The 45,976-nt window shown below is 45.4% G+C and carries 38 protein-coding genes, 2 tRNA genes and 1 pseudogene; 35 read left to right on the top strand and 6 right to left on the bottom strand.

Going from position 1 to position 45,976, the window contains the following annotated elements; all coding sequences use genetic code 11:
• The 6 genes from ACQY6Q_RS07760 to ACQY6Q_RS07735 all read left to right on the top strand — a co-directional run.
• Positions 1-999 (top strand): alpha-1,6-glucosidase domain-containing protein (locus ACQY6Q_RS07760; protein WP_427979837.1); only part of this gene is annotated, 999 nt, incomplete at its 5' end.
• Between the two features lie 320 nt (positions 1,000-1,319).
• On the top strand, positions 1,320-2,462 hold the full coding sequence (gene carA, locus ACQY6Q_RS07755; protein ID WP_427979835.1) for a glutamine-hydrolyzing carbamoyl-phosphate synthase small subunit: 1,143 nt from the start codon (positions 1,320-1,322) through the stop codon (positions 2,460-2,462).
• Between the two features lie 19 nt (positions 2,463-2,481).
• On the top strand, positions 2,482-5,700 hold the full coding sequence (gene carB, locus ACQY6Q_RS07750; protein ID WP_427979833.1) for a carbamoyl-phosphate synthase large subunit: 3,219 nt from the start codon (positions 2,482-2,484) through the stop codon (positions 5,698-5,700).
• A gap of 145 nt (positions 5,701-5,845) precedes the next feature.
• Positions 5,846-6,322 carry a transcription elongation factor GreA gene (greA, locus tag ACQY6Q_RS07745; RefSeq protein WP_427979830.1) on the top strand — a complete coding sequence of 159 codons (477 nt, stop codon included), beginning with the start codon at positions 5,846-5,848 and terminating at the stop codon, positions 6,320-6,322.
• Positions 6,323-6,387: 65 nt separating this feature from the next.
• The gene (locus tag ACQY6Q_RS07740; protein WP_427979844.1) at positions 6,388-6,984 is read left to right on the top strand and encodes an HAD family hydrolase; all 597 of its coding nucleotides are present in this window, start codon (positions 6,388-6,390) and stop codon (positions 6,982-6,984) included.
• A gap of 142 nt (positions 6,985-7,126) precedes the next feature.
• Entirely contained in the window at positions 7,127-7,612 is a 486-nt protein-coding gene (locus tag ACQY6Q_RS07735; protein ID WP_427979827.1) for a hypothetical protein, read from the top strand.
• A gap of 30 nt (positions 7,613-7,642) precedes the next feature.
• Here ACQY6Q_RS07735 and yhbY read toward each other — a convergent pair whose 3' ends face one another.
• The gene (gene yhbY / locus ACQY6Q_RS07730; RefSeq protein WP_427979825.1) at positions 7,643-7,939 is read right to left on the bottom strand and encodes a ribosome assembly RNA-binding protein YhbY; all 297 of its coding nucleotides are present in this window, start codon (positions 7,937-7,939) and stop codon (positions 7,643-7,645) included.
• A 114-nt stretch (positions 7,940-8,053) separates the two neighbouring features.
• Here yhbY and rlmE point away from each other — a divergent pair, with 114 nt between their 5' ends.
• From rlmE to tadA, 15 genes are all read left to right on the top strand, one after another.
• Positions 8,054-8,683, top strand: coding sequence for a 23S rRNA (uridine(2552)-2'-O)-methyltransferase RlmE (gene rlmE, locus ACQY6Q_RS07725; RefSeq protein ID WP_427979823.1), 630 nt, complete (start codon positions 8,054-8,056; stop codon positions 8,681-8,683).
• Between the two features lie 49 nt (positions 8,684-8,732).
• On the top strand, positions 8,733-10,661 hold the full coding sequence (gene ftsH / locus ACQY6Q_RS07720; protein ID WP_427979820.1) for an ATP-dependent zinc metalloprotease FtsH: 1,929 nt from the start codon (positions 8,733-8,735) through the stop codon (positions 10,659-10,661).
• Positions 10,662-10,723: 62 nt separating this feature from the next.
• Positions 10,724-11,554, top strand: a complete 831-nt coding sequence (gene folP, locus ACQY6Q_RS07715) for a dihydropteroate synthase (protein WP_427979818.1) — start codon at positions 10,724-10,726, stop codon at positions 11,552-11,554.
• On the top strand, positions 11,554-12,891 hold the full coding sequence (gene glmM / locus ACQY6Q_RS07710; RefSeq protein ID WP_427979815.1) for a phosphoglucosamine mutase: 1,338 nt from the start codon (positions 11,554-11,556) through the stop codon (positions 12,889-12,891). The genes folP and glmM overlap by 1 nt, the downstream gene beginning before the upstream one ends.
• Before the next feature lie 159 nt (positions 12,892-13,050).
• Positions 13,051-13,389, top strand: coding sequence for a preprotein translocase subunit SecG (gene secG / locus ACQY6Q_RS07705; protein ID WP_427979813.1), 339 nt, complete (start codon positions 13,051-13,053; stop codon positions 13,387-13,389).
• 17 nt (positions 13,390-13,406) lie between these two features.
• Positions 13,407-13,492 (top strand) — tRNA-Leu (locus ACQY6Q_RS07700).
• 1,013 nt (positions 13,493-14,505) lie between these two features.
• Positions 14,506-14,582 (top strand) — tRNA-Met (locus tag ACQY6Q_RS07695).
• A gap of 181 nt (positions 14,583-14,763) precedes the next feature.
• The gene (gene rimP, locus ACQY6Q_RS07690) at positions 14,764-15,192 is read left to right on the top strand and encodes a ribosome maturation factor RimP (RefSeq protein ID WP_427979842.1); all 429 of its coding nucleotides are present in this window, start codon (positions 14,764-14,766) and stop codon (positions 15,190-15,192) included.
• A 12-nt stretch (positions 15,193-15,204) separates the two neighbouring features.
• Entirely contained in the window at positions 15,205-16,701 is a 1,497-nt protein-coding gene (gene nusA, locus ACQY6Q_RS07685) for a transcription termination factor NusA (protein ID WP_427979810.1), read from the top strand.
• A gap of 22 nt (positions 16,702-16,723) precedes the next feature.
• Positions 16,724-19,390 (top strand): translation initiation factor IF-2, encoded by a 2,667-nt coding sequence (gene infB / locus ACQY6Q_RS07680; protein ID WP_427979808.1) that lies wholly within the window; start codon positions 16,724-16,726, stop codon positions 19,388-19,390.
• A gap of 89 nt (positions 19,391-19,479) precedes the next feature.
• On the top strand, positions 19,480-19,893 hold the full coding sequence (gene rbfA, locus ACQY6Q_RS07675; RefSeq protein WP_427979805.1) for a 30S ribosome-binding factor RbfA: 414 nt from the start codon (positions 19,480-19,482) through the stop codon (positions 19,891-19,893).
• Positions 19,893-20,840: a tRNA pseudouridine(55) synthase TruB gene (gene truB, locus ACQY6Q_RS07670; RefSeq protein WP_427979803.1), complete on the top strand. Its 948-nt coding sequence runs from the start codon at positions 19,893-19,895 to the stop codon at positions 20,838-20,840. The genes rbfA and truB overlap by 1 nt, the downstream gene beginning before the upstream one ends.
• 102 nt (positions 20,841-20,942) lie before the next feature.
• A complete protein-coding gene (rpsO, locus tag ACQY6Q_RS07665; protein WP_427979801.1) occupies positions 20,943-21,212 on the top strand; it encodes a 30S ribosomal protein S15 in 270 nt (89 codons plus the stop codon).
• Positions 21,213-21,397: 185 nt separating this feature from the next.
• Entirely contained in the window at positions 21,398-23,512 is a 2,115-nt protein-coding gene (gene pnp, locus ACQY6Q_RS07660) for a polyribonucleotide nucleotidyltransferase (RefSeq protein WP_427979798.1), read from the top strand.
• A gap of 142 nt (positions 23,513-23,654) precedes the next feature.
• Positions 23,655-24,164 carry a tRNA adenosine(34) deaminase TadA gene (tadA, locus tag ACQY6Q_RS07655; RefSeq protein ID WP_427979796.1) on the top strand — a complete coding sequence of 170 codons (510 nt, stop codon included), beginning with the start codon at positions 23,655-23,657 and terminating at the stop codon, positions 24,162-24,164.
• Here tadA and ACQY6Q_RS07650 read toward each other — a convergent pair.
• On the bottom strand, positions 24,144-24,275 hold the full coding sequence (locus ACQY6Q_RS07650) for a hypothetical protein (protein WP_257720936.1): 132 nt from the start codon (positions 24,273-24,275) through the stop codon (positions 24,144-24,146). The two genes, tadA and ACQY6Q_RS07650, sit on opposite strands and share 21 nt — an antisense overlap.
• Before the next feature lie 106 nt (positions 24,276-24,381).
• Complete coding sequence (mltF, locus tag ACQY6Q_RS07645) at positions 24,382-25,851, bottom strand: membrane-bound lytic murein transglycosylase MltF (protein WP_427979793.1); 1,470 nt, start codon at positions 25,849-25,851, stop codon at positions 24,382-24,384.
• Positions 25,852-26,031: 180 nt separating this feature from the next.
• On the opposite strand from mltF, the gene purL reads away from it, so the two are divergent.
• Positions 26,032-29,925 carry a phosphoribosylformylglycinamidine synthase gene (gene purL, locus ACQY6Q_RS07640; protein WP_427979790.1) on the top strand — a complete coding sequence of 1,298 codons (3,894 nt, stop codon included), beginning with the start codon at positions 26,032-26,034 and terminating at the stop codon, positions 29,923-29,925.
• A gap of 160 nt (positions 29,926-30,085) precedes the next feature.
• Here purL and ettA read toward each other — a convergent pair whose 3' ends face one another.
• Positions 30,086-31,750, bottom strand: coding sequence for an energy-dependent translational throttle protein EttA (gene ettA, locus ACQY6Q_RS07635; protein WP_427979787.1), 1,665 nt, complete (start codon positions 31,748-31,750; stop codon positions 30,086-30,088).
• Positions 31,751-32,020: 270 nt separating this feature from the next.
• Here ettA and ACQY6Q_RS07630 point away from each other — a divergent pair, with 270 nt between their 5' ends.
• Positions 32,021-32,932 carry a L,D-transpeptidase family protein gene (locus tag ACQY6Q_RS07630; protein ID WP_427979785.1) on the top strand — a complete coding sequence of 304 codons (912 nt, stop codon included), beginning with the start codon at positions 32,021-32,023 and terminating at the stop codon, positions 32,930-32,932.
• A gap of 44 nt (positions 32,933-32,976) precedes the next feature.
• On the opposite strand, the gene ACQY6Q_RS07625 is transcribed toward ACQY6Q_RS07630, so the two are convergent.
• Together ACQY6Q_RS07625 and ACQY6Q_RS07620 are read right to left on the bottom strand one after the other, a co-directional pair.
• Positions 32,977-33,240 (bottom strand): Lpp/OprI family alanine-zipper lipoprotein, encoded by a 264-nt coding sequence (locus tag ACQY6Q_RS07625; RefSeq protein WP_427979782.1) that lies wholly within the window; start codon positions 33,238-33,240, stop codon positions 32,977-32,979.
• Between the two features lie 251 nt (positions 33,241-33,491).
• Complete coding sequence (locus tag ACQY6Q_RS07620) at positions 33,492-34,466, bottom strand: ChaN family lipoprotein (RefSeq protein WP_427979780.1); 975 nt, start codon at positions 34,464-34,466, stop codon at positions 33,492-33,494.
• A 295-nt stretch (positions 34,467-34,761) separates the two neighbouring features.
• Between ACQY6Q_RS07620 and glyA the strand changes: the two genes are divergently transcribed.
• The 12 genes and pseudogenes from glyA to ACQY6Q_RS07560 all read left to right on the top strand — a co-directional run.
• The gene (gene glyA, locus ACQY6Q_RS07615; RefSeq protein ID WP_427979778.1) at positions 34,762-36,015 is read left to right on the top strand and encodes a serine hydroxymethyltransferase; all 1,254 of its coding nucleotides are present in this window, start codon (positions 34,762-34,764) and stop codon (positions 36,013-36,015) included.
• Positions 36,016-36,816: 801 nt separating this feature from the next.
• Positions 36,817-37,269 (top strand): transcriptional regulator NrdR, encoded by a 453-nt coding sequence (gene nrdR, locus ACQY6Q_RS07610; protein ID WP_427979776.1) that lies wholly within the window; start codon positions 36,817-36,819, stop codon positions 37,267-37,269.
• Positions 37,266-38,384 carry a bifunctional diaminohydroxyphosphoribosylaminopyrimidine deaminase/5-amino-6-(5-phosphoribosylamino)uracil reductase RibD gene (ribD, locus tag ACQY6Q_RS07605; protein ID WP_427979774.1) on the top strand — a complete coding sequence of 373 codons (1,119 nt, stop codon included), beginning with the start codon at positions 37,266-37,268 and terminating at the stop codon, positions 38,382-38,384. The genes nrdR and ribD overlap by 4 nt, the downstream gene beginning before the upstream one ends.
• A 14-nt stretch (positions 38,385-38,398) precedes the next feature.
• Complete coding sequence (locus ACQY6Q_RS07600) at positions 38,399-39,052, top strand: riboflavin synthase (RefSeq protein WP_427979772.1); 654 nt, start codon at positions 38,399-38,401, stop codon at positions 39,050-39,052.
• Between the two features lie 56 nt (positions 39,053-39,108).
• Entirely contained in the window at positions 39,109-40,221 is a 1,113-nt protein-coding gene (ribBA, locus tag ACQY6Q_RS07595) for a bifunctional 3,4-dihydroxy-2-butanone-4-phosphate synthase/GTP cyclohydrolase II (RefSeq protein ID WP_427979839.1), read from the top strand.
• Between the two features lie 98 nt (positions 40,222-40,319).
• Positions 40,320-40,790 carry a 6,7-dimethyl-8-ribityllumazine synthase gene (ribH, locus tag ACQY6Q_RS07590; RefSeq protein WP_427979769.1) on the top strand — a complete coding sequence of 157 codons (471 nt, stop codon included), beginning with the start codon at positions 40,320-40,322 and terminating at the stop codon, positions 40,788-40,790.
• 15 nt (positions 40,791-40,805) lie between these two features.
• Positions 40,806-41,222 (top strand): transcription antitermination factor NusB, encoded by a 417-nt coding sequence (gene nusB, locus ACQY6Q_RS07585; protein ID WP_427979767.1) that lies wholly within the window; start codon positions 40,806-40,808, stop codon positions 41,220-41,222.
• Between the two features lie 3 nt (positions 41,223-41,225).
• A complete protein-coding gene (gene thiL, locus ACQY6Q_RS07580) occupies positions 41,226-42,203 on the top strand; it encodes a thiamine-phosphate kinase (protein WP_427979765.1) in 978 nt (325 codons plus the stop codon).
• Positions 42,204-42,224: 21 nt separating this feature from the next.
• Positions 42,225-42,704, top strand: coding sequence for a phosphatidylglycerophosphatase A (locus ACQY6Q_RS07575; RefSeq protein ID WP_427979762.1), 480 nt, complete (start codon positions 42,225-42,227; stop codon positions 42,702-42,704).
• Positions 42,705-43,093: 389 nt separating this feature from the next.
• On the top strand, positions 43,094-44,683 hold the full coding sequence (locus tag ACQY6Q_RS07570) for an ABC transporter substrate-binding protein (protein ID WP_427979760.1): 1,590 nt from the start codon (positions 43,094-43,096) through the stop codon (positions 44,681-44,683).
• A 57-nt stretch (positions 44,684-44,740) separates the two neighbouring features.
• The gene (locus ACQY6Q_RS07565) at positions 44,741-45,751 is read left to right on the top strand and encodes an ABC transporter permease subunit (RefSeq protein WP_427979758.1); all 1,011 of its coding nucleotides are present in this window, start codon (positions 44,741-44,743) and stop codon (positions 45,749-45,751) included.
• A gap of 11 nt (positions 45,752-45,762) precedes the next feature.
• Positions 45,763-45,976, top strand: a pseudogene (locus ACQY6Q_RS07560) (dipeptide ABC transporter permease DppC); the annotation flags it as partial.

Genomic DNA, 45,976 nt, shown 5'->3' with positions numbered 1-45,976 from the left:
TTAGACGAAAATAACGACGCCATTGTTGTGGTACTTAATGCGACCAGTGAAGAGCAAACCTTTCCAATTGAAGGTGCCACAGGCTTTGAACTACATGAAGTTCAACTAACCTCAGTTGACGGTGTAGTTCAAGGCGCTAGCTTTGCAGATGGGAAATTCACCGTACCTGCACGCACTACTGCGGTATTTGTTCAAGCTCAAGGTGATGCTCAAGGTGCAGGTCTTCCAGTTGATTCTTCAAACAAAGACTTAAGTGCTATCCCTCCTCTAGGTGATACGCCAGTTTATGTTCGTGGAACAATGAATAATTGGGAAACTACAAATGAAGTCGAGTTTGCGGGCAACGGCAAATACTCAGTGAACATGACTCTTGATGCAGGGTTGCATAAGTTTAAAGTTTTCGATAGCTACAGTGGAGATCGTTGGTACGGAGCCGCAGAACCTTTAGTTACCTTAGGTGAAGCAAAAGAATTAGCTGATGGTTCTGATTTGGAACTAACCTTAGATGCTAAGTCAGTTGTAAGTATTGTAGTGGATTATTCAAATGTGAATGTTCCTATCCTAACAGTTACGGCTTCAGAAGTGGCTGGTTGTGAGTTACTGGAAGATAGCGCAGAAACAGGTCCATTAACGAGTCAACTGGCTGTTCGTGGTAGCCATTCTGGCTGGGGATGGTCTTCAGACTATGCGCTAACGTATAAAGGTAATAATACTTATCAAGTTGCACTTGGTGCTGGTGACTATGAGTTCAAACTCGCTGCGGATACCGATAACTGGGATCCACAAATGATTGCTTATAGTGGCGATGCGCGCGTTGAAAATTTGGTACTGAACGTTGATTATCAAGCTTGGGCTCGGGTAGGAAACAGTGCCATCAACGATCCAGGTAATAACAAAATCACTTTAGCGGGTGATAGCGTTCTTACACTTAATGTTGATGCCGACTTAGTGGATAACTCTGATAACGGTACAATATCATTGTGTGAGTTAGAACAATAATCACTTAATTTAAGTCTGACCATAAAAGCCAAGGCATGTTGCCTTGGCTTTTTTATTTAGTGTTATATTAAAAATGAAAGTATCTTGTTGTGCAGAAACTGCTAAGCGCAGCCTTTTTCACAAAACATTCTATTTTGAGCCTTTATCCCTATAAAAACACCATAAACCCTATTTTTATAAGTTTGTATAAAAATTGATAGACCTTCATTCATATCTCCTCTATAATCCGCGGAATTTGCCAAATTTTTATCGTATTGGGCTAAAGTTTAAGCTTTTAGTTCAATTTTGTCGTGTCGACAGTTCTTTGTTAGGAGGTTGCCTTGAGCAAATCAGCACTGCTGGTATTAGAAGACGGTACCGTGTTCCGTGGAACCGCAATCGGAGCCAATGGATCCGCCGTTGGAGAAGTGGTTTTCAATACTTCGATGACTGGATACCAAGAAATTTTAACTGACCCCTCATACGCTCGCCAAATTGTCACCCTCACTTACCCCCATATTGGAAATTACGGAACTACCCCAGAAGATGAAGAATCGAATGCTATCCACGCTTGTGGTTTGGTAATTCGTGATTTGCCTTTGATCGCCAGTAACTTCCGTAGTCAGCAAAGTTTAAGTGAATACTTAGAAGCGCGTAATGTTATCGGCATTGCCGACATTGATACACGTAAGTTGACTCGTATTCTTCGAGAAAAAGGGGCTCAAGCTGGCTGTATTGTGGCTGGTGATAACTTGGACGAAGCCCAAGCACTGGCTGATGCTAAAGCGTTTCCTGGTCTAAAAGGAATGGATTTAGCTAAAGAAGTGACTACCGCTGAGGTTTACCCTTGGGCGCAAGGGGCTTGGGATTTACAACAAGGTCTTCCTAGCGATAGCGAAGACAGCAAGTTCCATGTAGTGGCTTACGATTTTGGTGTTAAACGTAATATTTTACGTATGTTAGTGGACCGAGGCTGTCGCTTAACGGTGGTACCGGCGCAAACTTCTGCCGAGGATGTATTGGCACTTAATCCCGATGGTATTTTCTTGTCTAACGGACCGGGTGACCCAGAGCCTTGTGATTACGCTATTGCTGCAGTTAAGACCTTCCTCGATACTGATATTCCAGTGTTTGGTATTTGCTTAGGTCACCAAATTTTGGCTCTAGCAAGCGGCGCTAAAACCATCAAAATGAAGTTTGGCCACCACGGCGGTAACCACCCGGTGAAAGATATCAAGAACAACCGAGTGATGATCACCGCGCAAAACCATGGTTTTGCGGTTGATGAAAAAACCTTACCCGAAAATTTAACAATGACTCATTTCTCATTGTTTGATCAAAGCTTGCAAGGGATACATCGCACCGATAAACCCGCGTTCAGTTTCCAAGGTCATCCAGAGGCAAGTCCTGGTCCGCATGATGCGGCACCATTGTTTGACCACTTCATCGAATTAATTGAGCAGCGCCTTAACGGCCAAGCGTAGGTAGAGAGCAGCAGAACTTATGCCAAAACGTACTGATATAAAAAGCATTCTAATACTGGGCGCAGGCCCAATTGTCATTGGTCAAGCTTGTGAGTTTGACTACTCGGGTGCTCAGGCTTGTAAGGCCTTGCGAGAAGAAGGTTACCGAGTGATCTTGGTAAACTCTAACCCCGCCACCATTATGACCGACCCGGAAATGGCCGATGCCACCTACATCGAACCTATTCATTGGGAAGTGGTAGAACGCATCATTGAGAAAGAGCGCCCTGATGCGGTACTACCTACCATGGGTGGGCAAACAGCATTGAACTGTGCTTTGGAACTTGAAAGCAAAGGTATTCTTGAAAAGTACAATGTAGAGATGATTGGTGCGACAGCTGATGCCATTGATAAGGCAGAAGACCGTAATCGTTTTGACCAAGCCATGAAAAGCATTGGCCTGGCTTGTCCTGAGGCGGGTATTGCTCACTCTATGGATGAAGCCTATCAAGTACTAGATAAAGTTGGTTTCCCTTGTATTATTCGCCCTTCCTTTACAATGGGGGGAACAGGCGGTGGTATTGCTTATAACAAACAAGAGTTTGACGAGATCTGTGCCCGCGGTTTAGATCTTTCTCCTACCAGTGAGTTGCTAATTGATGAAAGCTTAATTGGTTGGAAAGAGTATGAAATGGAAGTGGTTCGCGATAAGAACGATAACTGTATTATCGTCTGTGCCATTGAAAACTTCGATCCAATGGGCGTTCATACCGGCGACTCTATTACCGTTGCTCCAGCGCAAACTTTGTCTGATAAAGAATATCAGATAATGCGAAACGCCTCTTTAGCGGTATTGCGTGAGATTGGTGTTGAAACCGGCGGTTCTAACGTTCAGTTTGGTATTTGTCCTAAAACTGGCCGCATGGTTATTATTGAAATGAACCCTCGGGTATCGCGTTCTTCGGCTTTAGCTTCAAAAGCGACGGGCTTCCCGATTGCTAAAATTGCGGCTAAATTGGCGGTTGGCTTTACTCTAGACGAGCTACAAAATGACATTACCGGTGGACAAACGCCCGCCTCTTTTGAGCCCTCTATCGACTATGTCGTTACTAAAATTCCACGTTTTAACTTCGAAAAATTTGCTGGTGCTAACGATCGCTTAACCACCCAGATGAAATCTGTAGGTGAGGTGATGGCAATTGGTCGTAACCAGCAAGAGTCTTTGCAAAAAGCACTGCGTGGCCTAGAAGTAGGTGTTGATGGTTTTGACCCTATTGTGGATCTAAACGCACCCGATGCAATGGAGATTATTCGCCACGAATTACAAAACGTAGGTTCTGAGCGAATTTGGTATATTGCCGATGCTTTCCGAGCCGGTTTGAGTGTTGATGATGTGTTTACTCTTACCAACATCGATCGTTGGTTCTTAGTGCAAATCGAAGACATTGTGCAGTGGGAACAGAAAGTTGCTAAAGATGGCGTGGGCAGCTTAGACGAAGTCACATTACGTAAATTGAAACGCAAAGGTTTCTCCGACGCTCGTTTGGCCAAGTTAACCGGCGTTTCAGAAAAAGAACTACGTAAACTGCGTCATCGCTTAGAGGTATTGCCGGTATACAAAAGGGTTGATACTTGTGCTGCTGAGTTTGCCACCGATACCGCCTACATGTACTCGACTTATGATGAAGAGTGTGAAGCTCAGCCTTCAGATAAGAAGAAAATCATGGTGTTAGGTGGTGGGCCAAACCGTATTGGACAGGGTATTGAGTTCGATTACTGTTGTGTTCATGCGGCCTTGGCCATGCGTGAAGACGGTTACGAAACCATTATGGTGAACTGTAACCCAGAAACCGTATCTACCGACTACGATACTTCAGACCGCTTATACTTTGAGCCAGTGACCCTAGAAGACGTATTAGAAATTGTACGCGTGGAGCAACCTACCGGGGTAATCGTTCAATACGGTGGTCAAACACCATTGAAATTGGCGCGTGAGTTAGAAGCGGCCGGCGTTCCTATTATTGGAACTTCGCCAGATGCGATTGACCGCGCTGAAGACCGCGAACGCTTCCAACTAGCGGTAGAGCGTTTGAAGTTAAAACAGCCCGAAAATGACACCGTGACCACCACTGAAGACGCGGTAATTGCAGCCGAGCGTATTGGTTACCCATTGGTGGTTCGTCCTTCCTATGTGCTGGGTGGGCGTGCCATGGAAATTGTGTATGACGAGCAAGATTTGCGTCGTTACTTTAATGAAGCCGTGAGCGTGTCTAATGACTCTCCGGTGTTATTAGATAGCTTCCTAAACGATGCTGTTGAAATTGACATCGATGCCATTTGTGATGGTAAGGATGTAGTGATTGGCGGCATTATGGAGCACATTGAACAAGCGGGTGTGCACTCTGGTGATTCAGCCTGTTCGTTACCTGCTTATACACTTAGCCCACAAGTTCAAGACAGAATGCGTGAGCAAGTTAAAGCCCTAGCGCTAGAGCTAGGTGTTGTGGGCCTAATGAATACTCAGTTTGCAGTGAAAGACGACGAGATTTACTTAATTGAAGTGAACCCTCGTGCAGCTCGTACCGTTCCGTTTGTATCTAAAGCTACCGGTGTACCCATTGCTAAGGTTGCTGCTCGGGTTATGGCTGGTATTTCATTAGCCGAACAGGGTATTACTAAAGAAGTCATCCCTCCTTTCTATTCAGTTAAGGAAGTGGTTCTGCCGTTCAATAAGTTCCACGGTGTAGACCCTATATTAGGCCCAGAAATGCGCTCTACCGGTGAGGTTATGGGGGTAGGGGATAGTTTTGCTGAAGCCTACGCTAAAGCTGAATTGGGCATTGGTAACGATGGTCCTAAGAGCGGTCGAGTACTCTTGTCGGTTCGTAATTCAGACAAGAAACGGGTGGCAGAGCTGGCGGCTAAGTTGCTTGAGCTAGGTTACCAGTTGGATGCCACTCATGGTACAGCCGTAGCCTTGGGCGAAGCGGGTATTAACCCTCGCCTAGTGAACAAGGTGCATGAAGGTCGTCCACATATTCTTGACCGTTTAAAAAATGGCGAATACAGCTATGTGATTAACACTACCGAAGGGCGTCAATCAATTGAAGATTCTCGTCAACTACGTCGTGAAGCACTAGTGCAAAAGGTAAATTATACTACTACCTTGAATGGCGCTTTTGCTACGTGTCAGGCACACAATGCCGATGACCGTGGTACTGTGACTTCGGTTCAAGAACTACATAAACGTATTGTTTAGTCGTTCTATATTGGAAGTGGCAATGTGGTGAAGATCTTCACCACAGCTTAAAATAGCGGTACACTGCAACTATTAGTACCAGTAAATTTGGCTGTCTTAGACAGCCAAATTTTTTTCTATTTGTTAATTTGTTGAGTTAAAAACTATGAAACCAGTTCCTATGACGGTGCGTGGCGAAACCCAATTGCGTAAAGAATTAGATCATTTAAAAAATGTTCGGCGACCTAAGATTATCGAGGATATCGCAGTTGCTCGTGAGCACGGAGACCTGAAAGAAAATGCTGAATATCATGCTGCCCGCGAGCAACAAGCTTTTTGTGAAGGCCGGATCCAGGATATCGAGTCTAAACTGAGCAATGTTCAGGTGATTGATGTGACAAAGATGGCTAACAATGGCAAAGTTATTTTTGGTTCTACGGTGACCTTATTGAATCTAGTTACCGATAAAGAAGTGACTTATTGTATTGTTGGGGATGATGAAGCTGACATTAAGCAAAACCGCATTTCAGTTAATTCTCCTATCGCCAGAGGCTTAATCGGCAAACAAGTTGAAGATGAAGTTATGGTGGTCACCCCTGGTGGTGAAGTTGAATACGAAATCATTAATGTTGAATATATCTAAGCAAAAATTATAAAAAAACGCAGCCTAGGCTGCGTTTTTTTATTTGGAGGTGGCTGTTGTTAGCTGTGGATTTCTCAAAATATGACGCGTTAATTTTTGATATGGACGGAACCTTAGTGGATTCTATGCCTGCTCATTTGGCTGCTTGGGAGCAGGCTTTAGCTAATCAACAATTGCCGGTACATATTGACTTTGTGGCGCAACGCGGGGGAATGCCAACCCTGAAAATCGCTGAACAATATCAGCAGTATTATAAGGTAAACATCGACAAGGCACTTTTACTCAAAGATAAGCGGGCGGGGTTTGATGCGTTGTGGCATAAGGTTGAACGAATTCCTGCCAGTTGCCAGCTTCTACAAGAGTTTGCTAATAGTAAAAAGTTGGGTTTAGGTACCGGGGCCGAGCGAGTTAATATGCAACGGATTACCGAAAATTTGGATTTAGTGAGTCCCTTTCAAGCGATGGTTTGTGCCGATGATGTGGCTGCGCATAAACCGGAACCAGATACTTTTTTAGAGGTGGCTAAACGCTTAGCGGTTGAGCCGCAACGTTGTTTGGTTTTTGAAGATACACCTTTTGGTATTCAGGCGGGTCATAATGCCGGAATGGATTGTGTGCTGGTTAAGGATTTCCAATTGGCTGAGTTTCTACCTTTGCCCTAGCAGCTTCTATAACTGGTTTAAGCTTGAAGGAGCAGTTGTTACTTAGGCTAAATGATTGTTTGCCTAAGCGTGATTTGTTATAGTACACAAATTCGCCAGGGAGCGGTTGTTGTTTAACTGTTTTTAAGGTGAATCTAGGTCCATGCAAATCACGTCTAGCTCCAATTCTACTTATCAAACGTCAAGTTTTTCCAAGGTGGTTACTGAGTCAATCTCTAAGCCGAGTCTTGGTGATGTTGTCGATAAAATAAAAGAAGAATATCAGCAGCTTACGCCTGAGCAGCAACGTAATGCCCAACTCTATCTCAATGCAGAAGTAAGTCACTACCAACAAAAGCAACAGGCCGAAACCAGCGCAAAACGTAATCTAGTATTAGGCGTATCCGCGACTCATCATCAGCAGAAATTATTGGATGCTTATTATACTGGGCTTAGCGGCAAACAAGATAATAGGCAAAAAAATAGCCAAGCGCTTAGCTACAACACCTTGGAAGGGATTAACGATAATTTACAGCAACAAAAGCGGGTTGATCAAAAACTTGCTTTAGCTCAGTTGTACCTTAAGTATGGGGAGTCAACAGCAGATTCTAAGCCAGAGCCTCATCAAGGCATTAACCTTGAAGCATAGCGTCAAAAAAAGCGGCCAAGGCCGCTCATTTTATTTTCGAGGTAACTCGATTTTTTGCTCTTCACTGGGACGGTAGATGACCAAAATATGGCCAATTACCTGAACTTTTACCGCATTCACTTTACTGACGATGGTGTCGGCAATCAGTTGCTTCATTTCTCTATCATCAGTAGCTATTTTTACTTTAATTAACTCGTGATGGGCTAAGGCTAGTTCAATTTCTGCCAAGATCCCTTCGGTCAGCCCATTAGAGCCAAGCATTACCACTGGCTTTAGATTATGAGCCAAGGATTTCAGGTGCTGTTTTTGTTTGTTGGTCAGTTGCATGAAACTTTCTGCTTACTCGGGGTTGAAAAAGCCATATTCTAGCGCCATCTAAAGACTAATACTATTTTATAATCATTATACCGTGTGGTTTTGTAACTGTAGTGGATCCTATTTGTGACTAATAAAAAACATACTGCTAGCTCTAAACGCTGGTTAACCGAACATTTTGACGACCACTATGTACAGAAAGCGCAGAAGTTGGGTTTACGTTCGCGAGCGGTGTTTAAAATCGAAGAAATTCAGAATAAAGATAAATTGCTTAAACCCGGTATGACGGTGGTTGATTTGGGAGCCGCTCCCGGTGGTTGGTCCCAATATTGTGTTGAGCAAGTGGGTTTAGATGGGCATGTGATTGCTTGTGATATTTTACCCATGGACCCCATCGCAGGCGTTGATTTTTTATGTGGTGACTTTCGTGAAGAGGCGGTGCTTAATGCCTTGCTAGAGCGGGTTGGCGAGAGCAAGGTGGATGTGGTGTTGTCAGACATGGCGCCTAACATGAGCGGTAACAATAATGTGGATCAGTCACGCGCCATGTATCTAGTTGAACTAGCCTTAGATATGTGTAGAGAAGTATTAGCCCCTAAAGGTAGCTTCGTGGTTAAGGTTTTCCAAGGCGAGGGCTTTGATCAATATCTGCAGCAAGTACGTTCTATGTTTACGATTGTAAAAACTCGTAAGCCTGATTCCTCTCGTGCGCGATCGAGAGAAGTCTATATAGTAGCTAGCGGCTTTAAACTATAGTACGCTAGCATGTAATTTTTATTAAAAAGTAACCGGTGAGGTTTTCGTCTTGAGTGACATGGCAAAAAATCTAATTCTGTGGCTGGTCATAGCTGTAGTGTTAATGTCTGTATTTCAGAGCTTTAATACTGATACTACCAGTGGGCGGCAAATGGATTACTCTTCCTTTGTTAAGGAAGTTAATCAAGAGCAGATTCGAGAAGTGGTCATTAGTGGCCAAGAAATTAATGGTATTAAACGCACTGGTGAAAAATTTAGTACAACCATTCCGTTGCATGATAGAGATCTGATGAATGATCTGCTTAACCACAACGTTAAAGTATTGGGTAAAAAACCAGAAGAACAAGGTTTATTAACTTCTATTTTCATCTCTTGGTTCCCAATGTTATTGCTGATCGGCGTATGGATTTTCTTTATGCGTCAGATGCAAGGCGGTGGCGGTAAAGGTGCCATGTCGTTTGGTAAGAGCAAAGCTCGCTTAATGAGCGAAGACCAGATTAAAACGACGTTTGCTGACGTTGCTGGTTGTGATGAAGCAAAAGAAGAAGTGGCTGAGTTAGTGGATTATTTACGAGATCCCACTAAGTTCCAAAAACTGGGTGGTAAAATCCCTACTGGCGTATTAATGGTAGGCCCTCCTGGTACGGGTAAAACTTTGTTAGCTAAGGCGATTGCTGGTGAAGCAAAAGTGCCGTTTTTCACTATTTCAGGTTCTGACTTTGTGGAAATGTTCGTGGGTGTTGGTGCTTCACGGGTTCGTGACATGTTTGAGCAGGCGAAAAAGTCAGCTCCATGTATCATCTTCATCGATGAGATTGATGCGGTAGGCCGCCAGCGTGGCGCAGGTCTTGGCGGTGGGCACGATGAACGTGAGCAAACCTTGAACCAAATGTTGGTTGAAATGGATGGTTTCGAAGGTAATGAAGGCATTATTGTTATTGCTGCGACTAACCGACCAGACGTATTAGACCCTGCTTTATTGCGTCCAGGCCGTTTCGATCGTCAAGTCACTGTTGGCTTACCGGATATTCGTGGTCGTGAGCAAATTCTAAAGGTTCACATGCGTAAGGTACCTTTAGGAGACGATGTTAACCCAGCTGTGATTGCTCGTGGTACACCGGGCTTCTCTGGCGCTGATTTGGCTAACTTGGTTAACGAGGCGGCTTTATTTGCTGCGCGCGGAAGCAAGCGCACTGTGTCTATGGATGAGTTCGAAAAAGCCAAAGACAAAATCATGATGGGCGCCGAGCGCAAGTCCATGGTGATGACCGAAAGTGAGAAGGAAATGACTGCTTATCACGAAGCGGGACATGCGATTGTTGGCCGCCTGGTACCTGAACACGATCCGGTTTATAAGGTGAGTATTATTCCTCGTGGACGTGCGCTTGGGGTAACCATGTATTTACCTGAGCAAGATCGGGTTAGTCACAGCAAACAACATTTAGAAAGTATGATTTCCAGCCTTTATGGTGGGCGCTTAGCTGAAGCAATTATTTATGGCGATGAGAAGGTCTCAACCGGTGCGAGCAATGATATTGAGCGTGCTACTGAAATTGCCCGTAAAATGGTAACTCAGTGGGGTCTATCTGAATCTATGGGGCCACTACTGTATGCTGACGAAGAAGGCGAAGTTTTCTTAGGCCGAACTGCCGCGAAAACTAAGCATATGTCAGACGATACGGCTAAAGCTATTGATGTTGAAATTCGTTCTGTGATTGACCGTAACTATCAGCGTGCTGAAAGATTGCTTAAAGAAAACATCGATATTCTTCACTCGATGAAAGACGCGTTAATGAAGTACGAGACCATTGATGCTAAGCAAATTGATGATTTAATGGAGCGAAAAACTCCTCGTCCGCCTGCTGATTGGGATGACTCTAACTCAACTCCTCCAGTTGATTCAGGAAAAAAACTTGAAGAAGATAGTGAGCCTACAGCGAGTCAACCTAAGAACATGGGTGAAGACCCAGCACAGTAACCCACAGTAATGATTGAGCCCTGTAAGTCACTTGCAGGGCTTTTTTTTTATAAGTAATAGATATGACTATTTCATTTAATATTGGTAGCCAGCACTTCCAGCGCCCTGTGATTATGGGCATTTTAAACTTAACTCCTGATTCATTTTCCGATGGGGGAAGTTATCTGACGCCACAACAAGCTTTGCTTCGCGTCGAGCAAATGCTCGAGCAGGGAGCCGATATTATTGATGTGGGCGGTGAGTCTACTCGCCCCGGGGCGGCCGATGTTTCAGTTGAAGAAGAATTGGCTCGTACTGTGGATGTTGTGGCTGAAATCAAAAAACGTTTTTCTTGCTTAGTCTCGATAGATACTAGTAAGCCCGAGGTGATGAAACAGACGGTTGCTGCTGGGGCTGACATTATTAATGATGTTTGCGCATTAGAGCGACCGGGCGCGCTGCAAGTTGCGGCTGAGTGTCAGGTGCCCGTTTGCATTATGCATATGCAGGGCAAACCTCGCAGTATGCAAGTAAATCCTCACTATGAGGATGTGCTTGCCGAGGTGATGGCTTATCTAAAACAACGAGTTGAGAGCTGTGTAGCAGCAGGAATTAAACGGGACAATATAATAGTTGACCCTGGTTTTGGTTTTGGTAAAACTTTGGACCACAATTTTCAGTTGTTGGCCCACTTAAGTGAGTTTCATCAGCTGGGTTTGCCTATTCTTGCTGGGATGTCTCGTAAAAGTATGTTCGGCAAATTGTTAGATAAAAAACCAGCAGAGTTAATGGCGGCGAGCATCGCCGGGGCGTTGATTGCTGCGCAGCAAGGAGCACATGTCTTTCGTGTGCATGACGTAGCAGCCACCGCCGATGCTTTACGGATCCATTCAAAAGTACAGATGAGTAAATAATGACAAGACGATATTTTGGCACCGATGGTGTGCGTGGAAGGGTGGGTGAGTACCCTATTACTCCTGAGTTTGCATTAAAGCTAGGATGGGCAGCAGGCAAAGTCTTGTCGAGCAGCGGTACCCGTAAGGTGTTAATTGGTAAAGATACGCGGATCTCTGGTTATATGCTGGAATCTGCTCTAGAAGCGGGGCTGTCAGCTGCAGGGGTTCAGGCCAGTTTTGTGGGGCCAATGCCAACGCCTGCCGTGGCATATTTAACCCGAACTTTTCGCGCCGAAGCCGGAATTGTGATTAGCGCTTCGCATAATCCTTATTACGATAATGGCATTAAGTTTTTCTCGGCTTTTGGTACCAAGTTACCCGATGAGCTGGAATTAGCCATCGAAGCTCAACTTGACCAAGCAATGACTTGTGTAGAGTCGGCTGCATTAGGTAAGGCTCGTCGAATTGAAGATGCTGCTGGGCGTTATATTGAGTTCTGTAAAAGCACTTTCCCTAACAAGTTTAGTTTAGCGGGACTGAAAATTGTGGTGGATTGTGCGCATGGTGCCACTTACCACATCGCCCCCAAAGTGTTTGCTGAACTAGGTGCTGAAGTGATTGCTATTGGTAATCAGCCAGATGGTTTAAATATCAACGCAAAATGTGGTGCCACCGATACCGCCTTACTTGCTGAGACGGTGTTAGAACATCAAGCCGACCTTGGTATTGCCCTCGATGGTGATGGTGATCGCGTGATGATGATCGATCAACATGGTGTTCAAGTTGACGGTGATGAAATCCTGTATATTTTGGCCAAGGATGCTAAACGCAATAATCACCTTAGCGGAGGGGTTGTCGGCACCTTAATGAGTAATCTCGCTCTGGAACAGGCTTTTGCCGCGATGGATATTCCATTTGTTCGTGCTAAGGTAGGAGACCGCTACGTAATGGAGCAGTTGGTTGAAAACGCTTGGACTTACGGCGGCGAAAACTCTGGCCATATTATCTGTTTAGGACATACCACCACGGGTGACGGCATTGTGGCCGCACTGCAGGTATTAGCTGCCATGCTGGCCCAAAAACAAAGCCTACGAGGTTTATTGAAAGATTTAACCTTGTATCCTCAACTATTAGTTAATGTTCGGTTTAAAGGCGATTCCGACCCTTTAAATAGCGAATTGGTCAAGCAAGCACAAGCCAAAGCTGAGAGTAAACTGGGGGATTCAGGGCGAGTTCTGCTAAGAAAATCTGGAACTGAACCTTTATTACGGGTCATGGTAGAGGGCGCAGATTCAGCCTTGGTTGAGCAGTGTGCTAACGATATCGCAGAGGCAGTTCGGGCTGCTTGTGATTAAAGCGAACAATAATTAAACGGTTGAACACTAGACAAAAGATTTTTTAAGCTGGTGCTTGTATTAGAGGCAGAGGTTCGTTAATATTCGCCCGCTTTGGTGACTAGTGCTTCACTAATTGACGGTCGGAAATAAGACCGACCCACACTTAGGTGAAAAAGAATGTACGAAATTTTATTAGTAGTTTATTTAATAGTAGCGTTGGCTTTAATTGGATTAGTTTTAATTCAACAAGGCAAGGGCGCTGATATGGGCGCTTCATTCGGTTCTGGCGCATCAAACACGGTATTTGGTTCTTCAGGATCAGGCAACTTCCTGACTCGTTCAACCGCTATCTGCGCAACTTTGTTTATTGTTATCAGCTTGATTTTGGGTAACCTTTCAACCCAACAACATCAGCAAGTTGATGAGTGGAGTGATTTGTCACAGCCCGTAGTTGAGCAAACTCTGGGTGATGTACCAGCATCTCCTGCTAGCTCAGCTAGCGACGTACCAAACTAGTTAACTGACTAGAATTAGCCGAGGTGGTGGAATTGGTAGACACGCTATCTTGAGGGGGTAGTGTCCTATGGACGTGCGGGTTCAAGTCCCGCTCTCGGCACCAACTAAATCCAGTGAAATCTGGTAGCATTTAAGAGCTCGCACCGTTCTAGGTTAGCGGGCTTTTTTGTATTTTAGTTCGCTCAAGCCCTCCTATCATTACTTAATATTACTAGTGCCGCCCTAAGTCTCATTAAAAAATCAGCTTCAGAATGAATTAGTTTGCTTGGGAATCAAGCTTGTTACTTGTTAGGGCGTTTGTTGGTCGAATTAGGCTTCTACAGGTCATCGGCAGTCAAGTTTAAGGTGATGCCTCTATTGTTTAATTAATAGGGCTTGTTTGATTGACTCGTGCAACTTGGTTTCGTTCAAGGTATTTTTGTAGATCTTCCCGTCTTCATGATGAGCTTAACTTTGTTTACTGGTGCGGCAATTCGATTGATATTTGCTAATGTATTGTGACTCACAAACTGAATGCTTGCTCTTTTTTTGCACAAATGCCATTGGGTTGAAAGTAGGGAGGCAGTGAGCCGCTTGGTGCTCTAGCGCTAAGGGGAATTAAATATCAGTGCGAAATAACCGGTTTAGTGGCGTCGCTTACTTTATTTTTTGGTCATTTACTTGAATGATGCGCGGTCTTTAAGGGCTTAATTTATCGTTGGATGAAGGCTGGTCATGTTTCGATATTATTCTTGCTCTAGTGATTGATTGAATGGGTGAATCGGTTCTCTATTTTCCAGCTAACGCTGAGTAGCTGTGTTTTGTATAGACCTAATTCTTCAGAATTCCTGAAAACAAACTTGCTTGAGCACAAATCAATAGTCATTTTATCCAGATTTAACTTTAAATGCTGGCTAGTATTTTCAAGTTGCAACAGGTAGAATACCGCGCAGTAATTGGGATGTATAAATTGCTGTGATATTGAATTATTGCTGGGAAGGTGATGTAATTTACCTCGATGGCATTGATTTTTTATCAATAAAAACAGTTTAACTTAGCCATAATTCAAGTCGCATTCTTACCCATAGTTATTTTTGCATCCTGTCAGAGTGATTGTTATAATCCTCGGCATTCGGACGCGGGATGGAGCAGTCTGGTAGCTCGTCGGGCTCATAACCCGAAGGTCGTCGGTTCAAATCCGGCTCCCGCAACCAACTATCAAATACTTAATGAGTATTCGATAGTGTTAAAGGCTCAGAAATTTTAAAGCCCCGCTTCACCGGGGCTTTTTGTTATTTTCGCGCCGCACCACCTTAGGTGCTAGAACTGGGCTTTACGCCCTTTTTTTGTTTCTGGAGGGGAACCTTGGCAACTGTAGAACAACGATTAACTGAAATGCTGACACCTGCCGTAGAAGCGTTGGGTTTCGAGTTATTAGGAATCGAATATGTGAGTGCTGGTAAGCACTCCGTGGTGCGTCTTTATATCGATCATGAAGACGGCATCAATGTAGATAACTGTGCAGACGTTAGTCGGCAAGCCAGTGCTATTTTGGATGTTGAAGATCCAATCAGTACTGAATATAACCTCGAGGTTTCTTCTCCGGGTTTAGAACGCCCTCTTTTTAAAGCGGAACATTATCAGCGTTTTATTGGTGAGATAGCCTTTGTACAGGTGCGTATGCCAGTGAATAATCGCCGTAAATGGCAGGGTGAAATTATAGCTGTTGAAGACGACACACTCGTTTTAGCAGTAGATCAAGAACAATATAGGATCGCGCTGGGTAACGTTCAGAAAGCGCATCTAGTTCCCCAGTTTGACTAAAGAGGGTCAGGAATGAACAAAGAAGTCTTGTTGGTTGTTGATGCGGTATCAAATGAAAAAGCATTGCCGCGTGAAAAAATCTTTGAAGCAATGGAAATTGCTTTAGCAACTGCGACTAAGAAAAAATACGAAGGCGATATTGAAGTACGTGTCGATATCGATCGTAAAGACGGTAGTTTTGAAACGTTTCGCCGCTGGAAAGTGGTAGAAAACCAAGAAGCTATCGAAAACCCTTACCGCGAAATCACTTTAGAAGCCGCTCAGTTTGAAGAGCCAAACATTGAGCTTGGTGACTATGTAGAAGAGCAAATTGAGTCGGTGATTTTTGACCGAATTACCACTCAAACCGCTAAGCAAGTGATCGTGCAAAAGGTAAGAGAAGCTGAGCGGGCTCAAGTTGTTGAGCAATACCTTGACCAAGTAAACGAATTGGTTACCGGTGTTGTTAAGAAAGTGAGCCGTGAAAATATCATCGTTGATTTAGGTAATAACGCTGAAGCGGTTATTCACCGTGAAGAGTCACTTCCACGTGAAGCTTTCCGTCCTGGCGACCGAGTTCGTGGCCTATTGTACGAAGTTAAACCTGAAGCGCGCGGCGCTCAATTGTTTATGAGCCGTACACGTCCAGAAATGCTGATTGAACTATTCCGCATTGAAGTGCCAGAAATTGCCGAAGAGATGATCGACCTTAAGGCCGCCGCTCGTGATCCTGGCTCTCGCGCTAAAATTGCCGTGAAGAGTAACGACCGCCGAATTGACCCAGTGGGTGCTTGTGTAGGCATGCGTGGCGCACGGGTTCAAGCTGTATCTGGTGAGTTAGATAACGAGCGTGTTGATATTGTATTATGGGACGATAACCCAGCTCAGTTTGCAATTAACGCTATGGCGCCAGCCGAAGTGGCATCGATTGTAGTGGATGAAGATAGCCACTCCATGGATATCGCCGTTGAAGCAGATAATTTGGCGCAGGCTATTGGCCGTAATGGTCAGAACGTACGCTTAGCTTCACAACTTACCGGTTGGGAGCTAAATGTGATGACGGTTGAGGATGCCAATAAGAAGCATCAGGCTGAAGCACAGAAAGCTATCGATACCTTTGTTCAATATCTTGATATTGATGAAGAGTTTTCGACGGTATTGGCAGAAGAAGGTTTCACAACGCTTGAAGAAATCGCCTACGTTCCAGTTAACGAGTTACTAAGTATTGAAGGCTTAGACGAAGACATCGTTAATGAATTACGTGAGCGTGCTAAGGCCGCCTTGGTGACAGAAGCACTCGCTAAAGAAGAATCTTTAGACAATGCCGAGCCAAGCGAAGAGCTACTTGCTCTGGAAGGCATGGAGCGTCATTTGGCCTTTGTATTAGCCAGTAAAGGAATTGTTACCTTAGAAGACCTTGCGGAACAAGGTATAGATGATTTAGAAGAGATCGAAGAATTGTCGGATGAAAAAGCCGGCGAATTGATTATGGCCGCCAGACAGATTTGCTGGTTCGGCGACGAAGAATAAGGTCGACGGAGGATATTAGCCGATGACAGAAGTTTCAATACAACAACTCGCGACCGACGTGGGAACCAGCGAAGACAAACTGATCCAACAGTTTGCCGATGCTGGGATTAATAAAACACTAACCGATAAAGTGAACGAAGAAGAGAAAGCCAAGCTTCTTGAGCACTTGAAGTCACAGCATGGCGAACAAGCTTCGCCGAGCCGTATGACCTTAAAACGCACCACCAAAAGCACCTTAAGTGTTTCTGGTAGCGGCGGTAAGTCTCGCGCAGTTCAAGTGGAAGTTCGCAAGAAGCGTACTTACGTAAAACGTAGCGCAGTTGAAGAACAAGCTAAACAAGAAGCGGAAGAAAAAGCGCGTCTTGAAGCGGAAGAAAAAGCGCGCCTTGAGGCTGAAGCAGCTAAACAAGCGGCTGAAGAAAAGGCAAAACGTGAAGCCGAAGAAAAAGCTAAACGTGAAGCTGAAGAAAAAGCCAAGCGTGAGCAAAAAGCGGCAGCAGCGAAAGTGAAAGAAACCGCTCAACCAGCAGAAGATAAAACTCCGGCGCAGCTAGAGGCTGAAAGAGAAGCAGCCGAAATCTTACGTAAGAAAGAAGAAGCTGCGATTGCCAAAGCCGAAGCCGAAGCCGAGCGTAAAGCCGAAGAAGCGAAAAAACTGGCTATCGAAAATGCTGCTCGTTGGGCTGAAGAAGAGAAATTGCGTAAAAAACGCGAAGAATCTGCAGATTACCATACGACGACTTCTACTTATGCGCGTGCTGCTGAAGATGAGCAAGAGCAAAAAGCAGAAGCGCCTCGCCGTAAAAAGCGTAATAAGCCCAAGCAGAACGAAGACAACAACTTTGGTGGCCGTCGTGGTAGCCGTAAAGCGAACAAACGACAAGTGGCCACCCCTACCACTATGCAGCACGGATTTAACAAACCTGCTCAGCCGGTAGAGCGTGAAGTACGTATTGGTGAAACCATTTCGGTCGGTGAACTGGCTAATAAAATGGCAGTAAAAGCCACCGAAGTGATTAAAACGATGATGAAAATGGGCGCGATGGCGACCATTAACCAAGTTATCGACCAAGAAACAGCCACCTTAGTTGCTGAAGAATTGGGTCATAAAGTCATTCTAGTTAAAGAGAATGCACTTGAAGAGCAAGTGATGCAGGAAGCCGAGTCTACCGGTGAGCAAACTACTCGTGCTCCGGTGGTAACTATTATGGGTCACGTTGACCATGGTAAAACTTCGCTACTTGATTTCATTCGCCGAGCTAAGGTGGCCGACGGTGAAGCCGGCGGTATTACTCAGCATATTGGTGCATATCACGTTGAAACCAACGGTAATATGATTACCTTCTTGGATACGCCTGGACACGCCGCGTTTACCTCTATGCGTGCTCGTGGTGCCAAAGCGACTGATATCGTGGTGTTGGTGGTGGCTGCCGATGACGGTGTAATGCCTCAGACTATCGAAGCGATTCAGCATGCTCGTGCAGCCGGTGTGCCTTTGGTCGTGGCGGTGAACAAGATCGATAAAGAAGCAGCCGATCCAGATCGCGTTAAAAATGAATTAGCCCAGCATGAAGTTATCCCTGAAGATTGGGGTGGCGACGTACAGTTTGTTCATGTATCTGCGAAAAGCGGTGAAGGTATTGATGATTTGTTAGAAGCTATTATTCTGCAATCTGACGTACTTGAACTTACCGCTAGTCATGCTGGCGCAGCTTCGGGCGTAGTGATCGAGTCTCGCCTAGATAAAGGACGCGGGCCAATTGCCTCTATTTTGGTACAGCATGGTCAGCTGAAGCGCGGCGATATCATTCTTTGTGGTTTAGAGTACGGTCGTATCCGTGCAATGAAAGATGAGAATGGTAAAGACATCGAAACCGCTGGCCCATCAATTCCTGTAGAGATCCTCGGTCTGTCGGGTGTGCCTCAAGCTGGTGATGAAGCCACCGTTGTTCGCGACGAGAAAAAAGCGCGCGAAGTGGCCTTGTATCGTCAAGGTAAATTCCGTGACGTTAAATTGGCTCGCCAGCAGAAATCGAAACTGGAAAACATGTTTGCAAACATGGCTGAAGGTGAGGTTCAAGAACTAAATATTGTACTGAAATCTGATGTACAAGGTTCTTTGGAGGCGATTGCCGATTCATTAACCAAGCTGTCTACCGATGAAGTGAAGGTAAACATTATTGGTCGTGGCGTAGGTGGTATTACCGAAACCGACGCTACCTTGGCTGCGGCATCTAACGCCATTGTGCTGGGCTTTAACGTTCGTGCGGATGCTTCTGCTCGACGCATCATCGAATCTGAAAGTGTCGATCTACACTACTACAGTGTGATTTACGACTTAATCGATGAAGTGAAAAGCGCCATGACCGGCTTGTTGGCTCCAGAGTTTAAACAGCAAATTATGGGTCTAGCCGAAGTTCGTGATGTGTTTAAGTCTCCTAAACTTGGCGCTATCGCGGGTTGTATGGTACTTGAAGGTCAAGTTAAGCGTTCTAATCCTATTCGTGTATTACGTGATAACGTGGTTATTTATGAAGGCGAGCTTGAATCACTTCGCCGCTTTAAAGATGACGTTAACGAAGTACGTAATGGTATGGAATGTGGTATCGGCGTGAAGAACTATAATGATGTTCGTGCTGGTGACCAAATCGAAGTATTTGAGATTGTTGAAGTAAAACGTAGTTTGTAAGCGTGGTGCTGAGTAATCTTTAAGATGGGGGCATGCGCCCCCATTTGTGTTTTCAATACTCCTTTGGGAGTGGTATCAGGAGAAGTGTGATGCCTAGAGAATTTAGCCGCCCAGACAGGGTTGCCCAACAAATACAAAAAGAAGTCGCGGTAATATTACAGCGCGAAGTGCGTGACTCTCGTTTGGGATTAGTGACCGTATCAGCCGTTGAAGTTACCCGAGATCTAGCCTATGCCAAAATCTTTGTTACTTTTTTAGATGATAGTGATGAAGCAGTAAAAGCTAGCCTAGAAGCCTTAGAAGAGCATGTCGGTTATGTGCGTCACTTGTTGGCTAAGGCTATGCGTTTGCGTGCTGTACCAGAGTTGCGCTTTCAATACGACGGCTCGCTACGTGAAGGCTTACGTATGACTGAGCTTGCGAGCCAAGCCGTGAAGGATGATCAGCGTAAAGCTGAGCAATCTGGACGTAAGATAGATAATCTTGAGCAAGAGGGCGAGTAATGGGACAAGGCCGCAAAAAAAAGGGCCGTGCTATTGATGGCATCCTGCTGCTGAATAAGCCAACCGGTGTATCTTCTAATGGTATTTTGCAACGCGTTAAGCGAATTTATTTTGCGCAAAAAGCCGGACATACCGGGGCCTTAGATCCTTTGGCCACTGGTATGCTGCCAATTTGTTTAGGTGAAGCCACCAAGTTTTCACAATTTTTGTTGGATTCGGATAAACGCTATCAGGTTACCGCGCAACTCGGGGTACGTACCAATACCTCTGATTCTGATGGTGAAATCGTAGAGCAGCGTGAAGTGCGTGTTAGTGCCGAAGATATTGAAGCTGCTTTGGATGCCTTTCGTGGTCCAATTAATCAGGTGCCTTCGATGTTTTCAGCGCTAAAGCATCAAGGGAAACCTTTATATGCTTATGCTCGTGAGGGCATTACCATAGAGCGAGAAGCTCGGCCGATTACCGTTTATGAGAATAATTTTATTTCTCTGGAAGGCGATATGCTGACGTTAGATGTGCATTGCAGCAAAGGCACCTATATACGCACCATTATCGATGATCTTGGTGAAGCACTAGGTTGCGGCGCTCATGTGGTGAAATTGCACCGCTCACAGGTAGCCACTTACCCTAGTGAACGTATGGTAAGCCTAGAGCAACTTGAAGCCTTATTGGAACAAGCGCAGCAGCAAGAGCTTGCTCCTAAAGAGTTATTAGATCCTCTGTTATTACCCATGGATACCGCGGTTGCGCATTTAAATGAGGTGAATATCCCGCAAGCTTTGGGGGATTATTTGCTACATGGTCAGCCGCTACAAATTGCAGGCGCGCCCTTGGATGAAGTGTTCCGATTGACCATAGGTGAGCAGCGCCATTTCGTCGGGATAGGCCAAGTTAACGATGATGGTTTAGTCGCCCCCAAGCGTTTGATTCAAAGTAACGATAGTTAAGTTACTTACTTGCATGTACTGGGTACGCGCTATATAATGCGCGTCCTTCATCGCTGAGTTAGTGATTGGCGATGAGTAAATTCACATTTTTAGGAGTTAGTAATGTCACTAAGTAGCGCTGAAAAAGCAGCAATCGTAGCCGAATACGCACGTGCCGAGGGAGACACTGGTTCTTCTGAAGTTCAGATTGCTTTGTTAACCGCACAAATCAACCACTTGCAAGGTCACTTCAAGAAGCACATCCACGATCACCACAGCCGTCGTGGTCTACTACGTATGGTAAGCCAACGTCGTAACCTTCTAGATTACTTGAAGCGTAAAAACCAAGCCAGCTACGCTGAGCTAATCGCAAAATTGGGTCTACGTCGTTAATTTTAACGTCGCCAAGAAGAATACCGAAAGGGAGCCTTAATGGCTCCCTTTTTTAATGCCTAAAATAAACGCAAAAACAGGTGGTTTAACAAGGTTTTTCGTAAGGATAAAGTTATCTTTTAGCCAGCCATTGCTTTATACTTTGGCACGAATTGAAAAGAGAACATAAATTAAAGGAAATTCACGTGAATCCTATCGTAAAAACGTTTAAATACGGTGAGAATACAGTCACCATCGAAACTGGCGCGCTTGCTCGTCAAGCTACTGCTGCTGTAATGGTTACTATGGACGATACAAGCGTATTTGTATCTGTAGTGGGCAAGAAAACCGCTACACCTGGCCAAGATTTCTTCCCGTTGACTGTGAACTACCAAGAACGTACTTACGCAGCAGGTAAAATTCCTGGTGGTTTCTTCAAACGCGAAGGTCGTCCTTCGGAAGAAGAAACGTTAATCGCACGTTTGATTGACCGTCCTATTCGTCCATTGTTTCCCGATGGTTTTGTGAACGAAGTACAAGTCATTGCTACCGTGGTATCGGTTAACCCACAAGTTCAACCTGACATTGTTGCGCTAATTGGTACCTCTGCTGCATTAAGCCTTTCAGGCATTCCATTTAATGGCCCAATTGGTGCTGCGCGCGTTGGCTACATCGATGGAAACTACATCCTTAACCCAACTACCGAAGAACTTCCAGAGAGTAAACTAGACCTAGTGGTCGCTGGTACCGAGAGTGCGGTACTCATGGTTGAGTCGGAAGCAGAACTACTTTCTGAAGAGGTGATGTTGGGCGCGGTGGTTTATGGTCACGAGCAATCAAAAGCGGTGATTACCGCGATTAATGAATTATGCGAAGAAGCGGCTAAACCAGCTTGGGAATGGGAAGCGCCTGTTGCCAACCTAGAGCTTAAAGCTAAAGTGGCCGAGCTAGCTGAAGCAAAATTCACAGCTGCTTATCAAATTACTGATAAAGCAGAGCGTTACACCGAAGTGGGCGAAATTAAAAAAGCGGTGATCGAAGCATTAACTGCTGAAGATGAAAGCCTTGACCCACAAGACATTGGCGATGAGTTAGGTAAGCTAGAGAAAAACGTAGTGCGTTCACGCATTATTGCTGGTGAGCCACGCATCGATGGTCGCGAACCAGACATGATTCGTGCACTAGATGTGATGACTGGCGTGTTACCTCGTACTCACGGTAGCGCGGTGTTTACTCGTGGTGAAACTCAGGCCTTAGTGACTTGTACCTTGGGTACTGAGCGTGATGCACAGATGATTGACTCACTGACTGGTGTTGAAACATCTCGCTTCATGTTGCACTACAACTTCCCTCCATACTGTGTGGGTGAAACTGGCTTCATTGGTTCTCCTAAGCGTCGTGAAATTGGCCATGGCCGTTTGGCTAAACGCGGTGTGGCTGCGGTTATGCCTACAGCTGATGAATTCCCATATACTGTACGTGTAGTATCTGAAATCACCGAATCTAACGGTTCAAGCTCAATGGCTTCTGTTTGTGGTAGCTCATTGGCACTGATGGATGCGGGTGTACCAATTAAAGCTTCTGTTGCGGGTATCGCAATGGGTCTAGTGAAAGAAGGCGACAAGTTTGTTGTGCTTTCTGACATCTTGGGCGACGAAGATCACCTAGGTGACATGGACTTTAAAGTAGCCGGTTCTTCAGAAGGTATCTCTGCACTGCAGATGGATATTAAGATTGAAGGTATCACCAAAGAAATTATGGAAATTGCCCTTCGCCAAGCGCAAGGTGCCCGTTTGCATATTCTAGGTGTTATGGATCAGGCTATTGGTACTTCTCGTGAAGATATTTCAGAATTTGCGCCGCGCATCCATACTCTGAAAATTAACCCAGAGAAGATCAAAGATGTGATTGGTAAAGGTGGTGCGACGATTCGTGCACTAACCGAAGAAACTGGCACAACCATTGAAATTGAAGACGATGGCACGGTTAAAGTGGCTGCTACCGACAACGCTCAAGCGCAAGCTGCGATTAAGCGTATCGAGCAGATAACAGCAGAAGTTGAAGCGGGTCAATTCTACCAAGGTAAAGTTGTACGTTTGGCCGACTTCGGTGCCTTCGTTGAAATCTTACCGGGTAAAGATGGCCTAGTGCATATCTCGCAAATCTCTCAAGAGCGCGTAGCTAATGTTGCCGATCATTTAACAGTCGGTGATATTGTTAAAGTTAAGGTACTAGAAGTAGACCGCCAAGGCCGTGTACGTCTAAGTATTAAAGAAGCGGCAGAGCCTAGCGAAGCCCCAGCAGAGACTCCTGCTGAATAAGTTCGATTTTGAGTTGAACAAAAGCCGGCTATAGCCGGCTTTTTTGTGCCTATTGGTTGCGATAAAGGAAAAGCCTAGCGACGCTTTCGTCTTGCTGGAGGGCTGGGTACAATAGCCAAAATTTTTTAATTGAGTAAGTAACTTGGAAAATACCGACATAGACTGGATGAATTATGCCCTGCGCCTAGCGGAAAAGGCTGAAGCCCAAGGAGAAGTTCCAGTAGGGGCTGTCGTGGTTTATCAAAATGAAGTGGTGGGAGAGGGCTGGAATCAAACCATTGCTTTAAATGATGCTACCGCCCACGCAGAGGTTTTAGCGCTGCGCCAAGCGGGAGAAAAGCTGGGTAACTATCGCTTGTTGGACACGACGCTCTATGTCACCTTAGAGCCTTGCTCGATGTGCGCAGGGGCGATGGTTCATGCTCGAGTTAAACGTTTGGTATTTGGTGCTAGTGATTTAAAAACTGGGGCTGCAGGCAGTGTATTTAATATTGTCGATAACGATCACTTGAATCATCGAGTGTGTATTGAAGCGGGTGTGTTAGAAGCGGTGTGTAGTGAGCGTATTAGTCGTTTTTTTCGCAAGCGCCGTGAACAACACAAGCTGCGAAAAAAACAACAACGGGGAGACTTATTCAGCGCTGCTGATTAAGCCCATTTCAGACAAAATGTAGGAACGTTGTCTTAATAGAACCTTACGATGCTGGCGTGCCAATTGAATACGGCGACGTGGCGACTGAAGGGTGCGTTTCTTTCTTATCATACTATCCTCTCCATTATGTTAGGCAGGACGCTTTACTATTATTAATCTCCATTGCAGATTAAGCATAAAACATGACAGTAATGTGACAAAAAATCAATATTATTCTTCAATTATTGGTGCTTACTTCTAGATCTTCTGGTTCTGTTTGTTCTACTAGGGAATTATCCTCTGGATAGGGTGGCTGATTGTGGTTCAGCGCTTCACGGCGTTCTGCTTCTTTCTTTTGTGCATCCAACCATTGCAGGCTTTGATAGTACTGACGAATGTTATTCACATAATTATAGGCTTCTTGGCCTCTAGCATAGCCGTAACGGGTTTGCTGATACCATTTCTTCTGCATTAGTAGTGGCAGGTTTTCTTTTACATCGACCCAAGCGTCTGGATCGCCGCCTAACATGCGGGTGATTCTTCGAGCATCTAACATGTGACCAAAACCGATGTTATATGCGACTAAGGCAAACCAAATTTTATCGTTTTCGCGTACGCTATCGGGCACCCGAGCAATGAGCTTCTGCAGGTACTCGGCTCCGCCACGAATACTTTGCTCTGGGTCTAGGCGGTTATTCACGCCGACTGATTTAGCGGTGGGTAAGGTGAGCATCATCATGCCACGCACTCCAGTGAAAGACTTAGCGCGAGGCCGCCAATGAGATTCCTGATAAGACACCGCGGCTAATAATCGCCAATCGAGTTGTCCGGCATATTGTTCAAACCAATCTTGATACTTAGGCAGGCGACTTTCGGTTGCTCGTAGGAAGGCGCGAGTATCTACGTAGTCGAAGCGTTGAATATGTCCGAAATAGCGTTCATATAGGCGGGCAATTGCACCGCTGCTATGTTTGTCACCAATAAATTCGATCACTGCACTGTATAAGCTGTCGTCGCGAAAACGATTTAACAACCATACCACCGGGGTATCATTTTCCAGCGTAAAAGCTTCGGCTAAATCAGGATAAAAACGCTGATGTAAGGCGAGGGTGGTATTGTCGACTAAGGCGAAACGAATATCTTCATCAACGATGCTTTTTAATAATTCGCTGCTATCTAAGCGATTTGTTTCTTCGATGCTCAGTTGCGGGTTTTCTTTAATATAAGGTTGCAGCAAGGGTTCATGGTAACTGCCTGAAGTAATCCAAATAGGTGCATCAACTTGACTCATATCGCGAGGTCTAAGGGTATTCTTTTTATAGACCAATTTTGCGTTGACCTGATAAATCTCAGGAGAAAAACGAAAGTTTTCTCGCAGTGCCTTGGTGGGTGAGAGCGCGGCAGCCAATAAGTCAACCTGTTGTTTGTGTAAGCCTCGGTATAATTCCGTTGGGTTATAAAGCGGCACCATTTGCAATTCAACACCTAAGTACTGAGCAAAATCTTCTAAGAGCTCATATTCCAGCCCGGTGGGCTGTTCGTGTTGGTCGTAATAAAATACTTGGGGGCTATATAGCGTGCCCACCCGAAGCGTGCCTCGTTGGCGGATTTGCTCTAGTTGGGAAATAAAGGGGTTGGGTTCACAGCCTTGCAAGATGAACATAACGAGCAACGTAAGAAGAAGGGTGATGCGTTGCTTGTTTATCATTACAGTGAGTTTCCACGCTATTATTTTTATTCGATTTTATGGATATACGCCGGGCTGTCTAGCATTAAGCTGCGTTTTCCTCACTAAGCTAACGTTTTGTTTACCATTGTCGCAGTTTTTATCTATAATACGCGCAATTTTCCCCCTCCCACCTCCATCTGGAAAAGCGAGCACATAAATATGTTGGTACTACGAGGTGCACCTGCACTGTCTGAGTTTCGAATTGCGCAATTGTTAAAGCGTTGCGCAGAGCAAGACCTTCCCGTTACTTCTATCTATGCTGAATTTATGCATTTTGCTGACGTCTCAAATGACTTGAGTGACGCAGAGCAGCAGGTATTAGATAAGTTGTTAACCTATGGCCCTACCATTGCCGAGCATCAGCCTAGTGGTCAGTTGTTATTGGTTACGCCACGTCCCGGTACAATTTCACCTTGGTCTTCAAAGGCCAGTGATATTGCTCATAACTGTGGCTTAGCAACGGTACAACGTTTAGAGCGGGGCATTGCTTATTACGTGGATAGTGCTGAAGCCTTAACAGAGCAGCAAAACCAAAGTTTAAAAGCACTTATCCATGACCGCATGATGGAAGTGGTGTTTAGTGAGATGCAACAGGCATCAGCACTGTTTGAACATGCCAGCCCAGCGCCTTTTGAGTCAGTTGATATTCTCTCCGGCGGCAGACAAGCGCTAGAGCAAGCTAACTTAGAGTTAGGCCTTGCTTTAGCCGATGATGAAATTGACTACTTGGTGGATAATTTCAACAAAATGCAGCGTAATCCCAATGATGTGGAATTGATGATGTTCGCTCAGGCGAACTCAGAGCACTGTCGTCATAAGATTTTTAACGCTGATTGGACGATTGATGGTGTTAAACAGCCCAAGTCGCTGTTTAAGATGATTAAAAATACTTACGAAAACAACAGTGATTACGTACTGTCAGCCTACAAAGATAATGCTGCGGTAATGACTGGTTCGGTGGCAGGACGTTTCTTCCCGAACCCAGAATCTAAACAATACCACTACCATCAGGAAGATATTCACATCTTAATGAAAGTGGAAACCCATAACCATCCTACAGCTATTTCACCTTACCCAGGCGCTGCCACCGGCTCAGGTGGTGAAATTCGCGATGAAGGTGCCACTGGCCGCGGTTCTAAACCTAAAGCCGGTATGGTTGGTTTTACCGTGAGTAACCTGCGTATTCCGGGCTTCGAGCAGCCGTGGGAAAGCCATTTTGGTAAGCCTAGTCGGATTGTTGATGCACTTGAGATTATGGTGGAAGCACCACTGGGTGGTGCGGCGTTTAACAATGAATTTGGCCGACCTAATATTTTAGGTTACTTCCGTACTTACGAAGAACAAGTTGAAAGCTTTAACGGTATTGAAGTGCGTGGTTATCACAAGCCGATTATGTTGGCCGGTGGCTTAGGTAACATTCGTGAGTCTCACGTTGAGAAGGGCGAAATTCCTGTTGGCGCTAAAATTATCGTTTTGGGTGGCCCGGCCATGAACATTGGCTTGGGTGGTGGTGCCGCCTCTTCCATGGCTTCGGGTCAATCAAGTGAAGATTTGGATTTTGCTTCAGTACAGCGTGAAAACCCAGAAATGGAGCGCCGTTGCCAGGAGGTGATTGACCGCTGTTGGCAATTAGGTGACGCTAACCCTATCGCGTTTATTCATGATATAGGCGCGGGTGGTTTATCTAACGCTTGTCCAGAGTTAGTGGATGATGGCGGCCGTGGTGGTATTTTTGACTTACGCAGCGTACCTAATGATGAACCGGGTATGTCTCCTCTAGAGATTTGGTGTAATGAGTCTCAAGAGCGCTACATGTTAGCGGTAGCGCCAGAGCATCTAGAGGTGTTTGACGCCATTTGTAAGCGTGAGCGAGCACTTTATGCGGTGATTGGTGTGGCCACTGAAGAGCGCGATTTGATCTTGCATGATTCGCACTTTAATAACGACCCAATTCGTATGCCGTTGGAAGTGTTGTTGGGTAAAGCACCGAAGATGCACCGCGACGTTAAAACCGCCACCTTTAGTGGGCCGGCGTTTAAAGCCGGTGATATTGATTTGGCAGAAGCTGCCGAGCGCTTGTTGCGTTTACCTACTATCGCCGAAAAAACCTTCTTAATTACTATTGGTGACCGCAGCGTCACTGGCTTGGTGGCTCGCGACCAAATGGTTGGGCCTTGGCAGGTGCCAGTAGCTAACTGTGCGGTAACGGCTGCTAGTTACGATACTTACCATGGCGAAGCCATGTCAGTGGGCGAGCGTACTCCAGTGGCCTTGATTGACCACGCCGCTTCGGCACGTTTAGCCGTAGCCGAAGCGCTGACCAATATTGCGGCCACTAACATCGGCAGTCTTAACCACATTAAACTATCGGCCAACTGGATGTCGGCAGCAGGCCACCCGGGTGAAGACGCTGGTTTATATGCAGCGGTTAAAGCGGTGGGTGAAGAGTTGTGTCCTGCCCTGGGTCTGACTATCCCTGTAGGTAAAGATTCAATGTCGATGAAAACCGCGTGGCAAGAAGACGGCCAAGACAAGTCGGTGACTTCTCCATTGTCATTGATCATTAGTGCCTTTGCCAAAGTTGAAGATATTCGCCTCACCGTGACTCCACAGTTGCGTAACGATGTGGGTGATACCGACCTTATTTTGATCGACCTCGGCCAAGCGAAGAACCGTATGGGGGCTTCTAGCTTAGCGCAGGTGTATAAGCAGTTAGGTAATAAAGTTCCCGACGTAGACTCTCCAGAATTGCTGAAAAGTTTCTTTGATGCCATACAGAGCTTAACGGCTGAGCAAAAACTGCTAGCTTATCATGACCGTAGTGATGGTGGTTTGTTCACCACCGTGGCTGAAATGGCCTTCGCAGGGCATTGCGGAGTGGATATCGCTCTTGACTTACTCGCTGGTGATGATCTTGAGGTGCTGTTCAACGAAGAGTTAGGTGCCGTTATTCAAGTGAAAGCGGAAGATAAAGAAGCCGTATTAAACTTGTTAGCCGGTCATGGTTTGGCGTCTTGTAGCCATGTGATTGGCGCCCTAAACGATGATGATAGCATTCGTTTTAGTCGCAATGGCAAAGTAGTGTTGGCTAATACCCGTACTCACTATCGTGGTATTTGGGCTGAAACCACTTATCAGATGCAAGCACTGCGTGATAATCCAGAGTGTGCGAAGCAAGAATTTGACGCTAAATTTGACGCTGCAGACCCAGGCTTAAATATTGGCTTAAGTTTCGATATCAATGATGATGTGGCGGCGCCTTACATTGTTAAAGGTATCAAGCCAGAAATGGCTATTTTGCGTGAGCAAGGGGTTAACTCTCATCACGAGATGGCTGCCGCTTTTGACCGCGCAGGCTTTGCCGCAGTAGACGTACACATGAGTGACATCCTCGCTGGCCGAGTGAGCTTAGATAAGTTTGCCGGTTTGGTGGCTTGTGGTGGCTTTTCTTACGGTGACGTGTTGGGGGCGGGTGAAGGCTGGGCTAAGTCGATTCTGTTTAATAGCCGTGCTCGTGAGCAATTTAGTGCTTTCTTTGAGCGCAGTGACTCGTTTGCTTTAGGTGTGTGTAACGGTTGTCAGATGTTATCTAACCTGAGTGAACTTATTCCGGGTGCTGATTTATGGCCGCGTTTTGTACGTAATGAATCAGAGCGCTTTGAAGCCCGCTTTAGCTTAGTGGAAGTTCAAGCGTCTCCTTCTATCTTCTTAAATGGTATGGCTGGTTCGCAAATGCCTATTGCGGTATCTCATGGTGAAGGCCGGGTAGAGGTGCGCGATCAACATCATTTAGATGCGCTAGCTAATAGCGGTACTGTGGCGCTACGTTATGTTGATAACTATGGCGATGCTACCACTCAATATCCAGCCAACCCGAATGGCTCACCACTAGGGATCACCGGTCTGTCGTCAAAAGATGGTCGCGTTACCATTATGATGCCGCACCCAGAGCGGGTATTCCGCACCGTGGCTAACTCTTGGCATCCAGATGATTGGCGTGAAGATAGCCCGTGGATGCGGATGTTCCGCAATGCACGAGTGAATGTTGGCTAGGCTAAAAAACATCCCTCAGTTAGCACAAACGTAAAATTAGATCCCTACGCCTTGTGGCGTGGGGATTTTTTTATCTAGCGTCTGAGTGACTAAAGCTGCCCCAAATAAAAAACCGCCTGCTAAGAGGCGGTTTTTTATTCAAGTAGCTAAAAGGCCAAATTTAGTTAATGCGCTTGTACTTAATGCGGTGTGGTTGCGCCGCTGCTTCGCCTAAAGTCTCTTTTAGCCAGGCTTCGTATTCGGTGAAGTTACCGGCATGGAAGTTGACTTGGCCTTCATCACGATAATCTAGAATGTGAGTGGCGATACGGTCTAAGAACCAACGGTCGTGCGAGATAACCATGGCACAGCCGGCGAACTCGAGCAGGGCATTCTCAAGCGCACGAAGGGTTTCCACATCTAGGTCGTTGGTGGGCTCATCGAGTAGTAACACGTTACCACCGGCCTGTAACAGTTTAGCTAGGTGCAAGCGGCCGCGTTCACCACCCGATAACTCACCCACTCGTTTTTGCTGATCGGTACCTTTGAAGTTAAAACGCCCCACATAGGCACGGCTTGGAATATCCACATTGCCAATTTTTAGGATGTCGGAACCGCCGGAAACTTCCTGCCATACCGTAGCGTTGTTATCCATGTTGTCACGGAACTGGTCAACACTCGCAATTTGCACGGTCTCGCCGATTTCGATACTACCCGAGTCAGGCTGTTCAGCGCCAGTAAGCATGCGGAAGAGGGTTGATTTACCAGCACCGTTAGGGCCAATAATGCCTACAATAGCACCTTTTGGAATGCTAAATGATAGGTCGTTAATCAGCACTCGGCCATCGTAAGATTTGCGTAAATTATCCACGTCGATCACTTTGTCGCCTAGGCGTTGAGCGGCTGGAATGAACAATTCATTGGTTTCGTTACGGCTTTGGAAGTTCTGATTGTTAAGCTCCTCAAAGCGTGCCATCCGTGCCTTACTCTTGCTTTGGCGGCCTTTAGCATTAGAACGCACCCATTCGAGTTCTTTTTGAATCGATTTCATGCGGGCTTTTTCTTGTGAGGCTTCTTGGGCTAAGCGTGCTTCTTTTTGCTCTAACCAAGATGAGTAATTACCTTCCCATGGGATCCCTTCGCCGCGGTCAAGTTCGAGGATCCAGCCCGCTACGTTGTCTAAGAAGTAACGGTCGTGGGTTACCGCAACTACAGTACCTTCATAGTCGTGAAGGAAACGTTCTAACCATGCCACCGATTCAGCGTCTAAGTGGTTGGTAGGTTCGTCAAGTAATAACATATCGGGCTTTTCTAATAGTAGGCGACATAGCGCTACGCGACGACGCTCACCCCCAGATAGTTTATCGATGGTTTGGTCCCAGTCTGGCAAGCGTAAAGCGTCGGCGGCACGTTCTAGTTGGTTGTCTAGGCTGTGTGAATCGTGGGTGGCCAAAATGGCTTCCAATTCACCTTGCTCTTGCGCTAAGGCATCAAAGTCGGCATCGGGCTCGGCATAGGCCGCATACACTTCATCGAGTCGAGTTTGAGCATTTTTGACTACCGCCACCGCTTCTTCTACCACTTCACGAACGGTTTTGTTTAAATCCATTTGCGGCTCTTGAGGTAGGTAGCCGATTTTGGTTCCAGGATTGGCGCGAGCTTCCCCTTCAATTTCAGTATCAATACCTGCCATGATACGTAGTAAAGTAGATTTACCTGCACCGTTTAAACCTAATACGCCAATTTTGGCACCCGGAAAAAAACTAAGGGAGATGTTTTTTAGAATGTGTTTTTTCGGGGGCACGATTTTGCCTACGCGGTTCATCGTGTAAATAAATTGGGCCATGCGCCTTTCCTCAAATTCCAAATAAGTAATATGGTTTTAGCAACGCGGAGTGCCAAATACCAATAAAGTTATAGTTTATTATGATACTGGCTTCCTTCTGGGAAGCTAGCTTTGCTGCAGAGTTTATCTGTTTGTTTTTTGATGTTAAATAGTGAATTGTTAAGCTTTGTCTCTTGGCCTTTCGGCTGAGCGGTTTAGACTGGTTAATTAGTCGAATTTTAAATAGCTTAATGGTATGTTGCTGTCATCACTTTTAATGCCTTCAATAAAATGAAACAACTATTGTTTATCTGCTTCGCTTTAAGCTTGGCTTTTCGCGCTTCGGCCATTACTTACGATCTTCCCGATGATGGAAGTCGCTTGCTCGGTGCTAACCAACTCCACCAGGTACAGCAGGGTGAAACTATAGCACTGATTGCCGAACATTATGGTGTGGGCTTTTTGGCCCTTATGGCAGCTAATAAGGGGGTTGACCCATTTTTGCCGGAAGTGGGCAGGCAGTTGTTGATCCCCACTCAAATCTTATTACCCGATGTAGAGCGTAAAGGAGTAGTGGTTAACTTAGCTGAATTACGTCTGTATTACTTCAGACCTGGTACTAAACAAGTGGATGTGTTGCCGATTGGTATTGGTCGAATTGGCCGAGAAACCCCGGAAATGTCCACTTACATTAGCCAAAAACGTGAAAAGCCGACTTGGACACCAACCCTCAATATTCGTAAGGAATATGCTGCCAAGGGTATTACTCTTCCCCCGGTAGTGCAGGCAGGGCCGGAAAATCCCCTCGGAGAATATGCTTTGCGTTTAGCTTACGGCAGCGGTGAGTATTTAATTCACGGAACCAATAAAGACTTTGGCGTAGGCTTGCGGGTAAGCTCTGGTTGTATTCGTTTATTCCCCAATGATATTGAGTATTTGTTCTCGCAAGTGGATGTTAATACGCCGGTGCGGATTATTGACCAGCCGATCAAACACTCAATGGAGCCAAGCGGCGAGTATTTGTTAGAAGTGCACCAGCCGTTAAACCGTAGCCAGCAGGAAGTACAGCAGGCGACTACTTTAAGATTGAGTCGAGATAATATTAAATTTATTACTCAGGCTGGCGTTGATTCAAGCATTGTTAATCAAGCCTTGAAGAGCCAACAGGGCATCGCCTTGCGAGTCGGGGTAAATCAAGGGTAAAAAAAAGGTGATGCTTAGCATCACCTTTTGCATCGCGATAACTATTACTTAGTGTAAGAAGACGCGATGTTGTCGATACGCTCGTTAGCGCGCATCGCTTCCGCTTTTGCTTCATCAGCGGTCATTTGAGCAGATTTAACGTCGCTGCTTAAAGAGCTTTGCTCTGCGCGAAGTGCTGCTACTTCATTTGAAAGTGCGTCAACTTTGTCGCTTAATGATTGTACGTTGTTTTCTAGAGCGGTAGTGTTTGAACAACCCGCTAGTAAAATAGTAGAAGCAATAGCGCCTGCAACTAAAACCTTATTCATGATAAGTCCGTCCTTTTTATTCAATTCTAACGATAGTAATAAATCGTCAATTCATTTTAAGCAAAGCTAGTCACTGCAAAGAGTGAGCTGCTGGTATGATTATGGCTCAATATATACAAGCTGCAAGCCTTAGTTAGTTAAACTAAAGGAAAAATTAGGCATTTACAAATATTTAAGTGCTTATGTTAACATTATCCTAACAAAGGGTGTCGCATATAAGGGACAGCTTCGTTGGTTTTTAAGAATCCAGTTCACTGGCAGCTAGTTTTAGCTTGCTGTTTGATTTGGGCAAATTCGGCGCTGCGGTGTTGTTGATTTTGATAGCGTAGTGGTAAGGCCCGTACAATAATTAAAAAATCACCTTTTTGCTGTTTCTCTACAGCACTTAACCCAGCAAATTCTTGTTCACTTATTGCAATCACCGAACTGACTTTTTGCTGCGGTAAACGTTGTTGTACTCGTGAGTAAGTACCTTGTCTCTGTTCTATGTGAAAGTTGCCTACAGTATGCATGATCTGTTGGCTATTAGTTAACGCTTGCTTTGTAATCGATTCCGCCATGGTGTCATCCCAGCCTAACATCGCAATGAAGTGGTTCTGAGTTTGTTGTTCATCGCCGTGATGGGCGTTGCCAAATAGGCGTTGTTGATAGGCGGGGTCATCTAAGGTCAGCGATTCAGCAAGCAGTCGGCGTTCAGTGGCTGGGAGTTGCTGTAAATAGTCGAGCCCTTGCTGGCCTAAACAGCGAATGTGTTTGTTTGGCGCGTTGGCGGCTATAATGCTGAGTTGTTGTTGTTTTGCAAATTCAACCAAGGGGCGATAGTCGGAGCGATAGTTATCCCAAGCGTGGCTTTGTTTAATTAACCATTCTTCACCGATTTTATTGGCTAGATATTGATCCAATAAGGGTTGTTGGCTGCGGTCAAATTGCTCCATGGACAAGCTGAGCTGGTGGTTTTGCTGATAAAGCGCTTCAAACAGGCGCAATTGAGCTAGATGAATGGCTGGGTGGGTATGGAATTCGCCAAACAGGATGACCTGCGAGTCGGCTAATTGCAGGGCTAAGTGGCTAATGTCGTTAATCTGTTGTTGATGCACCGGGTCGTAAAGCTGAAAGTCATAGTAAGTACTGAGTGCTGTTGGCTCGGCATTGCTGGTGGAGGATGGTGAAACACTACAAGCGCTCAACAGTAAGCTAGTGATGAGCAGGAAAAAACGACGCAGCATAGTTAATACTCTTACTTAAATGATAACTATTATCATTTTATGGTTGTGTGATTGTAAAAGTCACCCTTTATTTAACGTGAATTAATTTCATATTGTTTAAAGCGGTCACTAAGAAAATTGCAAACTGGCGATGGGCTGGGCACACTGCATAGTGAACGCGCTAGTATGATTATAGCCTTGCAGCTAAAGCCTAATAATGGCAGAAAATATTACTGTGATCTGACAGGGAGTCAGGTTAGAATGCGCCTTCGCAAAATCACCCACCAACATGTAACAAAAGAGTCAGGAGATACTGATGTTAAAGCGTGATATGAATATCGCCGATTACGATGCCGAATTATGGCAAGCCATTACCCACGAAGAAGTTCGTCAAGAAGAGCACATTGAGCTGATCGCTTCTGAGAACTACGCCAGCCCACGAGTAATGGAAGCGCAAGGCTCTTACCTTACTAATAAGTATGCAGAAGGTTACCCTGGCAAACGTTACTACGGTGGTTGTGAGTATGTAGATAAAGCTGAAGTGCTTGCCATCGAGCGCGCTAAGCAGCTATTTGGTGCAGATTACGCCAATGTGCAACCTCACGCTGGTTCTCAAGCCAACTCTGCCGTGTTTATGGCACTACTAAATGCAGGTGATACCGTATTAGGTATGAGCCTAGCTCATGGTGGTCACTTGACTCACGGTGCAAGCGTTAGCTTTTCTGGAAAAATTTATAACGCGGTTCAATACGGTATTAACCCTGAAACCGGCGAAATTGACTATGCCGAAGTTGAGCGTTTAGCTAAAGAGCATAAGCCCAAAATGATTATTGCTGGTTTCTCTGCCTATTCTGGCATTGTTGATTGGCAGCGTTTCCGTGATATCGCGGATCAAGTGGGTGCTTACTTGTTTGTTGATATGGCACACATTGCTGGCTTAGTAGCAGCCGGTTTATATCCAAACCCTGTGCCTATTGCCGATGTGGTGACGACCACTACGCATAAAACTTTGGCTGGGCCACGTGGTGGTTTGATCCTAGCGCGTGCTAATGAAGAGATTGAGAAGAAACTTAACTCTGCAGTATTCCCAGGTGGCCAAGGTGGTCCTTTAATGCATGTCATTGCTGCTAAAGCGGTGGCCTTTAAAGAGGCAATGGAGCCTGAATTTAAGCAATACCAACAAAATGTGTTGGATAACGCCAAAGCGATGGTAGAAGTACTACAGCAACGTGGCTACAAAATTGTTTCAAATGGCACACAAAACCACTTGTTCTTGGTCGATTTAATCGACAAAGACATTACCGGTAAAGATGCAGATGCAGCTTTAGGGCGTGCCAATATCACGGTAAACAAGAACTCGGTTCCCAATGATCCTCGCTCACCATTTGTGACCAGCGGTTTGCGCATTGGTACTCCTGCTATCACTCGTCGCGGCTTAGATGTGGCGGCCTCTAAAGAGCTAGCCGGTTGGATTTGTGACGTATTGGACAATTTACAGGACGAAGCGGTTATTGAACGCGTTAAAGGCCAAGTATTGGCACTTTGTAAGCGTTTCCCTGTTTACGGATAAGTATTAGTAGTTAGCCTAGGGACTAGGCGCTAATAGTTAAGAAAGGAGGCTTAGGCCTCCTTTTTGTGTTTTTGTAGGATAATTTTGCTGTGGATCAAAGTCGCAGACCAATGAGAGAATAAACTGGTTGTTGACTCCTGTGTCAGTAGTTGGTATTGAATTTGCACTAAGTTAACAAACTGATTAATGAGTCAAATTATCGGCGATGCTGGCAATTTGCATGAATAAAGAGAGAACAGAAATGGATATGAATCCCATCACCAATGCGAAACGACAATTGATTCTACAGTTTGTTATTTGGGGAGGCTTTATTGCTCTAGTCTTACTGTAGTTTCGTTTAAGTTTGTCGTGCTTCCTGGCAATGGACTTGCCAAGGCAATGGCTTAGCTGGCTTAGTTGCATCGGCTTTACGGGCCGTTTGAGTCATATTTTACTGTAACTTTAGCCTGTTAGCCGCAGCCATAAATCTCCGGCTCGTTGATCATCTAATATTTGGCTTTAGTTGCTAGCTTTGCTTCTTCATAAACAGTAGGGCTTTTTACTTTAATAGATGTTGTTAATAGGTTCTTTGGGTTTTGTGGCTAGCTAGTAAAAACAATCATTCCTAAGTAATCATTTTACCTTTTATTTAAACCTTTCCTCCTCAATTGCTTAGTTTGTTTAGTCATAGCGGCTTGCTTTAGTTAAGGCTATCAGCGGTGCAGGGAAATATTGACTTGGGTTGAATTATTCAAGGCTTCAGCCTGTACCTAAAGCGGCTTAGCGGCTAAAATCGCCGCATATTCGTTACAGGAATTAACTATGTATTGCCCATTTTGCTCTGCTCATGAAACTAAAGTTATTGATTCTCGGTTAGTTGCCGATGGGCATCAGGTACGACGACGACGCGAATGTTTGGAATGTCATGAGCGTTTTACCTCGTTTGAAATTGCCGAACTGGTCATGCCTAGGGTTATCAAGGGTAATGGGGTGAGAGAGCCCTTTGACGAAGATAAGTTGCGCGCTGGAATGATGCGGGCTTTGGAAAAACGCCCGGTGAGTGTTGATCAAGTCGAACAAGCAGTGAACAAGATTAAATCACAATTACGTGCCACCGGTGAGCGTGAAGTGGAAACCAAGTTCATTGGTAATCTCGTAATGGAAGCCTTAATTAATTTGGATAAGGTGGCCTATGTGCGTTTTGCCTCGGTTTACCATTCTTTCGAAGATATTAAAGAGTTCAGTGAAGAAATCGCCAAGTTGGAAAAGAAGTGAGTTTTAGTATTGATGACTGCCGTTATATGGCTCGTGCCATCGGCTTGGCTAAACGGGGGCGCTATACCACCGCTCCCAATCCCAATGTGGGTTGTGTATTAGTCAAAAACGGCGAAGTCATTGGTGAAGGTTATCACCGTAAAGCCGGTGAAGGCCATGCTGAAGTCAACGCTGCCGCAGCGGCAAAGGCGCGCGGTTATAGCCTGCAAGGCGCAAGTTGTTATGTTACTTTAGAGCCCTGTAGTCATGTTGGTCGAACGCCGGCTTGTGCCGACATGCTAGTGGAGCAGGGAGTGGCTGAAGTGGTGGTCGCCATGGTCGACCCCAACCCTCAGGTCGCAGGCAGAGGGATCGCTCGTTTACAGCAAGCGGGCATAGTGGTGCGCAGCGGTTTAATGGAGCAAGCAGCGCGTGAGCTTAACCCCGGCTTTTTAAGCCGAATTGAGCGTAAGCGACCCTTTATTCGGCTTAAGCTGGCGGGCTCTATCGATGCTAAAACGGCTTTAGCTAACGGCGAGAGTAAGTGGATTAGCTCGGCCTATTCACGTAGTGATGTGCAACGTGAGCGGGCGGCTAGCCATGCAATTATATCCACTGCTGCAACGGTGATTCGCGATAACGCCAGCCTAAATGTGCGCCATGGCGAATTAGGCAGCCTAGCGGAACAACTGACGCAAGCTGAGCTACGCCAGCCTATTCGTATTGTACTGGACCGCCAGCAACGCTTATCTAAGGCATCAACACAATTAAATATTTTTAAACAGCCGCAGAATTTATGGGTAGCTAGCACTCAGCATCAAAACGGCTTACCAGCGGCTAAACAATTGTTAGTTTCTTCAGACGATGCCGACTTAAGCGCATTGATGCGGCAATTGGCTGAAGCGGAAATAAATGATTTATGGGTTGAAGCGGGAGCCAAATTTGCCGCCGCTTTGATTGAACAAAACTTGGTAGACCAATTGATTTGTTATCAAGCGGGCTTACTAATGGGAGCCGATGCGCACAGTTTGGTTGGCTTAGGCGGTTATACACAAATGTCTCAGCTAAATTCTTGGCGCTGTCTTGAAACGCGGCGTATTGGCCCCGACATAAAGACTATCTGGATCCCTCAATAATCGAGCACAGCAAGATGTTTACAGGAATAGTAGAAGCCCTCGGCACGATTAAAAGTGTTGATAAACGCAGTGGCGATGTTCGCTTGAAAATCGCTTGCCCCACACTGGATATGTCTGATGTGCATTTAGGCGACAGTATTGCGGTCAGTGGTATTTGTTTAACCGTGGTTGAATTTGGCCAAGATTATTTTTGCGCCGATGTTTCCACCGAAACCTTGAGTTTAACTTCGCTGGCTAAGTGTAAGCAGGGGGACTGGGTTAATCTTGAAAAAGCCATGTTAGCGACCAGTCGCTTTGGTGGACACATTGTCAGTGGTCATGTTGACGGCCTTGCCGAAGTCAACAGTATTAGCCCCAGCGCACGTGCCGTTAATATATGGCTAACAGTACCAAATGAATTAGCTCGTTACATCGCTCACAAGGGCTCGGTTACGGTAGATGGCATTAGCTTAACGGTGAATCAGGTAGAGCAGCAACAGCTGCGCTTAACTATTATTCCGCATACCGCGGAACAAACTACCATTGCCAGTTGGGTGGTGGGGCAAAAAATCAATCTAGAAGTGGATGTTATTGCCCGCTATGTCGAACGGCTGGTCGGTTACGCGGAACAAGCTCAACCCTCTAAAATTAACAGCGCATTCCTAGCTCAGCATGGCTTTATTAAGTAGCTGGCTTAAAATGTTGGAACAACAGTAAATATGCCTCAAAGGTAAGTAAGGTTGCTCTGTCATTAAGCAGTATCGAAGAAATTATTGAAGATTTACGTCATGGTAAAATGGTGGTTCTCATGGATGATGAAGATCGTGAGAATGAAGGCGATTTGATTATGGCGGCCGACATGGTAACGCCAGAGGCGATTAATTTTATGGCGACCTATGGGCGCGGTTTAATTTGTTTGCCTATGACCAAACAGCGCTGTCAGCAGTTGAAATTACCATTAATGGTAGACGTTAATACCGAACAGTTTTCCACCAATTTTACCGTGTCTATTGAGGCGGCGCAGGGCGTTACAACTGGTATTTCTGCAGCCGACCGCGCTCGAACTGTGCAGGCTGCGGTAGCGCGCGATGCCAAACCCAGTGATATTGTGATGCCAGGGCATATTTTCCCGTTGATGGCACAAGAAGGTGGCGTATTAACCCGTGCAGGCCATACCGAAGCGGGGACAGATTTAGCCCGTTTAGCAGGCCGCGAACCGGCCGCCGTTATTGTTGAAATATTAAATCAAGATGGCACCATGGCGCGTCGCCCCGATTTGGAAAAGTTTTGTGAAGCACATGGCTTGAAGATGGGCACTATCGCTGACTTGATTGAGTACCGTAACAATAACGAAACCACCATCGAGCGGGTTTCTGAATGTCATATGCCTAGCCGTTACGGTGATTTTAAGTTAATTACCTACCGCGATACCATTGACCAAAAAGTACATTTTGTGATGCAGGCGGGACAAGTTGATCCTAATCAAGCAACCTTGGTCCGGGTGCATTTGCATAACCCTTTCAGCGACTTACTTGGCAGCGACCGAGCTGGGCGAATGAGCTGGCCAATTGATAAGGCTTTGGAAAAAATCGCTAAAGAAAATGGCGTTATGGTGTTATTGAGTACCGATGATGACGCCGATAACTTGCTTGAGCAGGTGAAAGCTTTTGCCTTGGAAGACCGCGGTCAAACACCAACTAAGAAACAGCAGCAGACCGCTTCACGCACCGTGGGGGTGGGCTCGCAAATATTGGCCGATTTAGGGGTCAGTAAAATGCGTCTGTTAAGTTCACCCAAACGTTACCATGCGCTTTCTGGCTTTGGCTTAGAAGTGATTGAATATATCGACCAAGAATAAGCCGGAGTGCTTAAAAATTTTAATAAGGGTCTATTGAATTAGTTGTGCTAGAATAGCGCGATTTTTTTGATGGACTCAAAGAAAAGGCAGAATTAAGAATGAAAGTAATCGAAGCAAATTTGGCTGCGCCGAATGCGAAAGTCGCCATTGTGATAGCGCGTTTTAATAGTTTTATTAACGAAAACCTATTGTCGGGTGCTGTAGATACTTTAACTCGTCAGGGTGGAGTTAATGATGACAACATCACGGTAGTTCGAGTACCTGGTGCGGTTGAAATTCCGTTAGCGGTTAAGCGTATTGCTGCTAGCAAAAAATACGATGCTATTATTGCTTTGGGTACGGTAATTCGTGGTGGTACTTATCACTTTGAATTAGTGGCTAACGAATGCCATAAAGGTTTAGCGCAGGTAATGATGGAATACGATATTCCAGTCACCTTTGGCGTACTAACCACTGAGTCTATCGAGCAAGCGATTGAACGCGCTGGCACTAAAATGGGTAATAAAGGTACCGAAGCCGCCCTAAGCGCTTTGGAAATGATTAACTTAGTTAGTCAGATCGAAGTTTAATTTGAGGATCTCTCTGTGAAACCAGCTGCACGCCGTAAAGCGAGGCAATTTGCTACTCAAGCAATTTATCAATGGCAAGTGACCAAGGACAGCGTTGCTAACATCGAACATCAGTTCTTAACCGAACAGGATATGAGCAAAGCTGATGTTCCGTATTTTTCTACTTTGCTGACCGGTGTAGTTGGTAATAGTGAGAAGCTAGACGCTGCAATGAGCTCATCATTGTCTCGTAAGCTAGAAGAATTGGATATCGTAGAGCATGCCATTTTATTGATTGGTGTCTACGAACTGTTAATGGTGAGTGATGTTCCCCCTAAAGTGGTGATCAACGAAGCTATTGAGCTGGCGAAATCATTTGCTGCAGAAGATAGCCATAAATTTGTTAATGGTGTGCTAGATAAAGTACTTCGTCTGCAACAGTTCAAGTCTTAAGTAATGCGTTCTCAATCATCCTTGGGTGAATTTGACATTATTGAAAAGTACTTCCGGCAAAGCTCGCCACGCCAAGATGTAGTGTTAGGCGTTGGCGATGATGCTGCGCTGGTAGCTGCACCAGAAAATAGTCAAATTGCTATTTCAACCGACACCTTGGTTGAAGGCATTCACTTCTTTGCCGATATACCTCCTCGCGCCCTGGGGCATAAAGCCCTAGCTGTCAATTTAAGTGATATGGCTGCGATGGGAGCTGAACCTCGTTGGGTGACGCTGGCACTGACTTTACCCGAGGTGAATGAGGATTGGCTGGCGCAATTTAGCAAGGGCTTTTACGACTTAGCCGAATATTTTAATGTTAGCCTGATTGGTGGCGATACTACCAAAGGGCCACTAAGCATTACTGTTACGGTTCATGGTGTGGTACCTAGCGGTAAGGCTTTACGTAGAAATGGCGCGAAACCTGGTGATTGGCTCTACGTTACCGGCAACTTAGGTGACTCTGGCCTAGCCTTGGCTCATTTACAGCAAAAACTCAGTTTAACGCCTCAGCAATTTGAGCTGTGTCTAAAGCAGCATTATTACCCACAACCTCGGGTATTGGCCGGTTACGGGCTGCGTGATATTGCTTCGGCAACTATTGATATTTCTGATGGTTTAGCCAACGACTTAAGGCATATTCTTCGTCAAAGTGGCTGTTCAGCTAGTTTAAAGTTAGAGCAGTTACCACTTTCCGAAACCATGACCGAGGCGGTAGGTTTAGACCAAAGCTTTCAATTGGCGCTTTGTGGCGGAGAAGATTACGAGCTTTGCTTTACTGTTCCAGAATCAAATAAAGGCTCGGTCAATACTTCCTTGTCGTACAGCGGCGTCCCTTATACCTGCATTGGTCAGCTAGCCTCTGGGCAAGGTGAAATTAAGTTGCAGTATCAAGGTAAACCTTATCAATTCGAACCCAGTGGTTGGGATCACTTTAACTAATCCTCGTTATAGAGCAGCACTATGGATAAGGCTTTAGCCCGTTTAAGTTTACGTAACCCCCTACATTTATGCGCCCTTGGCTTAGGTAGCGGCTTAAGCCCTAAGGCACCCGGCACCGCGGGCACAGTGGCAGCCATTCCTTTGTATTTGCTGTTAGCTCAGCTGCCTGTTACAGGCTATGTGCTGGCCTTAGTAGTGAGCTTTGTATTTGGCGTATGGTGTTGTCAAAGAGCTAGTGACGACATGGGCGTACATGATCACGGTGCCATTGTTTGGGATGAGTTTGTTGGCTATTGGATTACCATGTTGTTAGTGCCTGTTTCAGCACTCAATATCTTGCTGGGTTTTTTGTTATTCAGGTTGTTTGATATCTTGAAGCCTTGGCCAATTAAAGTCTTGGATAAAAAAGTTCATGGCGGCTTTGGCATAATGATAGATGACGTATTAGCTGGGGTTTTTGCCGCAATATCGCTGCAAATCATTCTGCTCGCTCTTATTTAATCATACATTCCATCTGCATTTTTATATTTGTATGATGTTTTCTAGTAGATTGTTTTTATAAATATTAAGTATATGCTTATTACAATATGCATAATTATGACCTTCTAGCGAATCATTAATCACTTCAACTGTTCTGAGTCATTTTTGGCTTATAAAATCCTGTTTATGCTATTTACAGTGGCAGATAAAAATACTAGTTTATTACGGGCAAAAAGCGGATCAGACTTGCTTAAATCGCGTACAGTCAATAATTGTCACTGCTAACAGGACATATCAGACAACTGATACTAGATTTATCAAGAATAAAAATTATTAGTCTATTCGCAAACACACCGGAAATGCGGCCATACCGGTTGCATATATGACAAGATGTCACACGGAGAATCATAATGAAAAAAGGATTAGCGAAGCTATCTTTAGCACTCGTTGCCAGCGCTGTAGCCGTCAGTGTACAGGCTAAAACATTTGTCTTCTGTTCAGAAGGCAGCCCAGAAGGTTTTAACCCAAGTTTGTACACAGCGGGCACCACGTTTGATGCCTCTTCTAAAAACATGTTTAACCGCTTAGTTGAGTTTGAAGTTGGCACCACTAACGTTATTCCTGGCTTGGCGGAGTCTTGGGACGTATCTGAAGATGGCCTAGAGTACACTTTCCACTTACGTAAAGGTGTCAAATTTCATAGCCAGAAAAAAGGTTTTCAGCCAACTCGCGACTTTAATGCCGATGACGTGGTATTTTCTTTCGAGCGTCAGGATGACCCTGAGCATCCTTACCACAAAGTGTCTGGCGGCTCCTACGAGTACTACAGCGGCATGGGCATGAATGAATTGGTGAAAGAAATTGTTAAAGTTGACGATTACACCGTTAAATTTGTGCTAAGCCGCCCCGAAGCCCCTTTCATCGCTAACTTAGCGATGGATTTTGCTTCTATCTTCTCTGCTGAACAAGCTGATGCCATGCTCAAAGCGGGTACGCCTGAGAAGTTAGACCTTGACCCTGTCGGTACTGGTCCTTTCCAAAAAGTGCAGTATCAAAAAGACTCAATTATTCGTTACGTGGGTAATAAAGATTACTGGCGTGGCGCACCTGAAATTGATCGCTTAGTTTTCTCTATCACTCCTGATGCATCAGTACGTTATGCCAAGCTGAAAGCGGGCGAGTGTCACATTATGCCTTATCCAAACCCGGCCGACGTCGAGCAAATGAGAAATGACCCAGAGATTAACCTAATGAGTCAAGAAGGCTTAAACGTAGGTTACTTGGCGTTTAATGCTCAAAAAGCACCTTTTGACAATGTTAAAGTGCGTCAAGCGCTCAGCTTAGCGGTTAACAAACAAGCAATTATTGATGCGGTGTTCCAGGGTAGCGGTAAAATCGCTAAGAACCCCATTCCACCAACAATGTGGTCTTACAATAATGACACGGTTGATTACGCTTACGATCCAGTAAAAGCCAAAGCGTTACTGAAAGAAGCCGGTGTTAGCAATTTGAAAACCAATATCTGGGCAATGCCTGTACAACGTCCATATAACCCTAATGCGCGTCGTATGGCTGAAATCATTCAAGCCGATTGGGCTAAAGTGGGGGTGGATGCAGAAATTGTGAGTTACGAATGGGGTGAATACCTTAAGCGTTCTAAGCAAGGTGAGCACGATACCGTATTACTAGGTTGGACCGGAGATAATGGCGACCCAGATAACTTCCTAAGTGTATTGTTAAGTTGTGACGCTGTGGGTGGTGGTAACCGTGCTATGTGGTGTTATAAGCCATTCAATGATGTGATTATGAAAGCGAAACAAATTTCTAATCAAGCTGATCGCACACCGCTATATGAAGAAGCGCAGTTGATCTTCAAGGAACAAGCTCCTTGGATCACTATTGCTCATTCTGTTACTTACCAGCCCGTTCGTAAAGAAGTTCAAGGCTTTAAGATTGACCCTCTAGGTGGTCATTACTTCTATGGTGTGTCGTTAAAATAAACATGCTTAGGGGCTGGTAACGGCCCCTTTCCTTCCTTCAGACACAGAGCTGTAGTTATGTTCCAGTTTATTATAAAAAAATTAATGTTGGTGATACCCACCTTCATAGGCATTACTCTTTTAACCTTTACTTTGATTCGTTTGATCCCCGGAGACCCGATCGAAGTGATGGCGGGAGAAAGAGGAGTGTCCCCCGAGCGTCACGCTGCCTTGCGGGCCGAGTTGGGCTTAGACCAACCCTTGTTGGTTCAATACTTTGATTATGTGAAGAACATTGCGAGTGGTGACCTTGGTCGTTCACTTATTACTAAGACACCAGTAACCGAAGAATTTTTAACCTTATTTCCCGCTACCGTTGAACTAGCCACCTGCGCGGCGATTTTCGCCATTTTGGTTGGCTTGCCCTGTGGCATTATCGCTGCAGTCAAACGGGGCTCCCTGTTTGACCACTCGGTCATGACCTTTTCTCTCACCGGCTATTCGATGCCAATATTTTGGTGGGCCTTATTATTAATGCTGGTATTTTCGGTGAATCTGGGGATAACCCCGGTTTCCGGGCGACTGGATGTGACTTATTGGATTGATGAAGTCACCGGTTTTATGTTGATTGATACCTTGTTATCCGGTGAAGAAGGCGCGTTTTTATCCGCACTACATCATTTGGTTTTGCCCAGCATTGTATTAGGTACCATTCCAATGGCGGTGATTGCGCGAATGACCCGTTCATCGATGTTAGAGGTGTTAGGCGAGGACTATATTCGTACCGCCCGTTCTAAAGGTATGGCGCCGCTGCGAGTGATTGTGGTACATGCGCTACGTAATGCGTTAATTCCGGTGATCACGGTGATTGGCTTGCAAGTGGGTATTTTGTTGTCGGGAGCGATTCTTACCGAAACCATTTTTGCTTGGCCTGGTATTGGTAAATGGCTGATTGAATCCATTGGCCGCCGAGATTATCCAGTAGTACAAGGGGGCATTTTAATCGTGGCTACCATTATTATCGTGGTCAACTTACTTGTCGATATTCTTTACGGCGTGGTTAATCCGCGGATCCGTCACGGCAAATAAGGAAGCGTATTATGTCTGAACAAATTACTAGCCCGGTTAGTGGGCCAAAAATCCAAACTCCTCTACAAGAATTTTGGAGTTACTTCAGTAAAAACACCGGTGCGGTGGTCGGTTTGGTGTTTATTGTTGCAATGATCCTAATTGCGCTGTTAGCCGATGTATTAGCTCCTCATTCACCGATCGAGCAGTACCGTGACGCTCTATTATTACCTCCATTTTGGGCTG

It is taken from the genome of Agarivorans sp., assembly GCF_050295395.1.
Taxonomy (GTDB): Bacteria; Pseudomonadota; Gammaproteobacteria; order Enterobacterales; family Celerinatantimonadaceae; genus Agarivorans.
This window is presented reverse-complemented; position numbering and strand designations above follow the sequence as displayed.

Bases quoted from the DNA above. Each gene is read 5' to 3' on its own strand.
- thiL (WP_427979765.1), top strand. From the start codon at position 41,226: ATGCGTTCTCAATCATCCTTGGGTGAATTTGACATTATTGAAAAGTAC.
- greA (WP_427979830.1), top strand. From the start codon at position 5,846: ATGAAACCAGTTCCTATGACGGTGCGTGGCGAAACCCAATTGCGTAAA.
- ACQY6Q_RS07575 (WP_427979762.1), top strand. From the start codon at position 42,225: ATGGATAAGGCTTTAGCCCGTTTAAGTTTACGTAACCCCCTACATTTA.
- ACQY6Q_RS07565 (WP_427979758.1), top strand. From the start codon at position 44,741: ATGTTCCAGTTTATTATAAAAAAATTAATGTTGGTGATACCCACCTTC.
- ACQY6Q_RS07650 (WP_257720936.1), bottom strand. From the start codon at position 24,275: ATGATAAGAAAGAAACGCACCCTTCAGTCGCCACGTCGCCGTATTCAA.
- infB (WP_427979808.1), top strand. From the start codon at position 16,724: ATGACAGAAGTTTCAATACAACAACTCGCGACCGACGTGGGAACCAGC.
- purL (WP_427979790.1), top strand. From the start codon at position 26,032: ATGTTGGTACTACGAGGTGCACCTGCACTGTCTGAGTTTCGAATTGCG.
- ACQY6Q_RS07620 (WP_427979780.1), bottom strand. From the start codon at position 34,466: ATGCTGCGTCGTTTTTTCCTGCTCATCACTAGCTTACTGTTGAGCGCT.
- glmM (WP_427979815.1), top strand. From the start codon at position 11,554: ATGACAAGACGATATTTTGGCACCGATGGTGTGCGTGGAAGGGTGGGT.
- secG (WP_427979813.1), top strand. From the start codon at position 13,051: ATGTACGAAATTTTATTAGTAGTTTATTTAATAGTAGCGTTGGCTTTA.
- carB (WP_427979833.1), top strand. From the start codon at position 2,482: ATGCCAAAACGTACTGATATAAAAAGCATTCTAATACTGGGCGCAGGC.
- ACQY6Q_RS07570 (WP_427979760.1), top strand. From the start codon at position 43,094: ATGAAAAAAGGATTAGCGAAGCTATCTTTAGCACTCGTTGCCAGCGCT.
- ettA (WP_427979787.1), bottom strand. From the start codon at position 31,750: ATGGCCCAATTTATTTACACGATGAACCGCGTAGGCAAAATCGTGCCC.
- ACQY6Q_RS07735 (WP_427979827.1), top strand. From the start codon at position 7,127: ATGCAAATCACGTCTAGCTCCAATTCTACTTATCAAACGTCAAGTTTT.
- rbfA (WP_427979805.1), top strand. From the start codon at position 19,480: ATGCCTAGAGAATTTAGCCGCCCAGACAGGGTTGCCCAACAAATACAA.
- mltF (WP_427979793.1), bottom strand. From the start codon at position 25,851: ATGATAAACAAGCAACGCATCACCCTTCTTCTTACGTTGCTCGTTATG.
- ACQY6Q_RS07625 (WP_427979782.1), bottom strand. From the start codon at position 33,240: ATGAATAAGGTTTTAGTTGCAGGCGCTATTGCTTCTACTATTTTACTA.
- ribH (WP_427979769.1), top strand. From the start codon at position 40,320: ATGAAAGTAATCGAAGCAAATTTGGCTGCGCCGAATGCGAAAGTCGCC.
- nusA (WP_427979810.1), top strand. From the start codon at position 15,205: ATGAACAAAGAAGTCTTGTTGGTTGTTGATGCGGTATCAAATGAAAAA.
- folP (WP_427979818.1), top strand. From the start codon at position 10,724: ATGACTATTTCATTTAATATTGGTAGCCAGCACTTCCAGCGCCCTGTG.
- nrdR (WP_427979776.1), top strand. From the start codon at position 36,817: ATGTATTGCCCATTTTGCTCTGCTCATGAAACTAAAGTTATTGATTCT.
- yhbY (WP_427979825.1), bottom strand. From the start codon at position 7,939: ATGCAACTGACCAACAAACAAAAACAGCACCTGAAATCCTTGGCTCAT.
- rimP (WP_427979842.1), top strand. From the start codon at position 14,764: ATGCTGACACCTGCCGTAGAAGCGTTGGGTTTCGAGTTATTAGGAATC.
- rpsO (WP_427979801.1), top strand. From the start codon at position 20,943: ATGTCACTAAGTAGCGCTGAAAAAGCAGCAATCGTAGCCGAATACGCA.
- ACQY6Q_RS07600 (WP_427979772.1), top strand. From the start codon at position 38,399: ATGTTTACAGGAATAGTAGAAGCCCTCGGCACGATTAAAAGTGTTGAT.
- glyA (WP_427979778.1), top strand. From the start codon at position 34,762: ATGTTAAAGCGTGATATGAATATCGCCGATTACGATGCCGAATTATGG.
- ACQY6Q_RS07630 (WP_427979785.1), top strand. From the start codon at position 32,021: ATGAAACAACTATTGTTTATCTGCTTCGCTTTAAGCTTGGCTTTTCGC.
- truB (WP_427979803.1), top strand. From the start codon at position 19,893: ATGGGACAAGGCCGCAAAAAAAAGGGCCGTGCTATTGATGGCATCCTG.